The organism is Candidatus Woesearchaeota archaeon (assembly GCA_003695435.1).
Taxonomy (GTDB): domain Archaea; phylum Nanobdellota; class Nanobdellia; order Woesearchaeales; family UBA11576; genus J101.
Map to the genome: position 1 here is coordinate 1 of RFJL01000011.1, position 43,594 is coordinate 43,594.

Annotated in this window: 37 protein-coding genes and 2 tRNA genes; 19 read left to right on the forward strand and 20 right to left on the reverse strand. The window is 41.0% G+C overall.

Annotated features, from left to right (window positions below; translation table 11 throughout):
- The coding region (locus D6774_00720; GenBank protein RME78530.1) for a Glu-tRNA(Gln) amidotransferase GatDE subunit D at positions 1 to 327 on the reverse strand (327 nt) is incomplete at its 3' end.
- Positions 324 to 671 carry a hypothetical protein gene (locus tag D6774_00725; protein RME78531.1) on the reverse strand — a complete coding sequence of 116 codons (348 nt, stop codon included), beginning with the start codon at positions 669 to 671 and terminating at the stop codon, positions 324 to 326. The genes D6774_00720 and D6774_00725, both read right to left, overlap by 4 nt.
- A 148-nt stretch (positions 672 to 819) precedes the next feature.
- Between D6774_00725 and D6774_00730 the strand changes: the two genes are divergently transcribed.
- Together D6774_00730 and D6774_00735 are read left to right on the forward strand one after the other, a co-directional pair.
- Positions 820 to 1,761 (forward strand): deoxyhypusine synthase, encoded by a 942-nt coding sequence (locus D6774_00730; GenBank protein ID RME78566.1) that lies wholly within the window; start codon positions 820 to 822, stop codon positions 1,759 to 1,761.
- Positions 1,754 to 2,776 (forward strand): decarboxylase, encoded by a 1,023-nt coding sequence (locus D6774_00735; protein ID RME78532.1) that lies wholly within the window; start codon positions 1,754 to 1,756, stop codon positions 2,774 to 2,776. Before D6774_00730 ends, D6774_00735 begins: the two co-directional genes overlap by 8 nt.
- A 54-nt stretch (positions 2,777 to 2,830) precedes the next feature.
- On the opposite strand, the gene D6774_00740 is transcribed toward D6774_00735, so the two are convergent.
- Positions 2,831 to 5,110, reverse strand: a complete 2,280-nt coding sequence (locus D6774_00740; GenBank protein RME78533.1) for an AAA family ATPase — start codon at positions 5,108 to 5,110, stop codon at positions 2,831 to 2,833.
- Between the two features lie 31 nt (positions 5,111 to 5,141).
- On the reverse strand, positions 5,142 to 5,546 hold the full coding sequence (locus tag D6774_00745) for a hypothetical protein (GenBank protein RME78534.1): 405 nt from the start codon (positions 5,544 to 5,546) through the stop codon (positions 5,142 to 5,144).
- A gap of 75 nt (positions 5,547 to 5,621) precedes the next feature.
- Between D6774_00745 and D6774_00750 the strand changes: the two genes are divergently transcribed.
- The 4 genes from D6774_00750 to D6774_00765 all read left to right on the forward strand — a co-directional run bounded on the left by D6774_00750 (position 5,622) and on the right by D6774_00765 (position 9,059).
- Entirely contained in the window at positions 5,622 to 6,377 is a 756-nt protein-coding gene (locus D6774_00750; GenBank protein ID RME78535.1) for a TatD family deoxyribonuclease, read from the forward strand.
- A 131-nt stretch (positions 6,378 to 6,508) separates the two neighbouring features.
- Positions 6,509 to 7,030, forward strand: coding sequence for a hypothetical protein (locus D6774_00755; GenBank protein ID RME78536.1), 522 nt, complete (start codon positions 6,509 to 6,511; stop codon positions 7,028 to 7,030).
- A 137-nt stretch (positions 7,031 to 7,167) separates the two neighbouring features.
- Positions 7,168 to 7,587 (forward strand): archease, encoded by a 420-nt coding sequence (locus D6774_00760; protein ID RME78537.1) that lies wholly within the window; start codon positions 7,168 to 7,170, stop codon positions 7,585 to 7,587.
- A 47-nt stretch (positions 7,588 to 7,634) separates the two neighbouring features.
- Positions 7,635 to 9,059, forward strand: a complete 1,425-nt coding sequence (locus D6774_00765; protein RME78538.1) for an RtcB family protein — start codon at positions 7,635 to 7,637, stop codon at positions 9,057 to 9,059.
- A gap of 53 nt (positions 9,060 to 9,112) precedes the next feature.
- On the opposite strand, the gene D6774_00770 is transcribed toward D6774_00765, so the two are convergent.
- The 5 genes from D6774_00770 to D6774_00790 all read right to left on the reverse strand — a co-directional run bounded on the left by D6774_00770 (position 9,113) and on the right by D6774_00790 (position 15,230).
- Entirely contained in the window at positions 9,113 to 9,673 is a 561-nt protein-coding gene (locus tag D6774_00770; protein RME78539.1) for a hypothetical protein, read from the reverse strand.
- A 644-nt stretch (positions 9,674 to 10,317) separates the two neighbouring features.
- The gene (locus D6774_00775) at positions 10,318 to 11,397 is read right to left on the reverse strand and encodes an AAA family ATPase (protein ID RME78540.1); all 1,080 of its coding nucleotides are present in this window, start codon (positions 11,395 to 11,397) and stop codon (positions 10,318 to 10,320) included.
- 349 nt (positions 11,398 to 11,746) lie between these two features.
- Entirely contained in the window at positions 11,747 to 13,018 is a 1,272-nt protein-coding gene (locus D6774_00780; protein ID RME78541.1) for a serine--tRNA ligase, read from the reverse strand.
- 42 nt (positions 13,019 to 13,060) lie between these two features.
- Entirely contained in the window at positions 13,061 to 15,049 is a 1,989-nt protein-coding gene (locus D6774_00785) for a transglutaminase domain-containing protein (protein ID RME78542.1), read from the reverse strand.
- Between the two features lie 65 nt (positions 15,050 to 15,114).
- A tRNA-Ser gene (locus D6774_00790) sits at positions 15,115 to 15,230 on the reverse strand.
- A 93-nt stretch (positions 15,231 to 15,323) separates the two neighbouring features.
- Between D6774_00790 and D6774_00795 the strand changes: the two genes are divergently transcribed.
- Both D6774_00795 and dusB read left to right on the forward strand, forming a co-directional pair.
- Positions 15,324 to 15,398 (forward strand) — tRNA-Met (locus D6774_00795).
- A 33-nt stretch (positions 15,399 to 15,431) separates the two neighbouring features.
- Positions 15,432 to 16,385, forward strand: coding sequence for a tRNA dihydrouridine synthase DusB (dusB, locus tag D6774_00800; protein ID RME78543.1), 954 nt, complete (start codon positions 15,432 to 15,434; stop codon positions 16,383 to 16,385).
- Here dusB and D6774_00805 read toward each other — a convergent pair.
- Complete coding sequence (locus tag D6774_00805) at positions 16,353 to 16,655, reverse strand: hypothetical protein (protein ID RME78544.1); 303 nt, start codon at positions 16,653 to 16,655, stop codon at positions 16,353 to 16,355. The two genes, dusB and D6774_00805, sit on opposite strands and share 33 nt — an antisense overlap.
- Positions 16,656 to 16,731: 76 nt before the next feature.
- Here D6774_00805 and D6774_00810 point away from each other — a divergent pair, with 76 nt between their 5' ends.
- Both D6774_00810 and smc read left to right on the forward strand, forming a co-directional pair.
- A complete protein-coding gene (locus tag D6774_00810) occupies positions 16,732 to 17,379 on the forward strand; it encodes a ribonuclease HII (GenBank protein RME78545.1) in 648 nt (215 codons plus the stop codon).
- Positions 17,380 to 17,437: 58 nt separating this feature from the next.
- A complete protein-coding gene (gene smc / locus D6774_00815) occupies positions 17,438 to 20,932 on the forward strand; it encodes a chromosome segregation protein SMC (protein RME78546.1) in 3,495 nt (1,164 codons plus the stop codon).
- Here smc and D6774_00820 read toward each other — a convergent pair.
- A complete protein-coding gene (locus D6774_00820; protein ID RME78547.1) occupies positions 20,916 to 22,007 on the reverse strand; it encodes a glycosyltransferase family 1 protein in 1,092 nt (363 codons plus the stop codon). The two genes, smc and D6774_00820, sit on opposite strands and share 17 nt — an antisense overlap.
- Entirely contained in the window at positions 22,004 to 22,732 is a 729-nt protein-coding gene (locus tag D6774_00825) for a hypothetical protein (protein ID RME78548.1), read from the reverse strand. Before D6774_00825 ends, D6774_00820 begins: the two co-directional genes overlap by 4 nt.
- 432 nt (positions 22,733 to 23,164) lie before the next feature.
- Here D6774_00825 and D6774_00830 point away from each other — a divergent pair, with 432 nt between their 5' ends.
- Positions 23,165 to 25,462 (forward strand): APC family permease, encoded by a 2,298-nt coding sequence (locus D6774_00830; GenBank protein ID RME78549.1) that lies wholly within the window; start codon positions 23,165 to 23,167, stop codon positions 25,460 to 25,462.
- An 85-nt stretch (positions 25,463 to 25,547) separates the two neighbouring features.
- Here D6774_00830 and D6774_00835 read toward each other — a convergent pair whose 3' ends face one another.
- Complete coding sequence (locus tag D6774_00835; GenBank protein RME78550.1) at positions 25,548 to 26,588, reverse strand: DHH family phosphoesterase; 1,041 nt, start codon at positions 26,586 to 26,588, stop codon at positions 25,548 to 25,550.
- Positions 26,589 to 26,718: 130 nt separating this feature from the next.
- On the reverse strand, positions 26,719 to 27,681 hold the full coding sequence (locus D6774_00840; GenBank protein RME78551.1) for a HesA/MoeB/ThiF family protein: 963 nt from the start codon (positions 27,679 to 27,681) through the stop codon (positions 26,719 to 26,721).
- Between the two features lie 152 nt (positions 27,682 to 27,833).
- Here D6774_00840 and D6774_00845 point away from each other — a divergent pair, with 152 nt between their 5' ends.
- From D6774_00845 to D6774_00855, 3 genes are all read left to right on the forward strand, one after another.
- A complete protein-coding gene (locus D6774_00845) occupies positions 27,834 to 28,412 on the forward strand; it encodes a hypothetical protein (GenBank protein ID RME78552.1) in 579 nt (192 codons plus the stop codon).
- 76 nt (positions 28,413 to 28,488) lie between these two features.
- On the forward strand, positions 28,489 to 29,745 hold the full coding sequence (locus tag D6774_00850; protein RME78553.1) for a lytic transglycosylase domain-containing protein: 1,257 nt from the start codon (positions 28,489 to 28,491) through the stop codon (positions 29,743 to 29,745).
- A gap of 227 nt (positions 29,746 to 29,972) precedes the next feature.
- Positions 29,973 to 31,145, forward strand: a complete 1,173-nt coding sequence (locus tag D6774_00855; protein ID RME78554.1) for a hypothetical protein — start codon at positions 29,973 to 29,975, stop codon at positions 31,143 to 31,145.
- 30 nt (positions 31,146 to 31,175) lie between these two features.
- On the opposite strand, the gene alaS is transcribed toward D6774_00855, so the two are convergent.
- The 3 genes from alaS to D6774_00870 all read right to left on the reverse strand — a co-directional run bounded on the left by alaS (position 31,176) and on the right by D6774_00870 (position 36,353).
- On the reverse strand, positions 31,176 to 33,686 hold the full coding sequence (alaS, locus tag D6774_00860) for an alanine--tRNA ligase (GenBank protein ID RME78555.1): 2,511 nt from the start codon (positions 33,684 to 33,686) through the stop codon (positions 31,176 to 31,178).
- A gap of 311 nt (positions 33,687 to 33,997) precedes the next feature.
- On the reverse strand, positions 33,998 to 34,399 hold the full coding sequence (locus D6774_00865) for a hypothetical protein (protein ID RME78556.1): 402 nt from the start codon (positions 34,397 to 34,399) through the stop codon (positions 33,998 to 34,000).
- Between the two features lie 88 nt (positions 34,400 to 34,487).
- The gene (locus D6774_00870) at positions 34,488 to 36,353 is read right to left on the reverse strand and encodes an ATP-dependent DNA helicase (GenBank protein RME78557.1); all 1,866 of its coding nucleotides are present in this window, start codon (positions 36,351 to 36,353) and stop codon (positions 34,488 to 34,490) included.
- 192 nt (positions 36,354 to 36,545) lie between these two features.
- On the opposite strand from D6774_00870, the gene D6774_00875 reads away from it, so the two are divergent.
- A complete protein-coding gene (locus tag D6774_00875) occupies positions 36,546 to 36,815 on the forward strand; it encodes a hypothetical protein (protein ID RME78558.1) in 270 nt (89 codons plus the stop codon).
- A 271-nt stretch (positions 36,816 to 37,086) separates the two neighbouring features.
- On the opposite strand, the gene D6774_00880 is transcribed toward D6774_00875, so the two are convergent.
- Positions 37,087 to 37,542 carry a 30S ribosomal protein S15 gene (locus tag D6774_00880; protein RME78559.1) on the reverse strand — a complete coding sequence of 152 codons (456 nt, stop codon included), beginning with the start codon at positions 37,540 to 37,542 and terminating at the stop codon, positions 37,087 to 37,089.
- Between D6774_00880 and D6774_00885 the strand changes: the two genes are divergently transcribed.
- Positions 37,433 to 38,548 carry a PD-(D/E)XK nuclease family protein gene (locus tag D6774_00885; GenBank protein RME78560.1) on the forward strand — a complete coding sequence of 372 codons (1,116 nt, stop codon included), beginning with the start codon at positions 37,433 to 37,435 and terminating at the stop codon, positions 38,546 to 38,548. The two genes, D6774_00880 and D6774_00885, sit on opposite strands and share 110 nt — an antisense overlap.
- Positions 38,549 to 38,672: 124 nt before the next feature.
- Positions 38,673 to 39,617, forward strand: a complete 945-nt coding sequence (locus D6774_00890; protein RME78561.1) for a sodium:calcium antiporter — start codon at positions 38,673 to 38,675, stop codon at positions 39,615 to 39,617.
- A gap of 386 nt (positions 39,618 to 40,003) precedes the next feature.
- On the opposite strand, the gene dph5 is transcribed toward D6774_00890, so the two are convergent.
- A complete protein-coding gene (gene dph5, locus D6774_00895) occupies positions 40,004 to 40,810 on the reverse strand; it encodes a diphthine synthase (GenBank protein ID RME78562.1) in 807 nt (268 codons plus the stop codon).
- 387 nt (positions 40,811 to 41,197) lie between these two features.
- Between dph5 and ftsZ the strand changes: the two genes are divergently transcribed.
- Entirely contained in the window at positions 41,198 to 42,265 is a 1,068-nt protein-coding gene (ftsZ, locus tag D6774_00900) for a cell division protein FtsZ (GenBank protein ID RME78563.1), read from the forward strand.
- A 304-nt stretch (positions 42,266 to 42,569) separates the two neighbouring features.
- Positions 42,570 to 42,911: a hypothetical protein gene (locus tag D6774_00905; GenBank protein ID RME78564.1), complete on the forward strand. Its 342-nt coding sequence runs from the start codon at positions 42,570 to 42,572 to the stop codon at positions 42,909 to 42,911.
- Between the two features lie 16 nt (positions 42,912 to 42,927).
- Here D6774_00905 and D6774_00910 read toward each other — a convergent pair.
- The coding region (locus D6774_00910) for a hypothetical protein (GenBank protein ID RME78565.1) at positions 42,928 to 43,594 on the reverse strand (667 nt) is incomplete at its 5' end.

Below are 43,594 nucleotides of genomic sequence, written 5' to 3' on the forward strand. Positions count from 1 at the left end.
CATTTCAACAAAATCAGAAGCATCATAGCTTGCACTCACTCCACCCGTGCGGTAATCAACCTTACTTGCAATGGTCCCTCCAAAGGAGAGTATTGAAACGGTAGGAAGAGACGAGTTTGGTTGAAGAGGTTTTTTCTGCTTTGAAACGGGTACGTAGGATTCAAGCACTTCATGGCTTTGGATCTTTGATCTGTCAATGCCGATGTTATACCCGTTTTCAAGTTTGAGGACAAAGATGTTTGGATCAAGAAGTTCTGGACGCGGAAGGTAAATTCCCACAAGCTCTTCATCATCTACAAGTATCCTTACTTTATCACCTGGCTTCATGATTTTGCACTTGCGTAAAAGTTATTGTTATTGTCAAGAACAATGAGTGTGAAGTTATCTCCTTTTTTCGCATCAAGCGGAATTACAATTTGATCTTCTACCAAGACAGGAGGTGGCGTGCTCACATCACATGCGTCACATTGTATTGCGAAACTAAACATGGTAGGTGTATCAAATGCGTTACGCACATAGGCATTATAACCCCCATCAACTACTTCAAGTTCTAAAAGTTTTTTCGGGACATCTTTTTGTATTTGTGATGCGTCCTGCTTAGAAACAATGGTTTGAGAGCATCCAAGAAGTATGAAAACGAGTAAGAGAAGAAGCATACTTGTTTTTTTCATAGTGCTAACACCTCTTCTGCGCATTTATAAAGATTTGGTAATGTATTTATAGGTGTGTGTAGCGTTGCTTAAATTAATGAAAACGATTGCAAAACCACGCGCACGCTCATAAGGGCGATTGATTCTTTATGTTTTGCTAGAGGTCTTTATAATGTATGTCAAGGATATAAAATGGGAAAAAGGAATGCGTGTCACTGATCTTGTAACGCAAATGGGAGCAGCAGGTTTTCAAGGAACAGAACTTGATCGCTGCGCAACAGCAATAGCGAAGATGAAAAAGGAAGGTGCAAAAATCTTCTTAACCTTCACATCAAACATGGTGACCTCTGGATTAAGAGGACTGTTTTCCCAAATGATTCAACTGGAAATGGCGCATGCAATAGTCACAACAGTGGGAGCAATAGAAGAGGATATTATGCGTGCAAGTGGAGAAGAGTTCATACTAGGACAGTTTCATTCTGATGATGTTGAACTTTACGAGAAAGGGCTTAACCGTGTAGGAAACCTGATGATTGCAAATGAGTCTTACGCACGATTTGAGGATATGATAAGTCCTCTTCTTAGAATGCTCTACGAGAAAAAACCTCGCTGGGCAGTATCTGAAATGTTAAAAGAAATCGGCCTTACTCTCCAAGATGAGGGATCAATAATCTTCCAAGCAGCAAAGCACGATGTCCCTGTGTTTTGTCCTGGAATTACCGACGGCGCTTTCGGGTTCCATCTCTACATGTTCCAACAAAAACATCCTGATTTTGTTGTTGATGTTGTTAAGGATTTCAAAAATATCATTCACTGCACAAGTTACGACGACAAAAAGGGAATTATCGCACTCGGAGGCTCTATTTCAAAGCACCATGCAATTCTTGCAACACTTCTCAACGGAGGTCTTGACTACGCAGTATACATGACAACGGCAAGATCTTCAAGCGGATCGATGAGTGGTGCTACAACTCAAGAGGCAAAAAGTTGGGGAAAGATTAAAGATGATAGTGATGCTGCGATGGTTATTGGCGATGTATCAATAACATTTCCTCTAGCGCTTACAAAGGCACTTGATCAACTAAGTGAGGAAGGAATTATCAATGGCTAGGTTTATTGTTAATCGTAACGTACTCAAAGAACAATATCAAAGCCTCGTTGATCTTGGCTTTCTCACAGCATACTCTGTAAAGACCAATCCTGACGTAGTTCCTTTTCTTGAAGAGGACACGAACTGTCTTTTTAGTATTGTTGCAGGAGAGAGTGCAGATCATGTCAAGGATAAAAGCCGTTTGTGGTTTATTGCTCAGGCATGGGATGGGCAAGAAATTCTTGAACTTCTTGAAAGAGGCATTACAAAATTCGTAGTGGATAATGAATGCGATCTCTTAACACTCAAAAAAGCACTTGTGAAAACAGAGCAGAGCATTGACTTACAACTGCGCATGAAGATCAGGGAGCATACGATCTACACAGGAAAGCACTATGTGTTTGGAATGTCTTCAGAGATGATTAATGAGGAGATTGCACAGCTCAAGAACCATCCAAAAATAAACTCTCTTGGTGTTCACTTCTATCGCAAGACGCAAAACGTCTCGGAGTGGAATTTTATTGACGAGCTTGAACGAGCACTTACCAAAGAGACACTTAAGACCATTGACAGCCTAAATATTGGGGGAGGATTACCTGTTAAATACGCGAATTCGAATATTGATGTTCTCCCTTCCATCTTTGAGAAGCTCAAAGCATTGGTTATGTGGTGCAAAGAGCAAAATATTACGCCGATGATGGAGCCAGGACGGTACATCGTAGCACCTGCTGTGAAGCTTGAAGCCAAGATCATAGCAAAGTATGAGAACACATTAATCCTTGATTGCTCTATTTTCAACGGAGCACTTGACACAGCTCTTCTCGGATTACGCCTGCTTGTAGAAGGAGAGGGCGAAGGAGAAGAGTATCTGATCAAAGGAAGAACGCCCGATTCAACAGATATCTTCAGGTACAAGGTCAAGCTTCCCCGAAAAGAAGTAGGGGACACTATTGTGTTCCTCAATGCAGGAGCGTATACGTTCACGACTGATTTTTGCGGCCTTAAGAAGATTACATTAGAAACTCAAACCCCTTAATCAAGAAAATATTCTTGTGTGCAATAGGCGTAATAGCGTTTATAGGCGGATTACTCAACCAAAGTAATCAACTTTCTTCTTCTTAATTTCTTCTGCGCGTTGAGCTCTAAAATGGGCTTCAAGAGACTTGTAGACTTCCTCAATTTCTTTGGAAACTGATGGGCGTACGACTTTAAAGGCATCTTCAAAATCATCTAAACTAACTTCCTTAGCGTCCATATTCTTACGCAAAGCATGCAGAGCAGCTTCTCTGCAAAGGGCTTCAATATCTGCGCCGACATATCCTTCTGCCTTTGCTGCAAGCTCTTTGATATTAACATCTTGTGCCAAGGGCATTTTTGCAGTGTGCACTTTGAAGATTTTCTCTCTTGCTTCCACGTCTGGAACAGGCGCCATCAAGACGCGATCAAATCGTCCAGGCCTAAGAAGAGCAGAATCTACAATATCAGGTCTGTTAGTAGCCCCAATGATAACAACATCATGCATTTCTTCAAGACCGTCAATTTCGGTAAGAAGTTGGTTTACAACGCGATCAGTAACATTGGAGTCACCACCCCCGCCACCACGTTTAGGGGCAAGGCTATCAATCTCATCAAAGAAGATAATGGTGGGACTTACCTGGCGTGCTTTTTCAAAGACCTTGCGAATACCTCGTTCAGACTCTCCAACCCATTTAGAGAGAAGCTCGGGACCCTTAACGGAGATGAAATTCGCATCACTCTCGTTAGCAACTGCTTTTGCAAGCATAGTTTTTCCTGTTCCTGGAGGGCCGTAGAGAAGAATTCCTTTAGGCGGTCTCACCCCTAGACGAGAAAATGCTTCTGGCTGTTTAAGAGGCCATTCAACAGCCTCTTTGAGTTTTTGTTTAATATCGTCAAGACCGCCAATATCATCCCAAGTAGTGGTGGGAACGGTGATAAGTACCTCTCGAAGGGCAGAGGGCCGCACTACTTTAAGCGCTTCAATAAAATCGTCTTGGGTGATGCGGAGTTTATCAAGGAGTTCAACAGGAATGGGGTCGTCTTTGTCAAGATGGAGGTCGGGAAGGACGCGTCTAAGAACAATCATTGCAGCTTCTTTTGCAAGCGCTGCTATATCAGCTCCAACAAAACCATAGGTTACTTCCGCAAGTTTATCAAGGTCAACCTCTTTTGCAAGAGGCATACCTCTTGTGTGAATTTTAAGAATGTTAAGTCGTCCGTCTTTGTTAGGAACACCTATTTCAATTTCTCTATCAAAGCGTCCAGGTCTTCTGAGGGCGGGATCAAGAGCATTGGGAATATTTGTTGCAGCTATAACAACAACCTTTCCTCGAGAGTTAAGACCGTCCATAAGTGCGAGAAGTTGTGCAACAACTCTTCTTTCAACTTCTCCTTTGGTATCTTCTCTTTTGGTTGCAATTGCATCAATCTCATCGATAAAAATGATGGAAGGTGCATTTTTTTCTGCTTCTTCAAAGATTTTACGCAGGTTTTCTTCTGATTGTCCATAATACTTGGACATAATCTCAGGACCGTTAATAACGGTAAAGTTAGAGTTCGTCTCGGAGGCAACTGCACGCGCGAGAAGTGTTTTTCCTGTTCCTGGAGGTCCATGAAGAAGGACTCCTTTTGGAGGTTCAATGCCAAGGCGCTCAAAGATTTCAGGATGTTTGAGAGGGATTTCAACCATTTCCCTTATCTTTTTGATCTCTTCTTTGAGCCCTCCAATATCTTCATAAGTAACATCTGGAATAACTTTACTCTCCTCAACTTCTTCAATAGGTTCGTTTTTGTAAATGACTTCTGTTTCCTGAGTGATAAGTACGGGACCTTTCGGATCTGTTTTTGCTACGATAAGTTTGATGTCTCCTAGGTTGAATCCCATCATGCTCTCATCAAGCATGGAGAAAATGTCTTCAACGGGGGACTGGCTCATGATGTTGCGGCGTCTTCGTGTTCCTCCAAGGGCGAGAATATCTCCAAGAACTACTGCTCGTCCAAGAAGACCTCTTTTGAAGAGTTCAGGGGGAGCTCGAATAAAGATTCCGTGACGCGCAGGAACAATCGTCACTTTTTTTGCAGCACTCACAGATGCCTTGCGTACTTTAATAATCTCGCCGATTCCTGTCTTCGCATTTCTTCGCAGAATGCCGTCCATTCGGATGATGTTAAGGCCAAGGTCTCCAGGATATGCGCGATCAACAATACCCACTGTTTTACGTCCTCCTTCTAGCTCAACAATATCTCCGGGACGTACAGAAATTTCTGCCATGAGATTGGCATCTATGCGAACAATGCCTTTATTAACATCATCTTGTACAGCTTCCGCGACTTTTAACTCAAGTTCTTTCATTCTAAGAGGGTAAAAAGATGAGGTCCTATATCTACTTTACTTTGATGCGTTGGAGCTGAATTGGGGGAGGAAGCCCTACTGCATCGGAAAGAATCGCAGATTGTATGCTGCTTTTCTCAATTACCTTGTTTGCAACGAGTTCAAAAATCTGTTTTTGGAGTTTCTTTTCCTTTTTCCACTTCTCCAAAATTTCTTTTACTTTGGCCTCATCTCCAAGGTAAAGAATACGTCCTTTGAGCTTGATATGTCCAAGGTTAGAATACGTTGTTTCTTGTTTGAAAAGGAATTGACAACCCTGCTGTGTTGTTGAGCCCACGCTGAGTGCATAAGGCTCTACGCCATCTATGGAGATATTACTCTTAATACTTACCTTTCCTTTTGGTTTTAGTTCTCTGTGAACATCAATGTCGGTAAACGTAAAGTTAACGATGGTCATACTTGCTCTCTCCTATGACTTGATATTTAAAGTTTGTGCCATACCTTTAAAAGGACGATTTTGTGTTTTTGTGGTATGTATGTTGATGTTCATGCTCATTTAGATGTAGAAGAATTCCGGGAAGATCTTCCTGAAGTCATTCAGCGAGCAGAAGATGCTGGCGTTCGCCTTATTGTTGCAAATGGAACAAATGTTAAGAGTAATCGCGCAGTTCTTCATCTTGCAAGGAAATATACAGTCATTAGGGCAGCTCTTGGTTTTTATCCTCTTGAAATTGTAAAGTCTTCTGTTCAAGAAATTGAAGAAGAGCTCGAGTTTATCAAAAAACACAAAGATGACATCGTTGCGATTGGAGAAGTGGGGTTGGATCTTTACTGGGATAAATCTCCTACAAATTTTGAAAAACAAAAGACGTTTTTCATTAAAATTATTGAATTGGCAAATAAGATTCAAAAGCCAATCATTGTTCATTCAAGAAAAGCTGAGCTAGAAACTATTGAAATTCTTGAGGAACACTCTGCATGTCCGGTTATTCTACATTCATACGGTGGAAAGCACAAATATGTTGATCGTTGCGTTGAACGCGGGTGGTATTTTACCGTTGCAGCAAATATTGAGAGGTCAGAGTCGTTGCAGGGATTAGTACAAAGAGTCCCAAGTGATCTTTTGCTTACAGAAACAGATTGTCCGTATCTCGCGCCCGTAAAAGGTGAGCGCTCAGAGCCAAAAGATGTAGTCCTAGCGGCAAGAAAAATAGCGCAGATTAAAGGAGTAGAAGAAGTAGAGATGAGGAATATTCTTTTCATGAATGCTCAACGCTTGTTCTATTAAGCCTTGAAAACTCTGTTTTAAATCGCTCAATTTTTCTCTCTTCTTCACGCGTATCTTGGTGCTCACTCACACAGCTTAGATTCTTACATTCGTACAATGATTTTAAATACCCAAAAAGATGATTTTTTCGTATGAAATTGGAGATTGACACGGAAAGAGACTCATTAGAGCATCTTGCTCATATCGCACAGATGCTACTTGCAATGGCAGGAAAAAAGCCGGAGCAAAATCAAGTCTATAGGAGAGAGTCTCGAAGACTGCGACCCCGTGACATTACAAGACAACAAGCAACATCAACAGCTCCAGTAAATCCTTCAGAGTATCCCTCATCAGGGTCCCCATCATATTCTCAGATCCACACCCCCCAACAACAAGCCCTGCCTGTTCGCGACGACAATCAGCAACAACAGCAGGCGGCTTCCACTCCTCTGCTTAACCTCTTCCAAGAAAACCCTCAACCTGCGCAACAACAAGTACAACAACAGCATTCAGCGCAACAACAATCACAGCAGCAATCAGCATATCAATCCTCAACAGTGCAATCAACACAATCTATTTTTGATATGTTCGCACAACCTGAAGAAAAACAACACGAAAAACAGCAAGCAGAAGAAGATGCTTCCCTTGAGGGCATACAAATAATTCCTTATTAGTGGGCGTGTGGTGTTCTGATTGAAATTTTCCACGTATCTACGTTCGCTTGTTGGTATGCTTGCGATGTGGTTCTTCTCCGCATAGATGATTCTGCGTTTAGATAATATTTATATTGAGTAAATCCCGCAAGAAGCGTATGCCTTACAAAATTCTGCCTCATACAGCCGATTGGATGGTTGAAGCAACAGGTAACACGCTAGAAGAAGCATTTGCAGAAGCGGCAAGAGGTGCTTTTGAAGTAATTTGCCCACCTGACGAAGTAAGGAAGGCACAAAGCTTTCCGATTAAAGTGCAGGCAAAGCGTTTGATGTCCTTACTCTATGAATTTATAGAGGAGCTCATCGTCCTTACAGACACAGAGGGGTTCCTTCTTAACTCTTTGAGTGATATGAAGATTGTGCAAAATGAGGATGGTTTTACCCTCACTGCAATAGCATGGGGGGACCATTACAAAAACTATGATGTGAAATCAGCGATCAAATCCATGACCTATTCCGATATGCTTATTAAAGAAGAGCAAGGAAAATATCGAGTAAGGATAACTGTTGATATATGAACAACAGGTGAATAAACAAGTAAATTCAAACAACATACGAAAGGCATATGAAAATAAAAAAAATCTCGGATTCGCAAATTGAAATTGAAAAAGAAGGTGCAATGCGTGTGCCTGTAAGGGTGTTTACATCAGACGTTCTTTTTGAAAAACTCAAAGAGGATAAATCATTACAACAAGGAATCAACGTAGCAACCCTCCCAGGCATTCAAAAAGCATCGTACATTATGCCCGATGCACATATGGGCTATGGCTTTTCAATCGGTGGAGTCGCAGGTTTTGATGCGCAAGAAGGAATTATCTCCCCTGGAGGAATTGGATTTGACATTAATTGCGGAGTGCGGGTTCTTGCAACAAATCTTACTGTTGAAGATGTTCGACCTAAAATGCATGAATTACTCACAGCGCTCTTCGAAGCAGTCCCCTCGGGAGTTGGCTCAGAATCAAAGTTTAAGCTTAGCAGGGAAGAGATGGATGAAGTATTGCTTAAAGGAGCGCGTTGGGCATTAGAAAGAGGATATGGCGAAGAAGAAGATCTCGAACTTACAGAAGAAGGTGGGTGTTTCCCAGATCCGGATCCTTCATTGGTTTCTCCTCGTGCAAAAAAAAGAGGAAAAGATCAACTAGGAACCTTGGGTTCAGGTAATCACTTCTTAGAAATTCAGTCTGTTGATGAGATTTATGATGAAGAAATAGCGCGTCGTTTTGGAATTACTAAGACGGGTCAAGTTGTTATTATGATTCATTGTGGATCGAGAGGTCTTGGACATCAGGTTTGTTCAGATTTCTTGCGTAAAATGGAAGAACAACAACCAGAACTTGCTGACAGCCTTCCTGATCGTGATCTCATGTACGCACCAGCACAGTCTCAAATAGCAAAAGACTACTTTAAAGCGATGCAAGCGGCTGCAAATTTTGCGTTTTGCAATAGGCAGATCATAGCACATCAGGTCAGAAAAACATTCAAAGAAGTATTTCCTGGTTGTGAAGTAAAACAAGTGTATGACATCGCGCATAACATTGCAAAACTTGAAGAACATGATGTTGATGGTGTTAAAAAGCAATTGTATGTCCACAGAAAAGGAGCTACACGAGCGTTTGGTCCTGGAAGAAAAGAAATTCCTGAAAAGTACAGAGATATTGGACAACCAATTCTCATACCCGGTTCCATGGGAACCGCATCGTTTATTCTTGTAGGAACACAAAAAGCAATGGAGATCTCTATGGGCTCAACAGCACATGGGGCGGGGAGGGTTATGTCAAGATCACAAGCAAAAAGAGAATTTGACGCAAAACAAATCAAAGAAGAACTTGCACAGAAAAACATTATGATTAAATCAGCGTCTATGCGGGGGATTACAGAAGAAGCCCCTCAAGTATACAAAGATGTTGATGAAGTTGTAAAGGTGTCGCATGAAGCAGGTATTGGGAAACTGGTAGTAAGAGTTGTTCCGCTTGGCGTAGTTAAGGGATAAGCTGCATTATTTTTTCACAGAACTTAGAACGTTCTTTTTCACTTCAGATGAAGTCATAACTCTTCCGAGAGGGAATCTTTGTGTTTGAAAGTCAGTTGAGTTGCGTCATACTCTCCTCGTTCTTCAAGGTGTTGTAGGAGTAAGCCTATGTTGAGAAGGTGAAATGGCCCTCGCTGTATGCGTAAATGTCCTTGTACTTGTGATGGTAAGGGTGTTGTTACCTGCCAACCCCTTGTGCGATAAAAGTGAGCAATATGGTTTTGAGCAAGTCGTATTGCGAGATGGTGGCCCTCGAAATGAACAATTTCCGCGTCGGGAAGGGCCCCTTCATAGACGGTTCTTGGTTGGAGCTGGTAAAACGAAAAGAGCATGTCATGCTCTGTTTGACCAACTCTCTTGACAGGTTCCCTAAAAAGAATGCGTAAAACCATTTCTTGATCCTGCTTCAAACCTGATTTCATCTCAAACTCATTCTCTAAATACACGTAGGGGTGTTGAAAGGTGAATTGCTGGTAGAACTCTTCATTAAGTGAGCGATATGCGCGGTCTATGTGATAAACTGTTTTTCCATCATAGAGGTTACCTGGCGTCGATACTACAACAGCATCTCTCATAAGACTGTTCAGAACAGAATACCTGTATAAAAAAGTATGGGAGAAAAATTAAGATAAGCAAAACCTTGGCGTTGCGCTCGAGAGGGGGCAGCAAGAACGAGGCTTTAGCCGTGGTGTTGCTTATCTATGAGTGTTAGAATGGATCCTCTCCTGTAATAACTCCTTTTTCTTCGTATTGTTCAAGGCCCAGTATTTCATGATCCCACTCAGCAAAGAGTCTTTCCTTTTCGTAGTGTTCAGTTTTTTTATATCTCCACGTCATAAAGCTCACCTCTCGTCCAAGCATCTGAAAATTGAAAGTCAAAGAGTTTCATGCGATCCTCAGCTTGAGCTGTTTTCATTGTTTGATTCTGCACTTGGTAGTAAAAGAGTTTTTCAATGGTCGTTGTTCTTAAGTCACGTGGGTCAATCATGGTATCACCTCAGATACTTTTTTAGGGGGGGTCAAAAGGTAGGTGGAGGCAAGGTTTTTCGGGGTCATGGCGCCTCCACCGCTTTCTACTCTCGAAAATGCCAGAACTGTTTAAATACCTCATTCGAGTATCTGTCCAGTGTCCAGTGGACGCAAAAAAAGAAGAATCAAATACTACGACAGCAAATACGTGCATAACAAGGACTGGACAGGGTGAAAAATAGTCGTACATTTATTTAAAACCGCCAAATTCGCTGAGTTTTTTTGTTTTAGCAATTTCAATAATCGTAGTATTTCCATCCTTTCCGGTAACGCGTTTTGTGTCAATAAAGCGATTATCCGCAAGCTTTCGTATGCGACGCTGAAATGTCTTATACGTTACCGTTGCACCTGTTTGTTTATACTTTTCATACAAATCACCAATGCGAGATCCATCGTGCGCCTTAATAATTTCTAAAATACGCTGAGCATCATCTTCAAGATCTTCTTGATCCTTAATGGTGAAATGATCCATCTTCGCAAGCGCTTGTTTGACATGATCTGAAGTGATTTTTTTAGAAGAACTCATCTCAGCATGCTGTCCTGCTTCTTTAAGCAAGTAAAGACCTGCACGAATATCCTGAAAACGAGATGCCTCCTCACATGCAAGGGCAAAGGCTTGTGCATCCCACGCACCTTTAACAAAGGCATATTCGCTTCGTTGTTTGAGAATTTCTTTGGTTTCTTGAGCAGAGTAAGGCCGAAACGCGACTTTTTCAGGAAGAACTCTTGAACGCACGCGCGGTTCAAGCTCATCAACCCAATCCTCGTGATTCGTAATAAGAATAATTGTTTTTTTGAAAATCTCTTCCACAAGCGTGTAGAGGAACTCAGTATCCTCAACTTTGTCAATTTCATCAAACACAAAAACAGCAGATTTCTTATTAACAATGTTCTTAATCACGTTGAATAGTTCATCACTTCGCTTATTGTGCGTGAGTTTGTATCCAAGTTGCTCACAGATATCAACATAAATTTTGAACGTAGTATTTTTAGTCCAGCAATTAATGTAAATACACTCTACTTCATCATACTCTTCTTCTAATTCTTTGAGAACCATACGCGCAGCTGCAGTTTTACCAATTCCTGGAGCTCCATGGATGAGGAGGTTCTTTCCAGTACGGCCCTGAAGGAGCGGAGCAATGCACTGAGCAATGTAGTGTTGTTCACTCTCCCGAAAAGGAAGGAGTTTTGGCAAAAAAGAATAATCAAGCGCCAACTCGTTCAAGAACACAGATTCTCCGCTTCCAAGCATGTCTTTAAAGAGTCCCATGGCACATCTAATCACTGCGTTGTTTATAAGAATTGCTTGTTGCAAGGCAAAGCGTTTTCAAATTATTTATGCTTTTTCCCACACTTTGGACAATAATTAAAAAGTGCGTGTAGGGTAACTCCGCAACTATCACAACGAAGAACATGTGATCCCGACAGAATATGCTCTCGCACACTTTCCTTGCTCTGTAATAGAGAAAATAACCACTTAAGAAGTCCCCATAAAAACATAAGAATACCTGCATACAAAAAGACGATAAGTTCTACCGGATTTACGAAATACGAGATAAGTGTAACGATACCTCCAATAATCATGTAAATAAACCAGGGAATACTTGAAGCCATAATAATTAGCGTTTAATACGTTCAATGCCGTTCATATAGGGCACTAGTACCTGTGGGATGAGAACGCTACCATCTTCTTGTTGGTAGTGCTCAAGAATGGCAACCATTGCGCGTGAAGTGGCGATTCCCGTGCAATTAAGCGTGTGTGCAAGGGGCTGTTTTGGTTTTCCAGGCTCTCCATAGCGAATATTAAGTCTTCGCGCCTGATAATCTGTGCAGTTTGAACCGGATACTACTTCAATATATTTTTGCTGCCTGGGGCTCCACACTTCAATATCGTATTTCTTAGCAGCAACTGTTCCAAGATCTCCGGTGCAAATATTCACAACGCGATAAGGCAATCCCAGTCCTTGAAAAATTTCCTCTGCGTTACGTATCATCTCTTCATGAAGATCCCAACTCTCCTCAGGCTTGCAAATAACTACTTGTTCAACCTTGGTGAATTGGTGAACACGAAAAAGGCCCTTCGTATCAAGACCTGATGACCCAATTTCCTTTCTAAAACAATGAGAAAGTCCAACTATTTTAAGAGGAAGCATATCTTGGGGAAGAACTTCATCCATGAATTGCGCGGTAAGAGGGTGTTCAGAAGTTGCAATAAGATATTCATCTTCTTCTTCCACCTTATACATTACATTCTCAAAATCTGAAAGATCCGTAACCCCTGCGTAAGGCTTTTTACGCATCATAAACGGAACTTCATAAAAGAGGTACCCTTTCTTCATAAGCGTGTCTCGTGCATAGGCGATGAGGGCTTGATTAAGTAGGGCAAGTTCGTTCTTAAGAAAATAAAAACCCGCACCTGAAATCTTCACTGCGCGATCAAAGTCAACAAGATCAAGTGCCTCTGCAACATCAATATGATTTTTCACGTCCGTAGTTTTTCTCTCACCCCATGAACGCACCTCTACATTATCAGAGTCATCCTTGCCATAGGGAACGGTTTCATGGGTGATGTTCGGAAGAGTCATGAGAATTTCTTGAATGCGAGAATGCGTTCTCTCAACTTCATCTTCTAAAAGTTTAATCTGCTGAGGAATTGCCTTTGACTCTTCAAGAAGTGAAGAAACATCCTTTCCTGCTTTCTTAGCAGCAGCAATCTCCTTGCTCAGTGAATTACGCTTGGAGCGAAGAGCATCAAGTTCTTGTTTGCTCTTCCTCCACTCCTCGTCAAGTCGTAAAAGCTCATCAACAAGGACGATTTTTTCATCCTTGCGCTTTTCAAGATCTTGACGCACAATTTCAGGATGTTCTCTGATGAGATTAATATCAAGCATGTTGTGTTCCTACAAAGACTCTTTTATAAAGGCTCTGTTGCGCTATTTAAAAAGCTCTTTGAGCCAAATCTCCATTCTTTGCCACAAGGTCACATCAACAAGAGAGATGGAAAATGTTTCTTTGGAGGAATAGGAATTCCCCTTGTAGTCCTCATATACCAGAGTGATGGTTCCGGTGTTTCTTCCAACATTAAGAAGATCCCCTCTGAAACCTAATTGTACCACCTGCTTTGAATCAACATCGCCCAGAACGAATTCCTCAGAGCTTCTCCCTAACTCGACACGTACCGTTGTGTTGTGCAATCCTGACTGAGACGTTGGCTCAACAATAAATTGGAGAATCTCGCTCTCTTCATAATGTATTGTTGACGAGAGGTTATCAATAAGAATTCTTGCTGAAGGCTTGTCAAGAATCTGCAATTCAATAAGGTATAATTGATCAAGAGTTCTGTGCTTTAAGGAGAGTGGCAGTTGATGAAATCCTTCTTCAAAAGTTCCCAAATTAAATTCAACAACACTTTCCTGATTAAGGAAAAGATCAACACGCTTGCAAACATCCTCAAGACACACAAGCAAGTCATCAAGAATGCTTGTACCTCTATTCTTAAGTCTGCACTCGTAGACCACATTGTCTTGCGCGTAGTAATGTTGTTGAATTGAAGAGCATTGCACATCAACAGCACTTTCTTCTTGGTTGTTTTCTTGAACGTGGGCAAGTGTTTGTAAATCTGCAACATCAAGGATACTCTCGCCCTTTGAAATAACAAAGGAATCTTTTGCATAGCCTCCCTGTGAGCTTTTCACTTCTACAGGAATAGTATACACGAAATGTTCATCAAGGTTTTGGGGCGCCTCAACGACCCAGGAAACTGTTTTTGTCTCAAAAGGAGCCAAAAAAAGGGTTTGGGTGGAATCTTCAACATACTCAATGGTATTCACAGGTGTTAAGATAACTGTTGGTGAGATGTAGCTATCAAGAAGATTGGTAACATGCACTTGAATAAGATTTGCACTTCCAAAACCAATGGAGTGATCATACACATCAAGATCAAGAGCTATTTTATCCTTTTGCACGCCCTTGTAGTCAATGAGTTGAGCGTCAATAATGATGGGCTTAGCAACACCTACAACATCGCGACCTAGCCAGGTAAAAACAGTAGCACTCTGAGCACTATCTATGCTCTCTTTAAGTTTAATGTGGGTAGGATCTACAAATCCATACTCTCCGTAGGTTACATCCCAAGCAACCCATCCAACAGAAGGAAAATACACCTCTGCCCAGCCATGTGCTCCCCAATCATTTTCAAAAAGCTCAGAGTCCGAATAGACAACACCTGAAATAAACTTTGCAGGGATTCCAAGGGTGCGTAGCTGTGCAATGAACAAGGAGGTGAGCTCATCACAAACGCCTTGTCGGTTTTCAAGAACCCAGCTCGCAGGCTGCGAAACCTCTGCGGTGAGCGTGGAGAGGTTATACTCAATGTTCTTGTTTGTCCAAGAAGCAATAGTATACACCACATCGTATAAATCATTTTTCCCCTGCACAAGTTGAGATGCGAGTCGGATAATTTTTTCATCGTCGCTATTGATGTGTTCAGAAGGTTTGGTGTAGGGGAGAACATCAGAAGGAAGAGATGCTAGAGGGTAGGCAATTTTGCGAGTGATAGGGAGGTAATGGGGATGCGAGATTACGCGAGCATCAATACTAAAATCAAGATCTCCTGGCTCGGGATTATCCCAAAAAAAGGCGAACTTGCCTGTTGTAGAAACGGGATCTGGTTGGGTTTTAAGAGAGATAACGTCTTGGGAGTAATAGTCCTGAGGGCTAAAAAGCACATCTGCTTGCACGTAATCTATACTCCCACTACTTTTTTGCAAAGAGAGTTGCACTCCGGATTCAATGTGTACTTGCACTTCAACTTGCTCTGCGGTGTATTGCCAGAAATTATCGCTATCTAACTCTTGGGCGGGGAGAAGTGGAAGCATAAGCAGTGCGAGAAAAGTAAAGGTGGAGAGTAAACGATGGTTCATCGTTTTTGAGGGGGTGCGCGCCTATTAAAAACGTATTCCTTCAAATCCACCACTCAAGTGAAAAACGCCGAGGGGGGGATTTGAACCCCCGTGTCCTAGGGACACAGGATCATTGCGAGGTGATCTGAAGAACTCAGCGTTCTTAGCAATCCTGCGCAATACCAGACTATGCGACCTCGGCAAAGCTTGAAGTAGAACTGCTCCCAGTTCATTTATAAAGGTTCTGCCAGCGAAGATTTATAAATGACCTCTAAGCTTATCAACAAATAACCATAGCGAGGTGGAGCAGCTAGGAGTGCTCGGTGGGCTCATAACCCACAGGTCGGTGGTTCAAATCCACTCCTCGCTACTTTTTTATCATCAGCTCAGCATTCTTAGAATCATGCCAAAACCATTTCCCCAGCTCAAACATAAAGCAATTCTTGCGCCAATGTCTGGTGTCACTCACGTGGCATTTAGACAGCTTTGCAAAGAATACGGAGCAGCACTTACTGTAACGGAGTTCCTCAGCGCAACCGCGATAAACCATAAAAACAAGCTTACAAGAAAAATGATGGCAGTAGCAGATAACGAAAGTCCTGTTGCCTGCCAATTGTTCGGGTCCAGCGTGGATGAAATTATTTGTGCTGCAAAGATTGTTGAGTCACACTTTGACATCATAGATATCAACGTTGGTTGCCCTGCGTATAAAGTAGTGCGAACAGGTGCAGGGTCAGCTCTTCTAAGCAATCCTGAAAAAATAGCTCAGATAGTAAGATCTCTTGTAAATGCGGTACGTATTCCAATCACTGTTAAAATACGAGCAGGCATTGCAAAGTCTTGCATCAACGCGGTTGAAGTTGCAAAAGCTTGTGAAGAAGCGGGAGCTTCCGCAATAACAGTTCATCCAAGAACTGCAAAACAAGGTTATTCTGGAGTTGCTGATTGGTCTATCATCAAACAAGTTAAAGAAGCAGTAAGCATCCCTGTCATTGGTAACGGAGATATCAAAACAGCACAAGATGCTCAACGTATGCTCAAAGAAACGGGTTGTGATTATGTCATGGTGGGAAGAGCAGCACGCGCAAACCCGTATATCTTCACACAAATAAACGCCCTTCTCGAAGAGGGAAAACATCTTCAAGCGCCAAGTTTTGAGGAGAAAATAGAACTACTCTTCAACTATTTACGACACGCAAGAGAGCATGATATCAAGTTTTCAAACGTCCTTGCCGTAGCCCAAGCATTCACCAAAGGATATGAAGGAACTGCGCAGTTACGCAACGCTATGACTCAGTGTAAGTCAGAAGAAGAATTAACCGCTCTACTTGAACGCACTCTCAACTTGTCCAAGTAGTGCATCACAGGTCTTATGAACTGCTTTTGCAAGGTCAAAATCTTCATAGTGTGATTCGAAGATTTTCTTAGAAGGGATATCAAAGCGAAGACGTATTTCTTGCCTGTCCTGGTGGCCTCCCTTATCTACTTTACGAACGTGCACATGCAACGTACACTCGTTTTGTGCGATGCGAACAAGTTTGGGAAAGGTGTCTTCAATGATTTTTTTTACCATCTGAGCATCGTCATCGATGAGAACGCCTAATCCGTCATATTGAATAGTTGTCATAAGAAGCGTTTTCGTTATAACATTCTTAAATCTTATGTACTGCACCTTTATATAGTCCTAGGTATCGAGGTGTTTAATGATTGTTGCAGGCGTTGATGAGGCTGGAAGAGGACCTGTCATCGGCCCCATGGTAATGGTAGGTCTTAAGTGTAGCGAAGAAGATGAAGAACGCTTGAGAAGAATGGGTGTTAAGGACTCAAAACTTCTTAGCCCTCTGCAAAGAGAACGGTTATATGAACAACTTATTGAACATTTTGAATACGAGCTTATCATACTCACACCAAAAGAGATTGATGAAGCACTTGCACATCCCGATCTGAATCTTAACTGGCTTGAAGCTCTGACCACCGCAAAACTTCTCAATCTATTAAACGCAGATAAGGCATACGTTGACTGCCCCTCTAACAATGTTGAGGCGTATACTGCCTATCTGAAAAAACACTTGGAAGTAAAGACGATCATCGTTTGTGAGCACGGGGCTGACAAAACGTATCCTGTTGCAAGCGCGGCTTCAATCATTGCGAAAGTAACGCGCGACAAAGCAATAAGAGACGTTGAGAAAAGGATAGGGCAACGTGTGGGCTCAGGATATCCAAGTGATCCTGTAACCGTACAATTTCTTAAAGAAAATTGGAACAAGCATAAGGAAATATTTAGAACTTCCTGGGCAAGCTATAAGAATATTGCGCAAAAACACGCTCAGAAGGGGCTTGAAGACTTTTAGACCACCGACATATTTATAAAGCAGGTCGGCGAGTATTACGCTAAAAAAGGGGCGTACAGTGACTAAGATTAACAAACTTGTTATGCATGGTTTTAAGTCATTTGCTAAACGAACTGAAATACAGTTTGGCAATGACTTCAACTGCATTCTAGGTCCCAACGGTTCAGGTAAATCTAATGTTCTTGATGCTCTGTGCTTCGTTTTGGGAAAAAGCTCTGCGAAATCTCTTCGGGCAGAAAAAACATCAAATCTCATCTATAACGGTGGGAAGAAAAAAACACCTGCAAAACAAGCAGAAGTTTCTATCTACTTTGATAACACCTCTAAAATTTTCCCAACAGAGGATAAAGAAGTTAAAATCACTCGCATCGTTAAAAAATCAGGACAAGGAGTATACAAAATCAACGATGAAGTACGTACAAGGACGCAAATTCTAGAACTTCTAAGCCTTGCACGTATAAACCCTGATGGGTATAACATCATTCTTCAAGGTGATATCATCCGTATGATTGACATGTCTCCAAATGAGAGAAGAGGTATCATTGAGGAAATAGCAGGAATCTCCATTTATGAAGAAAAAAAGCAAAAAGCCATGAAAGAGCTTGAAAAAGTTGATGGAAAACTCAAAGAAGCAGAAATAGTCTTGCAAGAACGCGAAGCATATCTAAAAGAGCTCAAAAAAGAGAGAGATCAAGCACAAAAATTCAAAGACTTAGAATCTCAAATTAATACTAATAAGGCAACACACTTACATCGGCGCATTGTTAAATTTCAAGCAGAACAAGAAGCATTGCAAGAGAAAATAGATGCTCACCAAGAAAAGCTTGACAAAATCACCTCGACTATAAGCCAACTCAAAAAGTCAATTGAAGAGAAGAAAAAAGAAATTGATCAGATAAACAAAGAAATTGAGAGACGCGGAGAAAAGGATCAAATTGCCCTACACAAAGAAATTGAAAACCTCAAAGTTAACATTGCAACAGCAAAAAACAGAATAGAGTCTTGCAAAGATGAAATTGCAAAAATAGAGAAAAGAAAAGCAAATCTTCTTGAGGATGCTAAGGAGGTAGATGCACGAATAAACAAACTCAAAGAAGAAGTAAAAGTCTTAGACGAACGAGAAACAACAAAACAAAAACACCTCAAAGAGTTAGATGAGAGAATTGCTCAGTTCCGAAAAAAGCACAAAATAGAAGCAGCAGCAGATATCGATCAACAAATTCAGGAATTAGATGCAAAAGCAGAAGAATTGCAAAAAGAAATGCAGGAACTACGAGCATCACAACAAGAACTCCTAAGAGAAAAAGATAAACTGGAATTCCAAATCAATTCAATTGATGAGCGAATAGAAAAAGTTCTCTCTGTAGAAAAAGAAAATAAGGAACAAATTAAAAATCTCAAGAAAAAGAAAGAAGAATTCAAGAAAATAACTCTCAAACTCAACGCACTCATAACACAAGACGCGGCGCTAGCTCAAGAGCTCGCACAAGCACGCTCTAAACTTATCGCAGCGAATGAAGAAAAATCAAAACTCTCTGCGCGTCAATCACAAATCTTAGAAAAGCTTGGATCCGATCGTGCAGTAAAAGCGATTTTAGATAACAGAAAAGAACTCAGAGGTGTGCACGGAACGGTTTCAGAACTAGGGCAAGTTTCAAAAAAATATTCTCTTGCCCTCGAAATGGCAGCAGGAAACAAGCTTAAATCAATTGTTGTTGACGATGACAAAGTCGCAGCAAAATGCATTGAATATCTCAAAAAGAATCAACTCGGCGTTGCAACATTTCTTCCAATCAATAAAATCAAAGCACCTCCTGAAAGCGACGTTGCAAATAAGCTTGCAAAACAACCAGGAGTTCACGGCAAAGCTGTAGATCTTATCAGCTACGATCCAAAATTCAAAGGGATTTTCAAATATGTTTTTGGTAACACGCTCGTAGTAGATAACATCTCAGTTGCACGCAAGATAGGAATTGGTTCTGCAAAAATGGTCACCCTTGATGGAGACATTACTGAACTCTCAGGAGCAATGCAGGGAGGATACCGACAAAAACGTCAAGGACTTGGATTTTCAGAAAAAGAAGTTACTAAAGCAATAGAACAAGCAGAATCTCTTGCTGCGCAGATGGGTCTAAAAGTATCCAAGCTTGAAAAAACTCGTGCAGAAAACGAGGAAAAAATCGTAGAACTAAGAAAAGAGAAAGCAGAACTCGAAGGCGAAATTATTAAGATGGAAAAAAGCCTTCATCTTGAATCAGGAGATCTTGAAGTTAATAAGAAAATCAAGGAAAATCTTGAAAGAGATTTACGCGCAATGGAGGACAAGGTTGTTGAGGTTCAGCGTACAATTTCTGAGAAAAACAGAGTTCTTGCAGATATCAAGATTAACAAAGAAAAACTACGTAATCAACTCAATGAATTAAGAAATCCTCGCTTACAAGCAGAACTCAACAGTTTAGAAGAACAACGAGCAAAACTTAAAGAAGAAATTATCTCCATTAACTCAGAGAAACGAAATTTCCAAACACAAATTGAAACTATGCTTATTCCCGAGCAGAAGAATATACAAAAAGCGCTACAAGGACACGAAAAAGAACAGGATTCCTTTAACAAAGAAATCGCTCAACTTGAAGAAAAACTCGCTGTATCTGAATCCCAACTCAAAGAAAAGGAAAAACAAGAAAAAGAATTCTACGCTCAATTCAAAGAACAGTTTGCAAGAAGACAAAAACTCTCCGATGAACTAGAAAAAGAGGAGAAAAAACTCTATGCAGACACTGATGAGCAGAGAAAAATAGAACACAAAATAAACCTTATTGGCATTGAAAAAGCCAAAGTAGATACTGAACTCATTGTTCTTAGAGAAGAATTCAAGCACTTTGAAGGCGTCAAAATTGATCATGAAAAATCTGATGAACAACTCAAAAAAGAGATTAACCAGTTCGAGAAAATGGTTGAAAACCTTGGAGCGGTAAATCTAAAAGCTCTTGAAATATATGATTCCGTTGTTCAAGAATATGAAACGCTGACAAAAAAGAAAGCAGATTTGGAAGATGAGAAGAACAGCGTCATCAAGTTCATGGAAGAAATTGAAGAGAAGAAAAAAACACTCTTCATGGAAACCTTCAACATAATCCAAGAGCACTTTGTGAGAATATTCTCGTCTCTTTCAACAAAAGGCGAAGCATCACTTATCCTTGAAGACCCTGAAAACCCATTCAATGGAGGTCTTGAAATCCGTGTGAGACTCTCCGGAAAAAAATTCCTTGATATCAGATCCCTTTCAGGAGGGGAAAAAACAATGACTGCTCTTGCATTCCTCTTTGCAGTCCAAGAACATGAGCCCGCACCATTTTACGTCCTTGATGAAGTTGATGCAGCTCTTGATAAAAAGAACTCTCAACGCTTAGCAGAGCTTGTAAAAGCATATGCGCAAAAAGCACAATACATCATGATTTCTCACAACGACGGCGTGATCTCCGAAGCAAACAACCTCTTCGGAGTGTCAATGAATGAACATGGAATGACTGATGTGATTAGTTTGAAGGTTTGAGTACTTGTACCAACTCATCAGCAGTTTTCTTCCAAGAATACTCCTTGGATGTCTTTCTAGCAGCTCGTCCTAATCTCGCTCTTAGCGCGGGTGAGGCAATTAATTCTTGTAACAAACTTTTCAAATAGTCCACATCTCCTGGGGGGAATAACATGCCATTTTTCCTATCTTTAAGATAAACGTTAATGTGTCCCATTGGCGTCACTACAACAGGCAGTTGCGAAGCCATCGCTTCAAGAGTTGTAAGAGAGGTTGTCTCAGTATGAGATGGAAGAACATAAATATCCATTGCTTGAAAATATTTTTGAGGGTTATTTACTTGGGGGATGTTTGTTATTCCACGCATGTCTTGCCAAGAAACTTCACCACCAACAATGAGTAGATGAATTGTTTTATCCTCCTCGTAAAGCTGTCGAAACGCTTTGTAGAGCGTGTCAAGATCTTTTTCTCTTGTTGTGCGCCCTACATATCCGATAACAGTGTAGTCCTCAAGACCTAATTCTTTTTTCGCATTTTTTCTAGGACGAAACGTGCGATTATCAACACCTAAGGGGATCACAACATGTTTTTTTCCTATTCCCTTTTGTTGAATTGCGCGCAATGTTTCATTTGACGGACAAATAAGTAAATCTGATTTGTTGTAAATGCGAGGAATAATTTTTTTAAGGATCCATGCGGCAATTCGCTGAGCTACAGGAAGGTTCTTTGAGAAGAGCGCCCATTCAATACTGTGGATAAAACTTACAACATATTTCTTCTTTTTTCGAGCATACTTAATTGCGTAGTAGCCAATAGGCCCAATCGTTTGTGTAAAGACGACATCTGCGTTATCAATGAGATTTTGAAGAGTTTTTTTGTCAACCTGTGCAGGAGCGTATCCTGCTACACTTACTTTACGCAGAGGAAACAAAACAATACGGGCAGGGTACGTTGGGGGGCGTCCATAGTCTGGACATGCGATAGTAATGTCGAAGTGTTTGCTAAGGTGGGGGATGATCTCATCAAGAAAACGTGCAATACCGTCCCAACGTGGGAGAAAACTATCTGTTGCAATGAGCAGTTTAGGCTTTGTCATCGTACTTTGTAGAACACCTCTGCGAATCTGCAGCTGTTACGCAACCCGTTGCGAATTGCACGGTAAATAGTTGCAGGAATGAGCTGCACTAAGGCTATCCATTGACTATCAAATCGTTTGATTGCTGCAAGCTTTTTCCAGAAGTATGGCGTGATATCAACAACCATACGAACGCCTTGTTTCTTAAAGCTTAAAGGGTTCCAAATATCATAGGAGTAGATGTCTCCTTGGTAGTTTATCTCGTCTGCAACGTCGAGAGTGATTTTGTAGAGTGCCCTGTGGTCGGGATGGGGGTCGTCGATACTGTGAATAAAGATTTTTTCTGGTTTGAGTTTGAGTATTGCATTTTTGATTGCATCATGAAGCAAGCGGGGGTTTTCATCACGTAGAAACTTACCTTCTTTTGCACCAACAATGCCAAGATGTTCAATATTCATGAACTTACTCACACGTTTTGCTTCTTTTTCTCTTTGCTTTGCTATAATTTCTGGTTTGATGTGGGGGTGGGATTTCTCCCCAAATGATGCAATGAGACTAGCCACGTGATAGCCTTCATCAAGGTATTTGAGTAGCGTCCCACCAGCACCAATGGCAAAATCATCGTTGTGCGCGCCGATAACGAGAATGGAGGGTTTTTTCTTCTTGTTCTTATGCATATTCTTGGTGTATTTGACGTGTTTAAAAAATCTGGTACGGTAAAGAAAAGAATGCAGCGGCCGGGACATTCGAGACGTTGTGTCTTTTCGAACCCGGATCACAGGCTTGGAAGGCCCGGATACTAGCCATTATACTACCGCTGCGAGTAGTGTGAAGGGACAGATATCTCTTTTTAAAGCTTGTGCTACTTGCAGAGGGATGCTGCGGAGGATGATTGGCGAAGGGTGTTTTGGAAACGAGTGGTTTGAACAAAGTATTTGTTGTACAACTATCTCTACGCACTAAATTCGCACATCCTAGGCACTTCTTTTATAAATAGTGTTGATTATGCTCTATGCACTACTCTCTGCTCAAACAGGGGGTGCGTGCCTAACGCACCTAAAAAGAGTTGGAGTTGAATCATTACCCTACTCACAACTCTTTAAGTATTTGAGGCGGGCAGGATGAGAATCATATGAAAAAAGTATTCGTTTTGAAAAAGAAAAGAGGTACTATGTTTGATGAGTAACAATCCGCACAGGAGGAAAAGAGCATTTCTTGATGAGCTTGTTCAATATCTCATTCCACCATCTCTTATTGTTTTGCTCACTGTTACGTTGTGGGATTTGTTTTACGGCTTTGGACGTTTCGAGACCTTCATAGATATTTTTGATCTCTATGTGATCATCATTTTCTCAATAGATCTGTGGTATCGATATAAAGAAGTACAGAACCTCCACGAGTGGGTGCATAGAAATTATCTAGATATTATTGCAACTATTCCCTATAATTTTCTTTTTGCAGGTATTGCGTGGATGCCCCTTCTTCAAGGCGTAAAGGGGTTGCGTTTTTTAAGATTTGCACGTCTTACAAGGTTGTTAAGATTTGCAGGAAGACTTCCTCGATTTCTTCGTTTACGAGGAAGCATCAAAAAGTCTTCAAGAATTCGCAAGAAACAACCTCATGAAAAACATTTCAAAGGGGTGCTCTCTTTCAAGGTTATTCTACTCATCACTATTAATTCTATTATGGGAACGGGTATTTATTTTCTTATCGCAGCAGGTGCAAAACATGCAGGTCCTGCAAGTCTACTATCCTGGGCAATCCTTTCAATCATTTCATTGTATATTGCTGCGTGTTTTTCAGAACTTGTAAGCATGTTTCCCAAAGCAGGTGGGGTGTATGAGTATGCAAAGCAGGCATATGGTAGGTTTTGGTCATTTCTTATTGGTTGGTCCACAGCAATTGCAGGGGCAGTTACCATAGCCATGTTAATATTAGGCGCATTGCAATATATTGCGCCACAACACCCTCAGCTATACATTTTTGCAGCATCTCTTTTCATTCTTCTTTTTAGCGCCGTTGCGTACAGGGGTATGAAAACATCTGTTGTTGTGCTTATTCTCTTCGCGTTGATCACTTTGCTTAGCGTTCTTTCCTTAATTATTCCTGGGTTGTTCTCGTTAAGACTAGAAAACTTCACTCCGTTCTTTGTCTTTCCCAGTTTCACCATTCTCCTCACCATTTTTTTCATTGCTGAAACGTTTTTTGGTTGGGAGTCTGCGGTGTTCCTCGCAGCGGAAACAAAAAATCCGCGTAAAGTTATGCCAAGAGCCTTGATCATAGGAACGTTAGTAATTGCTGTGCTTTCTCTTTCTTTGGCAGTGGTGGGAATGGGTCTTATCGAGTGGAGTGTTTTTGGACAAAGCAATGCACCTCTTTCAGATATTGCACACGTCCTCTTTGGCGACGTGGGAAAAGTCATATTCACTCTGCTTGTTTTCATTTCTATTTTGGGAGCAGTTGCGTCCTGGATTGTAACTGCGCCACGTCTTCTTATGGCGCTTGCAGAAGATAAATTGTTCTTCGTTCAATTCGCTAAAATCCATCCAGTCTATAAATCACCTTACGTGTCAATCATCTTTGAATTTTTTATTTTGATCCTACTCGTTATAATCGGATCAGGGTCATACGAGACGCTTTTGCACATGCTCATTCCTCTAATCATATTCATTTATTCTTCTGTGTTACTTGCTGTTTTAGTTCTTCGCTTCAAAAGACCAGATATTCCCCGAACGTTTAGGGTGCCCTTCGGAAAGATCGGACCCCTGCTCACCATTTTGTTTATGTTTGGTTTGTTAGTGGGTTTTGTTCTGTACACGCATTCAGCCTGGGAGATTCTCAAGATATCTCTTTCACTTATCCTCTTTGGAATTCCCGCATATTTCTTTATTGAATTATTCTATACCAAAAAGTACACGATTCTTAGAAGACGTGCGATGTTCAAACTACAACATGCGCTACATAAAACAATCAAGCCTCTTCGTTTGTATGCTCAGATGGTGCGCATGGTTGGTGGTGTGAAGGGAACGGTGATTGATTTTAACACGCCACATGCAGGAATGACTCGGTTTCTTAAACGAAAAAAGATGAACGTTAGCAAAATAATTGTTCTTAACCTTGTAAAAGAAGAGGTTGAAGAGTTACGTAAAGAAGGGTTTGAGGGGGTTGAAATACATAAGATACGATCATACACGTTACCTTCGGTTCGTGCAGACGCATTTTTTTCAGTTAATGATCTTGGACAGGTTAAAGATGTAGAACACTTCGTAAAACAAGTTTCAAGAGTTTTGAAAAAAAGAGGGGTGTTCTGTTTTGCTGTGCGTAACTCTCTTGTAAATGTTCATCCTAATGCAATACTCCTCGGAGATAAAAAGGCGATTTTAAGAATCTTCAAGGAAAACTCTCTTGACGCGAAGTATCTTCGCAAAAAAAAGGGGTTGGGAGAAGTTCTGTTCATCTATGGTGTTAAGCGCTAAGGGTGTTAAGTAAAAGAAGGTGGAATTGGTTTTGTGTTGTTCTTGTGTTTCCTTTTTTCTTTTTCTCTTTTTTTTGTTTCTTTTTTTATTTCTCTTGTTTGTTTTTGGTTGTTTGAACTTGTTCTCGGAGTTGTTGTAAAAACTGCTCCCAATCCTCTTGTGCAATGGACCCGCCGCAAGCCTGGTCGTGTCCGCCACCTCGCCCTTCAATGCCTTGCAGTGCTTTTTGCAGGATGTTATACATGGATCTGTTTGGACTTGAGCGAAAAGAACACTTGTATTCTCCATTCTTGTTACGAGCAACAACAATGATTTTGTCAGGAAACTTGTATAATAATTCATTTGCAAGCTCTCCTGTGAAGCTTTGCTGTCCTGAGTAGACAAAGACAATAAGAGGATCTTGTCCAACTACTTTAAGAGCGTCTTTGAGAAGTTCTTGATATGCGGTATTGTATTTGTCATACTGCTTGAAAATGTGCTTGAGAGAGGGGTTGTCTCGTGTGAGTTCGTTTGGTTTTCTAACTGTGCTTAAGAGTTCAACAGATTTTGAGTATTCTTTGCTTCTTCCTTTAAGGTTGAATTGATAACAGCGAATCATCCATGAAAAAGGAGAATCAAAAAGTGCTTGTGGAGCTGAAGTTATGGTTGGAGGAAGAAGTTCAGGATATTCTTTTCTGAATTCTTCGATAAGATCTTTGGGAAAGGTCCAATCCCCAATGATGCCTATCATCGCTATCCAGAGTTCCCCTCCAATTGCGCGATAAACTATTTCAGACGTGCTCATAAGTGCGTCGGGTTGTTGAAGTTTTGGATTAACATATACTGCAACGGGCTTGTTTTGAATGTCGTGATGATCCACCCACACAACAGGTGTGGAAAGGCCTTCAAAAAAAGAGTCATCAATGGTGTGTGCGTCAAGAACAAAGATTTTATCTGGTTGGTATTCCTGGACTTGTTTGTGATAATAGTTGTCAAGAGTGGGTCTTGCTTTAAGAACAATACCTTTACCTGTTCCACAGTATTGTCTGCAGAGAAGAAAGGAACAAAGACCATCAGTGTCATCATCAAAGAAGAAGAGGGGGTTGGTACAGGTATCAAGCGCGTCTTTGAGCGGTTTGAAATTCATTTTTTATAAACTGCAAAAATCGATATTTAAGGATTGAGTACTTCTATACGGCTTTTCACGCTACTTTACGATTGTAAGGAGCATGAACTATTTTTTTTAGATATGTGTGTTATGTGCATTAGAAAATGGTTTATGAAAATTCAACGCCTGCTTGTTTATAGAGGTCTAGTGCTGTTTTCTTAGCCTCTTCAAGTGATGTTGCTTGTTTGAAAATGATTTCTCCGTACGAATAAACATAGATGTCTCCTTCAAGGATGAGAACAAGTTCGGTGTCTACAAGAACGGGGTAGGTTTCGCGAAGTGCATCCAGGTTGAGTTGCAAATGCTTTGAAGGTTGTACCACAATGCCTTTTTTTGAACGACAATGTCTGATGTGGTATGGCGCAGTGTCCTCTGTTTCTTCTAGATGTCTTCTTTTTTTCACAGTAAATGATGAAATGGAGGGCTCGTAAACACTAAGGGAGTGCAGCTTTGTTTCGCGCTGTTCTTCAACTGTGCCGAAAATGAGTTTGAATGCTTCAACTACTTGCAGTGATGCGATGATGTGTGTGGTTGGTGCGAGCACACCAAATTCTTCACAAGATTCTGCTTGTGCTGCTTTGGGAAATGCGTCGCGATAACGAGGACCCCCTGGAAAAATGGTCATAACATATCCTCTATCTCTTATACCTGAGCCCATAATCCAAGGTATGTGTTGTTCAAGACAATAGGTGTCAATAACGTCTCGCGTCTCAATATTGTCTGTGCCATCAATGATGATATCTGCTTTGACGTTTTTGATTGTTTCTTTGTTGATATGGGTAGTTGATGTGTGGATGGTGATGTCTGAGTTTATGCGTTGGAGGTGTTTTTGGAGTGCTGTTGCTTTTGGTTTGTTAATGTCTTCTTGAGTGTAGCAGCTTTGTCGTTGGAGATTCACGAGTTCTACGATGTCCCTATCATACAAGAAGATCTCACCAACCCCGCTACGTGCAAGCAGTTCTGCTGCAACACTGCCAAGCGCTCCGCAACCAATTATGGCTATGCTTGTTTTACGCAGTTTTTCTTGTGCAGTGCTACCTATGAATATTTCCTGTCTTGAATAACGATTCATTGAGTTGTTTCCTTTTGGAAGGTTTTTGACTGTTTTTTTTATTTGTTGAAGGCTGTCTTGCCTGTCTTGCCTGCCTTGAGTGTTTTCTTTGTGATTTGCTTTAATTGCTTTTGGTGATATTTATAAACTTGCGCGGCTTGCAAACACGTAGTATGGTATTGGCAAGAGAGATTCGCAGACAGGTGCTTCACTTATTGGTGGGGGTTGTGTTAGCGCTTCTGATTTTCTATGGGTTTATAGGGATCCTTGGTTTGCTCATTATACTCATTATTGGTTTGATCATCTCAGCACTTGCAACAGAGTATGATTTGTTGTTTATTTCGTGGTTCTTAAAACGCTTTGATAGGCCTGAGGATAGGTACTTTCCGGGTCGCGGAGCAATTGCTATGGTTGCAGGAGCTTTGCTCTCATTAACGCTTTTCGGCAGTCAAATCGCAACTGCCTCCTTACTCATTCTTGCTTTTGCGGATAGTTTTTCGCATATTGTTGGAAGAGCTCTTGGAAAGCGACCGCATCCACTTAATGGAAAGAAGCTTTGGGAGGGCTCTGTTGCGGGAACACTTATGGGTACAATTGCTGCTTGGGCTGTGGTGCCCTTATGGGCTGCGTTTTTCGCGTCCGTAGTTGCTATGCTTGTCGAAGCAATTGAAATACGGGTTAAGGGCGTTTTTCTTGATGATAATTTAATCATCCCGGTGGTTGCAGGGGCCGTTCTTGCCTTGTTGTTATAAACCAACCCCAAATAAACCACTGTTTAGTGGTGAAATTAGAGTAATATTTATAAACATTCCTGCGGGGGAAGAGCTTATGGTACCTTCCTGGAAAACGGGGTTCGCAGCAGGATCTGCTTTAGCACTTCTATTAGGCGCATATCAGGGGTTTCATCGCAATGCCATACTAACACCGCAAGAAGCATCCCTGGCGCCGCAGATAGTGCAAGTGGGCGAAGAAGATTTCACTAAAGACTGGCAAGAACGAGCTGGTACGTTATCCGTGCAAGGCTCACAAGAGGACTATGAAATCTACCAGCGCACACAACAACATCTTAAACGATCTCAAGATCAGAATCTTCGCGCTCTTTTTGGAAATGACTTCTCTCTTGAGGTGCGCGTAGAACAAGAAAAAGCAAAATGGCTAGGAACTAGCGGAAGGTTTCCTCTTCTGGATAAAAGAAGAAAAGCAAAGATGGCGCAAAAAAGAGAGTTTCTTGAAGAACTCCTACAACGCTTAACGGCATTTGACGATTACTTCAACACGGCCGAATCATTAACGGTAAGTAAAGGCTCGCCATCAAACAGATTTGTTCATTATGGTCTTATAGCAGCAGAATCCTTAGCATATATCAAGGCTCAAAATAATGCTTCTGATGCAAAAGGTCTTTGCCAGTTCATGGACAGAACTGCTCAAAGTATGGGCGTATTTGTCTCATCACATATTAACAGGAGTTTTTCTCCCGCATCCATAGAATCATGCATCTGGTTTCTTGAACAAGAAATCCCGCTCATTTTATCAGGGGTGTCAAAACCTCTTGATTACCGTCACAAACTCGCAGCATACAATGCAGGACCTTCACAAGTACGATACGCGCTAAAAAGAGGAAACTATTCATTTAGTGACCTCTCTTCGTTTTTCAGTTCCCCTCGTTTTATTCCTGGTTTTTCTCGAAAATTTTCTCCTCAAAAAGAAACTCAGGAATACCTTGTGAGAGTTTTTTCCTTTGCGGAAATCTTTAAATTAGCAGCTCTTCCAGTTTCGGAAAAGAAAGAACTTGCTAAGAGACTAGAAAAAAACATTTCTTCTGCTGAGGGTTTAGAAAAACTGCACATCATCAATAATTTAGCAGCTCTGAACATACGCTGGCCACAAACGCCCCCTCAATGGAGTGTACACATTGATAATTATTCTAATTGTAGCTATGGGGGAAGAGTCCCTTCTTATCTGAAGGTGTTCAATCCTCATCTTCCTGGAGACAGAACCTATCCGCCTTCGGTATGCATACACAAACCTGATTCTTCAGATCCTTCTGTTCGATATCTACAGTTCTTGTTCGCAAAGAATGAATAGAGTGTTCGAAGATGGTCGTGGTGTGCTTTTCAAAACTCCTTTAGTTGCAACGCTCTCCTGTAGGAAAAAAGAAGAACTGCAAAGAAGCTCTCTGAAACTGAAGCGGGGTTGAGATTCCCCAAAGGCAACTCCTCTAAAACAACGTCCTACACGAGTCTTGCGAAACTTGTCTTCATTAAAGCACACATAAAAGCATAAATACGTCTGCTTCTTTTGAGCCAACCATTATGTTACGAAGAGCAGATTGTGTGAAATGCAAAGGAAGATTTTGCGATGGGATGCGAAAATGCCCGATTATGCAAAAAGTTCGCGCACAATCAACAGTAAATACACAAGCAAAACAAGAATTCTCAGGAACAACGCCGAACCTTTTTGTAGGTCGTTTCGGTTACCCTCACGTCCAGGTGGGTCTTCTCACAGCTGAACAACTTAGCGGTCAGGACTCTCCAAAAGAATGGGTACGACAAAAAAAATCAATACAAGACGTCATCAACTACCGCACACAACTCATTAACTCAAATGTGAAGACATCCGTTCACAAACTTCAAAACAAGATTGTTGAAATGTCTCAAGAGGTAGCTCTTGCAAAAAAACCTGCTGAAATTGAAGTATCCCTTTCAAAAAAACCTTCGTTTAAAATCTCCCTTCATCAACACGCAGCCCCACATGGACCAAACGTAGAGTTACGTAAAGCGCGTTTTACGCAAAACGTAAAGATTGATCAGAGAGTAGAAAAAGTAGTTGATGATGACCTACTCGCAACAGAGCAGATAAAAAAACTCTCAAGAAGGGTTGATGAGTACGAACTCACAAAGATGTTCTCAGCAGGTCTTTTGGGAAAAGACCAAAAAATAGTTCCAACAAGATGGTCAATAACTGCCGTTGATGACACTCTTGGAAAACAGTACATCAAAGAAGTTAGAGATTTCCCCTTTGGAGACTACGAACTCTACATGGGATCGCACCTGGGAAATTATTATTTCATACTCTGTTTTCCTGAACCTTTTCGCTATGAACTCTTTGAAACACTTGTAGGGGACGTTATGAGCTTCGCACACGACTATGAATCTGCAAAAGGTCGTACCACCTACGCACAAGAAACTGCAGGGGGCTACTACGCAACTCGTTTAGCAGTTCTTGAACGACAGAAAAAGAATAAGAGACAACAAGGAGTCCTTGCTCTTCGTTTCATTACTGATGAATACTGGGCACCGCTGGGGGTGTGGGTGGTAAGAGAAGCATCACGCAATGCAATGCAAGGAAAACCCTTGCGTTTTGATGACAAAGAGACCATGCTGCGTTTTGTCGAAGAGCTGGTGAAAAAAAGATGGAAGATGAACGTAAAGAAGTTATATGCTCAAAGCAAGGTTCTCAAAGAGAAGACGTTGTTTGATTTTTAGTAGTTGTTGAATAACTCTTGTAATCGTCTTCTATGATAGTCTTCCTCTAATGTCTTCTAAGAATCTGCTGATCGTTTTTAAGATGTGTTCTGGTTGAGTTTTAAGCTCCTTACAGGTGAGCTGCAATAAATCCCCGCTAAATTCTTGAGTGGATGTGAGCTTGAAGGGAACATCTTTTTTCTTCTTAACAATTTGTTTCCACAATGAGAAGAGCTCCGCTGCTCGTCCAGGGACTTGCGAAGGGGAACACTCAAGTAGCTTTGCAGCATCCTCAATAATGCCACTTTCTTGTTTTTCCAGTGCTCGTGCAGCGTTACCTGCTGCAAATTCAAGTCTGACAACGCCGTCTTGTACTTTTGAGCTTTTAATGATCTTGATCACTTCAGCTTCAGAAGTGTTGTTTAAGTGTGTTCCCCCACATGCTTCAACATCAAATCCGCCAATATCAACAACGCGAATAATTGAGCCAGGAACAGCACCTCCTTGGTAGAGTCGCATACCAAATTTTTTCTCTGCTTCTGAGCGCTTGAGGAAGTATTTTTCTATGGGAATTCCTTTTTTGACAATTTCATTTGCTTTTTCTTCGATGCGGTCAAGAAGTTCTTGACTAAGAGCTTCATAATGGGTGATGTCAAGGCGCGCTTTTTCTGTGGACTTTGCAGCACCTGCTTGCCAGATGTGATCTCCAAGAAGGGTGCGTGCAGCTCCATTAATGATGTGGGTTGATGTGTGATGTTGTGTGAGTTGTTTTCTGCGCTCAAAATCTATGGTGCACGAAACCTTCTCTCCAACGCTAAGAGAGCTGGCATCCTCAACCTCGTGTATGATGACGTGATCTTGTTTGAAAATATCTTTAATCTTAGCATCTCCAATAGTTCCTAAGTCGTGAAGTTGGCCTCCTGATGTGGGGTAAAAATAGGTTTCATCCAGCGCTACATAGTTTCCTTGAATCGCAACAATGGTTGCTTCAAAAGTGACTTGTTTCCAGTCATCAAAGTACTTTGCTTTGGAAGGAGGTATGTTTGCAACATCAATGTCACGAACTTTTTTCGTTGCGGTTTTCTGTTCTTTTTGCTCGTGTCGTTGTGCAAGTAATTGGAAGAAGTTATCAGGTATGGTGATGGTTTTCCCAAGCTTTCTTGCCTCTTGTTGAATTGTTTTAGGGCTAATGCCATGAGAGTCATAAAGTTCGACAAGGTCATCAACACTCACCTCTTTTTGAACTATTTTTTTAACGAGGCGACTTGCTTGGTTTTTGCTTGAGATATATTTTTCTTTTTCAACATCTAGAATTTTTTGCACTTGAGGAAGTTGTTTTTTCAGTTCTGGAAAAATAGGTTCGAGTTCTTGAGCATGCCATGTGGCAACATCTTTAAGATCGACATTCCAATTAAACTCGTCAATGAATGATAATGCTCGTCGTAAGATAACACGCAAATTATATCCTCCGCCCACATTCGAAGGCAGTCCTCCATCTGCAATGGCAAAAAGTAACGAGCGAGTATGTTCCGCAATGGAGTAGAGGCCCACCATTGGCCAAACTTTTTCCCGCAGAACCTGTACGTCAATATCGAGTTTGCTGGCAACAGTTTCCCATGCCTTGTTGATATCTTCAACTTCGTCAATGTTAAGAAGTGCTGAATAGGATGAAAATTGTTTGAAGAGCCCAGTATCATATTCTGCTTGGGTGGCTTCTTTGAGCTTGGAGAGTACTGATGGAAAAACTGCTTCGTACATATTCGGCGTTCCTTGCGAGAACCAAGCAATGCGTTCTTGTCCTAATCCCATGTCAAGAACTTTAATGTTTAGTTCCTTGATTGAACCATCTTCCAATTGTTCAAACATCATGTATACTTGGTTGCACAACTCAACTCCGCGTGAGAAGAATTCCATGCAAGGACCAAAGTTGCCTCCTCCCGCCCATGCATCTTCGTGAAGGGTGAGTTCTGTTTTGTCAAGACCTACAACTGAGGTGATGTAGGAATAGAGATCTTGGAATGCTTTGTTTTGATCCCATTCTTGTGGTGAGACAAATTGATGTTGTCCGATCATAACGAACCCTGTGCAATGTGAACCCGTAACTCCGACGTTATCGACATCTCCAAAGCGTAAGCAGAATTGGGGGATAACGAGTTTTGGGGCGGGAGGTTCAACTTCTCCTGAAATAACGAAAGGTTGAAATGCTGCAATGGATGCAATGGTGAAGTAGGTTGTAGGGTTCCAGCGAGCAATCACAGGGTAGCGAGAAATACTTGCATATCCTTCTTTTTTCATATGTTCTTCAAAGGTCTTCCAGACATCAATGTATGAGAGCGTGTTTTTTGAGGGGTTGTTAGAAACAACGTTGAAACCTCCCACGCAAGAGGGATCTCCACAAATTTCTCTCTTAGGGTCTACGTTCCAGAATGTTGTACCACAGGAAACACAAGTATTTCGATAAAATCCTTCTTTTTTGAGGATTTGTGTTGCATAGTACTTTTCAGGGTTATCACTTGCTTTTGCTTTGAACTCTTTTTTGAGCTCCTTATCTGTTTTCATCATAGTTCTTGTGCTTTTTGTTTTGTTGTGGCTTTTTGTTTTATGGTGGTAAGGTTTTCATGAAGTAAGAGGACATCTCAGCAGTTACTTTCCGTTCATCACGATATCAGCCGGGAATAACTTCATCATCGACGTTGCTTGTTACTGTTTTCTTTTAAATGTGTTGGGTCTTATGTTTGTTTGTAAGGGTGAGGTTATTCGCAGAGTCACGACCTTTATTCATAAATGTTTTGAGAATAAGGAAATAAGGGGCTCCTCTGAGTTGGGGGGTGGTAAGAATGCGGTTGGAGGAGCCCTTATGATGGTAATGCTTCTTATGATTGTAATGTTTGTAATTCTTTTTGCCACATCAGGCCTATTTTTTTGAGCGCGTGGATGAAATTGTCGCTGATGCGATACTGTTTTTTATACATGTCGTAATCAACAAGACCCATGCTCTTCATAGGGGTGAGGATGCGATCGTAAAATTGTCTTTTGTTATAGGATATTTTAATGGTCTTTTTTTGTGAGATGGGACCCACGCTCTCATCAATCTCGATGGTCGTCCCCTCATGGAGTCTATTGGCAAAAACACTCATTTCAGTCTTCCCAAGAGATCCTCCTGCTTCTTTGAACTCTGTGAGGAGCATGCGAGCTACCATGACTTGCTGTTCTGTTGCAAAAATGATTTCCAGGATGTCATCTGGAAGGTGGTATTGATCAAAGAGGATCACCATGGTTGAGCTATCAAAAAGAAACAGAGTATATAAATATTACGTATTTACATACGAGTATACTAAAAAGTATCCTGGTTGCTAGGGGTTCTCAGTTATTGTAAAATTCCTCTATTCTTCGAATATACTCTCTAGTAATCTTTATTTTCCAATCTGCAGGAAAGTTTTTGTAATAATTTGGCTGAGCATACCTCTCATCCAAGAAGATAATCACGCCCTTGTCTTTTTCGGTTCGAATACACCTTCCTGCGCCTTGGATTGTTTTTTGGAATGCAGGCATAACATAACCATAGTCCCATCCTTTGCCAAACTTGACATCGTAATAATCAATAAGACGTTTAGTTTCGAGAGTTGGTGTTGATAGTGGAAGACCCACCACAATGACTCCTTGGAGAAGTTCGCCCGGAAGATCAACACCCTCTCCAAAAGATCCTGAAATTGCTCCGAGAAGAACTGCCCCTGTTGAAGAAAAACTCTTGAAACGATTAAGAAATGTGGATTTTTCCTCCTTGTTCATTCCTGGTTTTTCACAAAAACAGGTCTTGTTACAGAGTTGAGAAAACAAGTCATATACTTGATCTCGCAAATAATAAGAGGGAAAAAATATTGCAACATTGCCAGGAATTTTTTCACTTATTTGAGCACAAACCCGTGCAATACGTTCAAACTCTTCTTTCGATCTTCTTTGATATTTGGTTGTCGTCACAGGGACAATCATGTTAAGACGATTTTCTTGAGGAAATGGACTATCAAACGTAAGCATATCAGTATCTGTTTCAAAACCTAAAATGTCTCGGTACATCTGGGTTGGTTGCAAGGTTCCTGACATGAGGATTACGCTGTGCGCGGTGTCATTTACATCTCGCGAGAGGATTTGGGGATCCATGCATCGATACATAAGACTAACAAGAGCTTTTTGAGAGCCTTCTCTTTTTGCGCAGAATCTGATGAACCCTTCTTCAGGACCCAGCCATGAAGAAAGAAAGTTACCCACGCTTTTAATTGCTGAAGTTTTTTCAGTATTGAGAACTTCATCTCCAAAAATATCACATAGAGCAATGAAATCTTCGACCTTTGTTTCGCCCCCAAACACATCTGTAAGATCTTCTTGTCGAAGCATACGTTCATCACCAAGTTTAAGACCTGAATCGATCTCTTCAAAAAATTCTGCAAGGGCATCCATTTCTTTACGAATCTTTTCGGCCCCAATGTTATCAATTTCTTTTCTTGCGCGCTCAACAGTTGTTTGTGCAAGAGAATCACTAAGCAAATTGCGCAATCGCTCAGGGAGGTTGTGTGCCTCGTCAACAATAACAATTACATCACTTAGTCCAATGCCTATTTTGGAGAAGAATTGATTTCGTATTCTCTCATTGTAAATATAGTAATAGTCTGCTATGATGACGCGGGCACCTTCACTAAGTGCACTGGCCATCTCATAAGGGCAAAGCTGCTCACTCTCACAAACCGTGTTAAATTCTTCGATGTGCAGGGGAGAGAGGTGTTTGAATTTTGTTTGGGCTGCTTTTGCCTGAGTAGTAAGGCCCTGACCTGACCGCGTGTTAGAATAGTATGAGCAAGCATTGTCTTCGCGCAGTTTTTTACAATATTCAAAAAAATCTGCCGAGCGCAGACTTTGAACACCACTTTGTAAACACATTCCTTTCTTTCCAATAAGATCAACAACGTGCACAGGAATGTTATGTTTTTCTTTTATCGCGCGAAGGGTGTCTATTGCTATTGCGTGTTGTGTGTGGCGAGACGTTAAAAAGAAAATGGTTTTTTCATGTTTTATTGCATATTCTAATGCGGGTGCAAGAGCTGCAGCGGTTTTTCCAAGTCCTGTTGGTGCATGTACGAGCAAGTGTCGTTTGTTCTCAACAGCATCGGTTACTTTGGTAATGAACTCTTTTTGATACGGGCGAACAGTCTCAAAAGGGAAATACTTAATCTCCATGAGTTGTTTCCTTTTTGTTTGCTATTTAAGTGTTGTTGTGTGACTTGTCCAGTGGTCTTGCAGAAGGTACGTAGTGTGACCGTACCTGGGTGGGAGGACACACACCACGTTGAAATTCTTGAAACCGATATCAAAAGATATTTAAATGCCTCTTTGAAATATAGGTTGTAAGCAATAGATTGGGGTTAAGAGATGAACAAAGAACAAATTTTCAATGTGTTTTTCCGGGAAAAACCTGCGATGATGCTCATCTCGCTTCTTAACTCAAAGTCGGAAATGTATGCATCCACACTTGCAAAGCAAGTTGACTGCACCTATTCTCACGTCGTGAAAGTTTTGCAACAATTAGAGGAGGCAGGACTTATTAAGTTTAATAAACAGGGAAGACTCAAACTATTAACACTTACCAAAAAAGGAGCAGATATTGCTGAACATATCAATAAGATTAGAAGTTCTCTTTAGACTCATGTGAACTCGTTTTTTGTGAGTTTGAGTGTTGCCCTTTTGTTTATTTCAGAACGTGTTTTTAGCATTTACAAGTTGTAAGGGATGTCAGTGTAAAGAGTGTTTGTGCATTGAGGGAAAAGCGTTGAGCTTCGTGGTTTGTTGTCTCTTACTTGCTGTGTGGGAATAATTGCAGTGGTAAGGGTGCTACTAAAGTTCAAGCACAACAAATAAAGATCTAAATGGTGGTGTGTTCCAAAAGAATTGGAGAAAAAATTAATTTGCAAGTTTATTCAAGGAACTTGCTTGCTTGTCTTGGATCCCACTTCCACGTCATGGGGAGTTTTCCTGTGCGCTTGTAGTACTTTACAAGACGACCAATCTTGGATTCTGTAAGAAGGAGTCCTCTTTTTGCAGTTTTATCCATGTGATTGTTTTCCAAATGGTTGCGAATAGTAACTGATCTTCTGATGAGTGCTTGTAGATCTTCAGGAATTTCATTAGCCATCCCTTTTTCAGAAAGAATTTTGGTGATGGTTTTTCCACAAAGTGCTTTGACGTCAGGAACACCATAACTATCTCGTAAGATCAATCCAATTCTGCTTGGAGCGTTGCCTTCTTTTGCAAGTTTTTGAATGAGTTTTTCAACCTCTGCGGGTTTGTGGCTTTGCCAAGGGGGGTTTTCCCTTACTGTTGGTTTTGTTGAACCTGATTTTCCTTTAGCTCTCGAGTGCATTCTTGCCATAGTATATACCTCTGCACAGAAAGAAATCGCATCTTTCTGGCATAACCAAGCTTTCACCGGGTTATCCTTGATAATTACACTCCTCAATTTATTTAAAAAGCTATTTATTTTCAATATTGATAGTATTTCACTGGTCACAAGACAACCAGAACAAACCCTTTTAAACAAAGAGCTTAGAACAAACAATATGCCAAAAAGAGTTCAATCCCCCAGTTCTATCAATATCTACAAACAATGCCCTAGAAGATACTTTTACCAGTACATCAAAAAACTCCCAACCTATCCTAGTATCCACACTCTTAGGGGAAACATTGTTCACAGCACACTTGAACTCTTCTACGAACTTGATCCTCAAACGCTTGACGAAGCAAATTGGCGAGTTGATATGGCAAATTATGCAAGAAACCTCTTCGAAGCACTCTGGAAAAAAAACAGAAATTCACTTCTCAAACTTGCAGGAAGTGAAGAGAAATATTATTTTTTCTACCAAGAGTCTGCGCAAATGCTGGCTAATTGGATGAATGCATTTTTCTCAAAATTTTCTAAACTACTTCAAGAAAATACTCTTTTGCAGGCATGGGAGAAAATACGTCCTATCGCAAGAGAGATAGAATACAAATCACGAGAGCTCAGCGTAAGAGGATTTATTGATTGCATTGAAGAAATCGATGGCAAAATCCGCCTTATTGACTATAAAACATCCAAACTCAAAAAAGAGTTTCCCAAGGAGTATAGGTTACAGCTTGCAATATATGCCTTGATGTATAAGGAAAAGCATGGAAAACTTCCTGATGAGGCAAGCGTGTGGTTTTTGAGAGGAGAAGAAGTGGTCGTTCCTATAACTGAGGAGCTTGTTAAAGATGCACTCTTTGAGGTGGAGCAGATTCATTTTAACACGCAATCAGAGCACATATCCGATTACCCTGTTAACATCACTCCGCTGTGCAAGTGGCGCGGAGGACAGTGTGATTTCTATAACGTTTGTATCAAAGAGAGGCACTTGTAAAAACGTAGTGAACCTTGCGTAAAAAACTCTTAAAAGCGTTCATAAAAGCAATGGTAGCAAGCCAAGACTAACGTAAAATCACGTAAAACAAACATTCTTAAACAGAACTAACTGCATTTCAACTATGCAAGAGGTGTTTGTTTGGTCGCTTATTGGACTGCTAAGCATTATTCTTATCGTCAAGTCAGCAAGCTATGCCATTGAGTCTATCATTCGCTATGCAAGAAAAACAGGGCTTTCTTATTATTTTGTGGGTCTTCTTATTGTCTCCATAGGAACATCTCTTCCTGAGATTTTCACCGCAGTGATATCCGCACTGCAAGGAGCATCTCAACTTGTCATAGGGGATGCAATGGGTGCAACCATCGTTGATATTGGTCTTGTTCTCTCATTAGTGGGTCTTGTTGGGGGGAAAGTTGTCTTCAAGAAAAAAGAGGCAAATCTAAGTGCGGTAAAGATACTTGCAGTGGTGGCAGCACCGCTTATTCTTGCAATTGATGGAACACTTTCCCGACTTGATGGTATTTTAATGATCGTACTCTACATCTTCTACTATGCTATTAACATTTTCAAGGAGATCACACAGCAGAAGGTTGCAAAGAAGGTTCCTCTAACCTTTGCGCTTCATGAGACTCTGGTGTTTGGCATTAATATTGCGTTGCTTCTCTTTGGAACGCAAGTTCTCGTAAAGTCGGCAACGACTCTGTCAAGTATCTTGGGAATTCCCGAATATCTTTTTGGGGCTCTTTTCCTGAGCATTTGCACAACGTCTCCGGAATTCATGGTGGAGCTCAAGGCATTATGGAGTAAATCCGCGCCTATTGCATTAGGGGATATCTTCGGATCGGTGGTAACCAATACTTCTCTTGTCCTGGGAATTGCCTGTGTGATTTCGCCAGTGATGATAGCAACACAATTCTTCGTAGTGGGTTTTTTCATGGTGGGTCTTGTGGCCTTGGGGCTTTTGTTTCTAAGGGCTGAGCGTATTACTCGTACACAGGGATTGGTGTTGTTCCTGGGCTATGTGATTTTTGCTCTCACTCAACTTTTTGCACTTACACAACATTAGCGGGGCACAGTTCTGATTGCATAATACTGGTGCTAGAAAGACTGCGTATTGGGATCATGCACAAGCACGAGTCACAATAGAATGGTGAGAAATGGTGGAGGGGTGATAGTCCCGCCCGGATAAGCGTGCAGTGAGTCTGTAACCACGTACTTTGCTCAGCGGCATTTCGAACCGGGGTCCAGAGACCCAAAATCTCCGATGATTGGCCACTACACCACGGGACTGTAAGTCCCCTCCTTAGGTGGCTATCTAATCATCGGTTTATAAAATTTTTTGATTAGGTTCTTTTAGCAATCCTGATTTTTTAGAAGTTCGTGCTGTTTGTTCAATCATTGAGCAAGTATGTCTGTATGTCTGTTTGTCTGTATGGGGCAACTTGTTAGGGGTTATTGTTTCCATTGCTCAATCATTTCTTCTTCAATGAAATGTAATTTACCTGGGATGATGAGCGAATGAAGAGGTGCACCAAAATCTGTGTCTAGAAGCTCCTTAACAGTTCCTGCCCTGATGAGTTGGGATTCTTGTCCGATGCGTGCAACTCCAACCACTAGGGTGTCTTGGGTGACGATGTTTTCTTGTCTTTTTTCTTCTATGGAGAGTAGATTGCGTAAAGCCTCATTTACGCTCATAAAACGAGGTTTGAGAGGGTTTTCCCTACCTTGTTTGAGATCCTCTTTACGTGCTTCTTTGATCTTAATATCAAGAAGGCACAAGGTGTGCAACCCTCTTTCGAGATTTTCCTTAATTGCGTCGTAGTGTGTTTGAACTTCCCATCCTTCTTCGGGAAAAACAATTGATGTGGTCTTGCCGTATTTGTAGAGTTCAAGACCTACGATGCCAACTGCATTGAGAATAGATGCGTTGTGAATGACTTTAACTTGGATTCCTGCATCTTTTGCTCTTAGGTAGAGGTCCGCGTGAGTTGTTGCTCCAAACGGATCCCCGACAACAAGAAAGCAGACATTTTTTGTTTTTGCAGGTTCAAGAATCTCTTCTGCGCGTTTTTCAACAAGGTCGCGGTCTGCAAGAATGATGGGTTTTCCATATTCTTTTTCCAGTTCTCTCTCACTGCAACCGAGAATAGATGTGTAGTGCTCAAGGAAGATGATATCTGCTTGTTCGATAGCTGCTTTTCCTTTAAGGGTGATGTCTTTTGCATCTCCTAAGCCTAGTCCGATAAGGGTAAGAGTCATACTGCTTTTTTGTCGTGCTCTTCTATTAAAAAGTCGTTGTTTTTGTGTGTGTATTATTTGTTCTGAGAACTCTGTGGTGCGTGAAGCATGATCAAAAGACAGATATAAAATTTAAATTAGTATATTAAATAGTATATTAGTTTATATTTAATGTTTTTTTTTGTGTTTTTGCTTTCTGTTTTTCTCTTTTTTTTGTTTTTTTGGTGTATTTTTGAGATTTCTTTCCCAATAAACACATAATAGCTAAATCAGTATATTTTTTTGTATACCAGATTATATTCTTGAACACATAAATGTTTATAAATTCACATTGCACGACTTTACACTACGAAAGATCACTAACGATTGTTTCGTATCCTAAAATCAAAAAAAGGGGGCAAACACACAATGGACTTTTTAGTACAAAACGCACTGCACACAGCAGAACAACAAGCCCAACCTGAAGTCGGGCAAGCAAACATCAAAGTTATCGGAGCAGGTGGTGCTGGTAACAATATGGTTAACTGGCTCTACCAAAAAGGTATTCAAGGCGCAGAAATTATTGCATGTAACACAGATCAACAACATCTTAACATTACTAATGCTGATCGTAAATTCTTAATCGGAGCAGATCTTACTCGTGGACTCGGTTGCGGAGGGTTCCCTGAAAGAGGAATGGAAGCAGCAAAAGAGTCAATGCAAAAAATCAAAGAATCACTTCGCGACGCAGACATGTGCTTTGTCTGCGCAGGTATGGGCGGAGGAACAGGAACAGGTTCCGCACCAGTTATTGCTCAAGTAGCAAAAGATTCCGGTGCAATCGTTATAGGAACTGTTACGATGCCGTTCAAAATTGAGCGCGCAAGAGTTGACAAAGCAGAATTCGGTCTTCAACAATTAAGAAATGCTTGTGATACGGTAATTGTCATTGACAACAACAGACTCGTCCAAATCGCAGGAAACCTTCCTGTCCAACAAGCATTTGCAGTAGCAAACGAACTTATCTCAACAATGATTAAAGGAATTGTTGAAACCATTGCAGTACCTTCCCTTGTTAATCTTGACTATGCAGATGTTAAGACTATCATGACTAACGGGGATGTTGCGGCAATTGGTGTCGGCGCATCAGATACTGCAAACCGTGTAGACGAAGCAGTTAAAGGTGCACTTTCAAACCCTCTTCTTGACATTAGCTACGAAGGCGCAACAGGTGCAATCATCCACGTCCACGGAGGACCTGACCTTACTCTTGATGAAATCTCAAGAGTTGGAGAACTTGTCACAGAATCCATGGACCAAGATGCGAATGTTATCTGGGGAGCACGTGTTAGCGATGATATGAAAGGAAAGCTCACCGTGATGACTATTATCACAGGAGTTAAATCCCCCTGGATCCTTGGTAAAAAGGATGCGCGTTCTATCAGAGCACACACTGCTCAGATGAACGAAGACCTTGGCATCGAGATGATCCGATAAATCATTTTCTTTGCTCTCTTTTACAACCACCCCCAATCTGTTCAAGAGAGCATCTCCTTGTCTCCTATGCAGCAATGCATAGGGACTTTTTTTCTTTTTTCATTTTCTTCTTTTCTCATACGTGTTCCTTCCCGTCCCTCATTCATCCTCTTTTTTTTCGGTTGGTCTTCTGTTGTTTTCTCAGAACACCCTTTAAACACTTCACCATCTAAACACTTAAATTATCGTAGAACTTTCTTTCTTTACAGGGTGAGAGAATACTAAAAAAGTATTTGAAAGGCTAGCATAAAATCACAAACAACATATGAAACGAATTAGATATATTGGATCAAGAGAGCAATTAACACCAGAACAACAAGCGTTCAGACCCCCCAATTTTAATCGTAGCGTTTGCGAACAGTGCTTTCTTTTTGATGCAAACAAACTACTCTGGGAAGAGGAGGGGTACCAGCCACTCAAAGAATATTGCATGTCCTGCGATGGGAAAACACCAGTTCAAAACATCGAAGTAACACAGCTAAAATTTCTAAGAGATCTTATGAACATTTATGATGCTCGAATGGTTGCACACCTCACAGAAGCACAAAGTGTGTGCGATCAAATAGACCAAACACTCAAAAACATAGAAGACATTATAAACTCATAAAAAGTTAAAATCATAATCAATTCTTGGATTTTTTTTCACTTATTTTTTCTTTTACCTTATTGCGCATTCTTTCATGAAACTCCTTAAGTTTGGCAGTTCCCTTTTCGAAAAGAGTCTTACAGGATTCCTTGCTTTTTTTACAATAATTTGCAGTAATTGCTCCCCAATTATCCAATGCAAGGTTGGGATATTTGACTTTATCCTGCCACGAATTAAGAAACACAATATCTTCTAACGTGTACTTAACTGGAATGTACGGCGTCTCATCAGCGTAGCCAATGGGAATAAGTGCTTCAACACGAATTGTTGTGGGAATAGAACAAATATTCTTCACATCATATTCCTCAAAAGTTCCAATCCAGCAAGCACCAAGACCTTGATCCTGAGCCATCAAAAGGATGTTCTCAATTGCAGCAGCACAACTTTGCGAAGCAAACATATCTGCCCGCTTAGGTCCAAACTGACGTTCCATTTTTCGAGGCTCAGAACACACAACGATAATAACCGGCGCAGTTCCAATCCAAAATTGCTCTGCACACACATGTGCAAGCGCATCTCTTTTTTGCTCATCAGTTACTACAATGAATCTCCACGTCTGTAAATTTCCCGCACTTGGTGCTTCTCGTGCAGCTTCAAGAAGCATGCCTATCTTGTCCCACTCCACAGGTTGTTGTTTAAACTTA

Coding starts and splice junctions, on each gene's coding strand:
- D6774_00845 (RME78552.1), top strand. CDS start 27,834: ATGGTATTGGCAAGAGAGATTCGCAGACAGGTGCTTCACTTATTGGTG.
- D6774_00770 (RME78539.1), bottom strand. CDS start 9,673: ATGAGAGATGCTGTTGTAGTATCGACGCCAGGTAACCTCTATGATGGA.
- D6774_00810 (RME78545.1), top strand. CDS start 16,732: ATGATTGTTGCAGGCGTTGATGAGGCTGGAAGAGGACCTGTCATCGGC.
- D6774_00735 (RME78532.1), top strand. CDS start 1,754: ATGGCTAGGTTTATTGTTAATCGTAACGTACTCAAAGAACAATATCAA.
- D6774_00830 (RME78549.1), top strand. CDS start 23,165: ATGAGTAACAATCCGCACAGGAGGAAAAGAGCATTTCTTGATGAGCTT.
- ftsZ (RME78563.1), top strand. CDS start 41,198: ATGGACTTTTTAGTACAAAACGCACTGCACACAGCAGAACAACAAGCC.
- D6774_00890 (RME78561.1), top strand. CDS start 38,673: ATGCAAGAGGTGTTTGTTTGGTCGCTTATTGGACTGCTAAGCATTATT.
- D6774_00755 (RME78536.1), top strand. CDS start 6,509: ATGAAATTGGAGATTGACACGGAAAGAGACTCATTAGAGCATCTTGCT.
- dph5 (RME78562.1), bottom strand. CDS start 40,810: ATGACTCTTACCCTTATCGGACTAGGCTTAGGAGATGCAAAAGACATC.
- D6774_00870 (RME78557.1), bottom strand. CDS start 36,353: ATGGAGATTAAGTATTTCCCTTTTGAGACTGTTCGCCCGTATCAAAAA.
- D6774_00850 (RME78553.1), top strand. CDS start 28,489: ATGGTACCTTCCTGGAAAACGGGGTTCGCAGCAGGATCTGCTTTAGCA.
- D6774_00835 (RME78550.1), bottom strand. CDS start 26,588: ATGAATTTCAAACCGCTCAAAGACGCGCTTGATACCTGTACCAACCCC.
- D6774_00805 (RME78544.1), bottom strand. CDS start 16,655: ATGACAACTATTCAATATGACGGATTAGGCGTTCTCATCGATGACGAT.
- D6774_00745 (RME78534.1), bottom strand. CDS start 5,546: ATGACCATCGTTAACTTTACGTTTACCGACATTGATGTTCACAGAGAA.
- D6774_00905 (RME78564.1), top strand. CDS start 42,570: ATGAAACGAATTAGATATATTGGATCAAGAGAGCAATTAACACCAGAA.
- D6774_00855 (RME78554.1), top strand. CDS start 29,973: ATGTTACGAAGAGCAGATTGTGTGAAATGCAAAGGAAGATTTTGCGAT.
- D6774_00840 (RME78551.1), bottom strand. CDS start 27,681: ATGAATCGTTATTCAAGACAGGAAATATTCATAGGTAGCACTGCACAA.
- D6774_00820 (RME78547.1), bottom strand. CDS start 22,007: ATGACAAAGCCTAAACTGCTCATTGCAACAGATAGTTTTCTCCCACGT.
- D6774_00725 (RME78531.1), bottom strand. CDS start 671: ATGAAAAAAACAAGTATGCTTCTTCTCTTACTCGTTTTCATACTTCTT.
- D6774_00775 (RME78540.1), bottom strand. CDS start 11,397: ATGGGACTCTTTAAAGACATGCTTGGAAGCGGAGAATCTGTGTTCTTG.
- D6774_00825 (RME78548.1), bottom strand. CDS start 22,732: ATGTCCCGGCCGCTGCATTCTTTTCTTTACCGTACCAGATTTTTTAAA.
- D6774_00885 (RME78560.1), top strand. CDS start 37,433: ATGAGTTTTTCAACCTCTGCGGGTTTGTGGCTTTGCCAAGGGGGGTTT.
- dusB (RME78543.1), top strand. CDS start 15,432: ATGCCAAAACCATTTCCCCAGCTCAAACATAAAGCAATTCTTGCGCCA.
- D6774_00750 (RME78535.1), top strand. CDS start 5,622: ATGTATGTTGATGTTCATGCTCATTTAGATGTAGAAGAATTCCGGGAA.
- D6774_00865 (RME78556.1), bottom strand. CDS start 34,399: ATGGTGATCCTCTTTGATCAATACCACCTTCCAGATGACATCCTGGAA.
- D6774_00780 (RME78541.1), bottom strand. CDS start 13,018: ATGCTTGATATTAATCTCATCAGAGAACATCCTGAAATTGTGCGTCAA.
- D6774_00760 (RME78537.1), top strand. CDS start 7,168: ATGCCTTACAAAATTCTGCCTCATACAGCCGATTGGATGGTTGAAGCA.
- D6774_00875 (RME78558.1), top strand. CDS start 36,546: ATGAACAAAGAACAAATTTTCAATGTGTTTTTCCGGGAAAAACCTGCG.
- D6774_00785 (RME78542.1), bottom strand. CDS start 15,049: ATGAACCATCGTTTACTCTCCACCTTTACTTTTCTCGCACTGCTTATG.
- D6774_00740 (RME78533.1), bottom strand. CDS start 5,110: ATGAAAGAACTTGAGTTAAAAGTCGCGGAAGCTGTACAAGATGATGTT.
- D6774_00880 (RME78559.1), bottom strand. CDS start 37,542: ATGGCAAGAATGCACTCGAGAGCTAAAGGAAAATCAGGTTCAACAAAA.
- alaS (RME78555.1), bottom strand. CDS start 33,686: ATGATGAAAACAGATAAGGAGCTCAAAAAAGAGTTCAAAGCAAAAGCA.
- D6774_00765 (RME78538.1), top strand. CDS start 7,635: ATGAAAATAAAAAAAATCTCGGATTCGCAAATTGAAATTGAAAAAGAA.